The following is a 56,946-nucleotide window of genomic DNA, read 5'->3' on the forward strand; positions in this document are numbered from 1 at the left end:
TCCCTGCGCTACCAGATCGGCGCCGCGGTGGCGCTCGCGGTCGTCGCGGCCGGGGTCTGTGTGCACCTCGGCATGACGTTCCTGCACGTCGCCCCCGCGAACACGGTCAGCAAGAAGCACAGTGAGAGGATCGAGGACTGGATCTACCCGGAGTTCGAGCAGAACTGGAAGCTGTTCGCGCCGAACCCCCTGCAGCAGAACATCGCCGTCCAGGTCCGCGCCGAGATACTGACGGCGGACGGCAGGACCCGGACCACCGGCTGGTACGACCTCTCCGCGGAGGACGGGCGGGCCATCGACGGCAATCTGCTGCCCAGCCACACCCAGCAGAACGAACTGCGCCGCGCCTGGGACTTCTTCGTCGCCACGCACGACAACGACAACCGCCCGGTGGGCCTGCGCGGGGCGCTGTCCGAGACGTATCTGCGGCGGATCACGGCGCTGCGCCTCGACCGGGCGGACGCGGCAGGTCCGGACGGCACCGTCGCGCGCGTCCAGGTCCGCTCGCGGACCGCCAACGTGCCGCCGCCCGAGTGGAGCACGGAGGAGGTCTCCACCACGCCCGTGTACCGCACGCTGCCCTGGTGGTCGCTGCCCGGGGACGAGGGCCGGGGAGGCGTCGGATGAACCGCTTCACGCTGGCGCTGTCCCGGGTGATCGCCCGCGTCACCGACGCGGCGCTGGGCCCTTACCAGACCGCCGTCATCCGCATCGGCTTCAGCCTGACCTGGCTGCTGTTCCTGCTGCGCGAGTTCCCGCACCGCCAGGAGCTGTACGGCCCCGACGGCCCCTGGAGCTGGGACCTCGCCGGCCAGCTGGTCGCGACGAACGGCGCCTTCACACCGCTGCTGTGGTCGGACGGCCAGGTCTGGTTCGAGGCCGTCTACGCGCTCGCCGTGCTGTGGAGCCTCCTGCTGCTGCTGGGCTGGCGCACCCGCACCACGTCGGTGCTGTTCATGGTGGGCGTGCTGGCGCTGCAGAACCGCAGCGTCTTCATGGGGGACGGCGGCGACAACGTCCTGCACCTGATGTCCGTCTACCTGGTGTTCACGCGCTGCGGGCAGGTCTGGTCCCTCGACGCCCGGCGCGCCCGGCGCGTGGCCGCGGCACGCGCCCGCGGCGAACGGCCGCGCGACCGGGTCGGGCCGCTGCTGTGGGGGGTGCTCGGCTTCCTGCTGTTGCTCGCGACGCTGGCGGGCCGGATGGACGGCGGCGACCTGTTCGTCCCGGTGCTGCTGTGGACGGTCTGGGCCGCCCAGGCGCTGTGGTGGCTGGTCGGCCGCCGCGCGAGGACCGGGCAGCCGCGGATCCTGCTGGACGTCGTCGCGAACGTCGTGCACAACGGCGCGCTGCTCGTGATCATGGCCGAGGCGTGCCTGATCTACGCCACGGCGGGCTGGTACAAGGTCCAGGGCTCCCGCTGGCAGGACGGCACCGCCGTCTACTACCCGCTGCACCTGGAGTACTTCTCCCCCTGGCCCGCCCTCGCGGACCTGCTGTCGGCCAGCGGCACCATGGTGATGCTGGTGACCTACGCGACGGTCGTCATGCAGGTCGCCTTCCCGTTCACGCTGTTCAACCGGCGGGTCAAGAACGTCCTGCTGGCCTTCATGATCATGGAACACGCGGTGATCGCGGTGGTGCTCGGGCTGCCCTTCTTCTCCCTGGCGATGATCGCGGCCGACACCGTGTTCCTGCCGACGTCCTTCCTGCGCCGCGTCGGAGACCTGGCGCCGCGCGCGCGGGAGCGTCTGCGCCCGGGCGGCGGGCCGTCCGTCCCGAAGCCGCGGTCCCCGGCCGGACGTCCCGGCGGGGAGCGGCCGGTGGAGGCGGCTCCGGCGGCCGGCGGGGCGCCAGAACCGCGGACGTAGGCTGCACGGCATGACCGACCCCGCCCGCAGCACCGGCCCCGGGACGCCGGCCGGCCCCGGGACGCCGGCCGGCCCCGTGGCCGCCTGGCACCGCCTGGCCGGCGACTCCGTACTCCTCGACGGCTTCCACGCCCTGAAGCACGCCCTGCGCTTCGGGGCCGAGGTACGGCTGGCGCTCACCGCGGACCGGGCCGGCGCGCTCGCCCTCGCGGACGAGCTGGCCGCGGACGTGCGGGACACGCTGGCGGCGCTGCTCACCGAGGTGCCCCACGCGACGTACGCCGCGCTGGTGCCGCGTCCGCACCCCACCGCCGTGGCCGCCCTGGCCGTACGCCCCTCCCGCACGGGAAACCTGGCGAGGCTGGCGCACGCCCCGCGCACCGCCCCGGTGGTGGTCCTGGACAACCCGCGCAACCTCGGCAACGCCGGCGCGGTGATCCGGCTGGCCGCCGGTTTCGGCGCGACCGGCGTCGTCACCACCGGCACGCTCGATCCCTGGCACCCCACCGTCGTCCGCGGCGGGGCGGGGCTGCACTTCGCCACCGCCGTGGAGCGGCTGACCGTGCGGGAACTGCCGCCGGGGCCGGTCTTCGCGCTCGACCCCGAGGGCGAGGACATCCGCTCGCTGAAGCTGCCGGACGACGCGCTGCTCGCCTTCGGCTCCGAGCGCAGCGGACTGTCGGCGGAGCTCCGCGCGCGGGCCGACCACCTGGTGGCGCTGCCGATGCGCCCCCAGGTCTCCAGCTACAACCTCGCGACCAGTGTGGCCATGACGCTGTACCACTGGAGCGCCACCGGGGGCGCACCCGGCACTTCCTAGGCCTCTCGGCGCACCTCGACCACCCGGAAGCGGTTGGCCACGAACGCGCCGTCGCACAGCGCCGAGTTGGCGGCCGGGTTGCCGCCCGAGCCGTGGAAGTCGGAGAAGGCCGCCGTCTGGTTGACGTACACCCCTCCGGTGAGGTTCAGGGAGAGCTGGGCGGCCTCCTCCAGGCAGACCTCCCGCACCGTCTCCTCGACCTCCGGGGAGGTCGTGTACGCGCCGACGGTCATGGCGCCCTTCTCACGGATCGTGCGCCGCAGCAGCTCCGCCGCGTCACCGGCCGAGTCGACGGCGACGGCGAAGGAGACCGGGCCGAAGCACTCGCTCATGTAGGCCGCCTCGGCGTCCGGCTTGGCGCCGTCGAGCTTCACGATCACCGGAGTGCGCACCACCGCGCCCGGGAACTCCGGGTGGGTGATCTCGCGGGAGGCCAGGGCGACCTCGCCGAGACCCGCGGCGGCCTCCAGACGGGCCTTCACGTCCGGGTTGACGATCGCGCCCAGCAGCGCGTTGGCGCGGGCGTCGTCGCCGAGCAGGCCGTCGACCGCCTTCGCCAGGTCGGCGGCGACCTCGTCGAAGGACTTGGGGCCCTGGTCGGTGGTGATGCCGTCGCGCGGGATCAGCAGGTTCTGCGGGGTGGTGCACATCTGGCCGCTGTAGAGCGACAGGGAGAACGCCAGGTTGGCCAGCATCCCCTTGTAGTCGTCGGTCGACTCCACGATCACCGTGTTGACGCCGGCCTTCTCCGTGTACACCTGCGCCTGGCGCGCGTTGCTCTCCAGCCAGTCGCCGAACTCCGTGGAGCCGGTGTAGTCGATGACGCGGATCTCCGGGCGGGTCGCGAGGGTCTTGGCGATGCCCTCGCCGGGCCGCTCGGCGGCCAGCGCGACCAGGTTCGCGTCGAAGCCGGCCTCGGTGAGCACCTGGCGGGCGACCTGGACGGTGAGCGCGAGCGGCAGCACCGCGCGGGGGTGCGGCTTGACCAGCACCGCGTTTCCTGTGGCGAGGGAGGCGAACAGGCCCGGGTAGCCGTTCCACGTCGGGAAGGTGTTGCAGCCGATGACCAGGGCGACGCCCCGCGGGACCGGGACGAACTGCTTGGTGAGCGCGAGCGGGTCGCGCTTGCCCTGCGGCTTGGTCCACTCGGCCGTGTCGGGGGTGCGGATCTGCTCGACGTACGCGTAGGCCACGGCCTCCATGCCGCGGTCCTGGGCGTGCGGGCCGCCCGCCTGGAACGCCATCATGAACGCCTGGCCCGAGGTGTGCATGACCGCCTGGGCGAACTCCATCGTGCGGTCGCTGATCCGCTTGAGGATCTCCAGGCAGACCACCGCGCGGGTCTCCGCGCCCGCGTCCCGCCAGGCCCGCACCCCGGCCTTCATGGCGGGCAGCAGCTCGTCGAGGTCCGCGTGCGGGTAGCTCACGCCCGTCTCGATGCCGTAGGGGGAGGTCTCGCCCTCGACCCAGCCGTCCGTGCCGGGCTGGCCGAGGTCGATCCGGGTGCCGTGCAGGGCGTCGAAGGCGGCCTTGCCCGCCGCCATGTCGAGGCTGCCGTTCTCCCCGTACGCCTTGGGGTGCTCGGGGTGGGGCGACCAGTACGCGCGCGTGCGGATGGCTTCCAGCGCCTGGTCCAGGGTGGGACGGTGGCGGGCGATCAGCTCGTGCGCGGTGAGTTCGGCGGCCATGCGGGACCAACTCCTCGTCTCAGGAACTCTTCGTCGAGCTCTTGGACCTGTGCGGAAACGTAGTCAGGAACGGGCGGTCAGAGTTAGAGTAACCGAACGATCGGTCGGGACAAGGGGGTCCGCCGCATCTGTGGACAACCCCGTGCGGGAGGATCGCGCACATGACAGCACTCGACCTCAGCAGTCCCGTGGCCGTGGTCGGCACCGGCACCATGGGGCAGGGAATCGCCCAGGTCGCGCTGGTCGCGGGCCATCCCGTGCGGCTCTACGACGCCGCACCCGGCCGGGCCCGTGAGGCGGCCGCCGCGATCGGCGCCCGGCTCGACCGTCTGGTGGAGAAGGAGCGGCTCACCGCCGCCGGCCGGGACGCGGCGCGCGCCCGGCTGCTGCCCGTCGAGGAGCTCACCGGGCTCGCCGGCTGCGCCCTGGTCGTCGAGGCCGTCCTGGAGCGCCTCGACGTCAAGCAGGAGCTGTTCCGGGCCCTGGAGGACGTCGTACCCGACGACTGCCTGCTCGCCACCAACACCTCCTCCCTCTCCGTCACCGCGATCGGCGGCGCCCTGCGCCTGCCCGGCCGCTTCGTCGGCCTGCACTTCTTCAACCCGGCGCCGCTGCTGCCGCTGGTCGAGGTCGTCTCCGGGTCCGCCACCGACGTCACGAGCGCCACCCGCGCGTACGAGACGGCCCGCGCCTGGGGCAAGACGCCCGTCGCCTGCGCCGACACCCCCGGCTTCATCGTCAACCGCGTCGCCCGGCCCTTCTACGCCGAGGCGTTCGCGGTGTACGAGTCGCAGGGCGCCGACCCGGCGACGATCGACGCGGTGCTGCGCGAGTCCGGCGGCTTCCGGATGGGCCCCTTCGAACTGACCGACCTCATCGGGCAGGACGTCAACGAGTCCGTCACCCATTCGGTGTGGCGGTCCTTCTTCCAGGACGCCCGCTTCACGCCGTCGCTCGCCCAGCGCCGCCTTGTCGAGTCCGGCCGCCTGGGCCGCAAGACCGGCCGGGGCTGGTACGACCACGCCGACGGCGCCGAGCGCCCCGAACCGCACACCGCCGATCCCGCCGAGCCGCCCGCGTACGTGATCGCCGAGGGCGGCCTCGGGCCCGCCTCGGAGCTGCTCGCCCTGATCCGCGAGGCCGGCGTCGAGGTGCGCGAGCGGGACGAGGACGGCGGCACCCGGCTGGTGCTGCCCGGCGGCGGAAAGCTGGTGCTCGCCGACGGCCGGACCACCGCGGAGTTCCGCGACGTCGTCCACTTCGACCTCGCGCTCGACTACCGCGGGGCCACGCGGATCGCCCTGTCCCACGCCCGGCACACCTCCCCGGCGGCCGTCGCCGAGGCCACCGGGCTGTTCCAGGCGCTCGGCAAGAAGGTCAGCGTCATCGGGGACGTCCCCGGAATGATCGTCGCGCGGACGGTCGCCCGGATCGTCGACCTCGCGGTGGAAGCCGTCGCCAAGGGCGTGGCCACCGAGGACGACGTCGACACCGCGATGCGGCTCGGCGTGAACTACCCCCTGGGACCCTTCGAGTGGAGCCGCCGCCTGGGCCGGGGCTGGGCCGGCGAGCTGCTGGACGAGCTGCACGGGATCGACCCGTCCGGCCGCTGCGCGCCGTCCCTCGCCCTCCACCAGTACGCGTGCGCCGCCGACGAGCGGGAGGACACCCCATGACCACCGCCAGGCGCGACACCTACACCCCGGAGACGCTGCTCTCCGTCGCCGTCCAGGTGTTCAACGAGCGCGGGTACGACGGCACCTCCATGGAGCACCTCTCCAAGGCCGCCGGCATCTCCAAGTCGTCCATCTACCACCATGTGGCCGGCAAGGAGGAGCTGCTGCGCCGCGCGGTGAGCCGCGCGCTGGACGGGCTGTTCGGCATCCTCGACGAGGAGCGGGCGTGCGAGGGGCGCGCCGCCGGGCGCCTGGAGTACGTCGTACGGCGCATGGTCGAGGTGCTGACGGCCGAGCTGCCGTACGTGACGCTGCTGCTGCGGGTGCGCGGCAACACGGACACCGAGCGGTGGGCGCTGGAGCGGCGGCGGGAGTTCGACCACCGGGTGGCCGCGCTGCTGAAGGCGGCGGCGGCCGACGGGGACGTGCGCGGCGACATAGAGGTGCGCCTGGTGACCCGCCTGGTCTTCGGCATGATCAACTCGATCGTGGAGTGGTACCGGCCGGACGGGCGCGGCATGAGCCGCGGCGAGGTGGCCGACGCCGTGGTGCAGCTGGCCTTCGGAGGCCTGCGCAAGGCGTCCTGAGGGCGGCCCGGGAGGCCCTTTCACCCCTGCGGTTCCAGGTCCTCCTCCTCGAACACCAGCAGGGTGCGGGTGCTCTGCACCTCGGGGATCGCCTGGAGCCGGGTGAGCACCAGCTCGCGCAGCGCCCGGTTGTCGGGCGCGTGCACCAGCAGCAGCACGTCGAAGTCCCCGCCCACCAGCGCGATGTGCGAGGCGCCCGGAAGCCGGCGGAGCTGCTCGCGGACCGTCCGCCAGGTGTTCTGGACGATCTTCAGGGTGATGTACGCGGACGTCCCGTGACCGGCCCGCTCGTGGTCGACCCGGGCCCCGAAGCCCCGGATGACGCCGTCCTCGACCAGCCGGTTGATGCGCGCGTAGGCGTTCGCGCGGGAGACGTGCACCCGTTCGGCGACCGAGCGTATGGACGCGCGGCCGTCCGCCTGCAGCATGCGCAGGATGTCCTGGTCTATGGCGTCCAGCGGGCGCGCGGGAGGCAGCGACACGGTCCCCTCCTGCCCCTCGGCCATTTGTTCAGATGCCACCCGCCCCCACCTCTCCGCCGTGGACGTCCTGCATCCATCACAGGTTGTGGAGAACCGTTTGTCCACAGCCTGACGCCACCCATAGCCAAAATGTGCCGGCGACCGAACAATCGGTTGGTGAGGCGTGTCACAGACGCCGCGCCTCCGTCTTCCCACGAGGAGGTGCCGTCATGACGGTCATGGAGCAGCGGGGGGCCTACCGGCCGACCCCGCCGCCCGCCTGGCAGCCGCGTACCGATCCCGCGCCGCTGCTGCCCGACGCGGAGCCGTACCGGGTGCTCGGCACCGAGGCGGCCGCCGGGGCCGACCCGGAGCTGCTGCGCCGGCTCCACGCCGAGCTGGTGAAGGGCCGCCGCTACAACGCGCAGGCCACCGCCCTCACCAAGCAGGGCCGTCTCGCCGTCTACCCCTCCAGCACCGGCCAGGAGGCCTGCGAGGTCGCCGCCGCGCTCGTCCTGGAGCAGCAGGACTGGCTGTTCCCGAGCTACCGGGACACCCTCGCCGTCGTCGCGCGCGGAGTGGACCCCGTCGAGGCCCTCACGCTGCTGCGCGGCGACTGGCACACCGGCTACGACCCCCACGAGCACCGCGTGGCCCCGCTGAGCACCCCGCTGGCCACCCAGCTGCCCCACGCGGTCGGTCTCGCGCACGCGGCCCGCCTCAAGGGCGACGACGTGGTCGCGCTCGCCATGGTCGGCGACGGCGGCACCAGCGAGGGCGACTTCCACGAGGCGCTCAACTTCGCCGCCGTCTGGCAGGCCCCCGTGGTCTTCCTGGTCCAGAACAACGGCTTCGCGATCTCCGTGCCGCTCGCCAAGCAGACCGCGGCCCCGTCGCTGGCCCACAAGGCCGTCGGCTACGGCATGCCGGGCCGCCTGGTCGACGGAAACGACGCGGTCGCCGTGCACGAGGTGCTGGCCGACGCCGTACGGCACGCCCGCGCGGGCGGCGGACCGACCCTGGTCGAGGCGATCACGTACCGCGTGGAGGCCCACACCAACGCCGACGACGCCACCCGCTACCGCGGCGACTCCGAGGTCGAGACCTGGAAGCGGCACGACCCGATCGCCCTGCTGGAGCGGGAGCTGACCGGACGCGGCCTGCTCGACGACGACGCCGTCGAGACCGCCCGCCGGGACGCCGATGCGATGGCCGCCGACCTGCGGTCCCGCATGAACCAGGACCCCGCGCTCGACCCCATGGAGCTCTTCGCGCACGTCTACGCCGAGCCCACCCCCCAGCTGCTGGAGCAGCGGGAGCAGCTGCGGGCCGAGCTGGCGGCCGGGGACGAGCCGGAAGGGGCGCAGCGATGACCACCGTCGCCGTCAAGCCGGCCACCATGGCGCAGGCCCTCACGCGCGCGATGCGCGACGCCATGGCCGCCGACCCGTCCGTGCACGTCATGGGCGAGGACGTCGGCACCCTCGGCGGTGTCTTCCGGATCACCGACGGCCTCGCCAAGGAGTTCGGCGAGGACCGGTGCACCGACACCCCGCTGGCCGAGGCGGGCATCCTCGGCACCGCCGTCGGCATGGCCATGTACGGAATGCGGCCGGTCGTGGAGATGCAGTTCGACGCGTTCGCCTACCCGGCGTTCGAGCAGCTCCTCTCGCACGTCGCGAAGACCCGCAACCGCACGCGCGGGAAGATGCCGCTGCCGCTCACCATCCGCGTCCCCTACGGCGGCGGCATCGGCGGCGTCGAGCACCACAGCGACTCCTCCGAGGCGTACTACATGGCGACTCCGGGGCTCCATGTGGTCACGCCCGCGACCGTCGCCGACGCCTACGGCCTGCTGCGGGCCTCCATCGCCTCCGACGACCCGGTCGTCTTCCTGGAGCCCAAGCGGCTCTACTGGTCGAAGGACTCCTGGAACCCGGACGACCCGACATCCGTTGAACCGATAGGCCGTGCGGTGGTGCGGCGCTCCGGCCGGAGCGCCACGCTCATCACGTACGGGCCGTCCGTACCCGTCTGCATGGAGGCGGCCGAGGCGGCCCGGGCAGAGGGCTGGGACCTCGAAGTCGTCGATCTGCGCTCGCTGGTGCCGTTCGACGACGAGACGGTGTGCGCCTCGGTACGGCGGACGGGACGCGCGGTCGTCGTCCACGAGTCGGGCGGCTTCGGCGGCCCGGGCGGGGAGATCGCGGCCCGGGTCACGGAGCGCTGCTTCCACCACCTGGAGGCGCCGGTGCTGCGTGTGGCCGGGTTCGACCTGCCGTATCCGCCGCCGATGCTGGAGCGCCACCACCTGCCCGGTGTGGACCGGATCCTGGACGCCGTGGGGCGCCTGCAGTGGGAGGCCGAGAGCTGATGGCACAGGTGCTGGAGTTCAAGCTGCCCGACCTCGGTGAGGGGCTCACCGAGGCGGAGATCGTGCGCTGGCTGGTCGAGGTCGGCGACGTCGTCGCCGTGGACCAGCCGGTCGTCGAGGTCGAGACGGCCAAGGCGATGGTGGACGTGCCCTGCCCCTACGGCGGCGTGGTCACGGCCCGCTTCGGCGCGGAGGGCACGGAACTGCCCGTCGGCGCCCCGCTGCTCACAGTGGCGGTGGGCGAGCCGGCCGAGGACGGTCCGGCGGACGAGGCGGGTCCGGCGGACTCCGCGGACGGCCGGGGCCGGAGCGGGGCCACCGAAGGCTCCGGCAACGTCCTCGTCGGCTACGGCACCTCGGAGGCCCCGGCCCGGCGCCGTCGCGTCCGCCCGTCGGACGCCGCACCCGCCAAAGCCGCCACGCCCGCCGCACCGCCCGCCGCACCCGTGGCGAACGGGCACCCCCGGGCCGCGGAGCCCGCCGCCGCACCGGCCCGCACCCCGGGCGCGGCGGACGGGCCCGTCCCGGTGATCTCGCCCCTGGTGCGCAGGCTGGCCCGGCAGAACGGCCTGGACCTGCGGGAGATGACCGGTTCCGGGCCGGAGGGGCTGATCCTGCGCGCGGACGTGGAGTACGCGCTGCGGGCCGCCGCCGCACAGGGCCGTACGGGCACCACGGCCGGCGAACCGCGCACCCAGCGGACGACGGACGCCCCGGCGCCGGCCGCCGGCACCCCGGGCGTCACCCGCGTCCCCCTCAAGGGCATCCGCGGCACCGTCGCCGACAAGCTCTCCCGCAGCCGCACCGAGATCCCGGACGCGACCTGCTGGGTGGACGCGGACGCGACCGAGCTGATGCGCACCCGGGCCGCGATGAACGCGGCGGGCGGGCCGAAGATATCCGTCCTCGCCCTGCTGGCCCGGATCTGCACCGCCGCCCTGGCCCGCTTCCCCGAGCTCAACTCCTCGGTGGACACCGGGGCCAGGGAGATCGTCCAGTACGCCGACGTGCACCTCGGCTTCGCCGCGCAGACCGACCGGGGCCTGGTCGTCCCCGTCGTCCGGGACGCGCACACGCGGGACGCGGAGTCGCTCACGGCGGAGTTCGCGCGGCTGACCGAGGCGGCCCGGGCCGGGACGCTGACGCCCGCGGACCTCACGGGCGGCACCTTCACGCTGAACAACTACGGCGTCTTCGGCGTCGACGGCTCCACCCCGATCGTCAACCACCCCGAGGCGGCCATGCTCGGCGTCGGCCGGATCGTCCCCAAGCCCTGGGTGCACGAGGGCGAGCTCGCGGTGCGCCAGGTCGTGCAGCTGTCGCTCACCTTCGACCACCGGGTCTGCGACGGCGGCACCGCGGGAGGCTTCCTGCGGTATGTGGCCAACTGCGTGGAACAGCCGGCGGTGCTCCTGCGGACACTCTGACTCCGCGCCGGTTCACCGGTCTCCCGCCGGTTCACCGGACTCCCCGGCCGCGTCCCCGTGCCCCCGCGTTCCCTGTGATCGCGGGGGCCCGCATACTCGGGGGGTGACCGAGTATCAGCCACCCGGTGATCCGGACGGCGGGCCTTCCGGCGATTCCTCCGGGACACCCGGCCCCGCGTACGACGCCGTCGTGCTCGCCGGCGGCGCCGCCCGGCGGCTCGGCGGCGCCGACAAGCCCGGGGTGCGCGTGGGCGGGCGGGCGCTGCTCGACCGGGTGCTCGCGGCCTGCGCCGGAGCCCGCACCACGGTCGTCGTCGCCGGCTCCCGGCCCACCGCACGGCCCGTGGTCTGGGCCCGCGAGGAACCCCCGGGTGGCGGCCCGCTGGCCGCACTCGCCGCCGGGCTCCGGCACGTCACCGCCGGCCATGTCGTACTGCTCTCGGCCGACCTGCCGTTCCTCGACGGACGCACCGTGCGCGGGCTGACGGCGGCGCTGCGCCGGGGCACCGCCGACGGAGTGCTGCTGACCGACTCCGACGGCCGGGACCAGCCACTCGTCGCCGCGTACCGGACCGGCTCCCTGCGCCGCGAACTGGCCGCGCTCACCGCACGGCACGGTGAGCTCGCCGGGCTGCCGCTGCGCCGCCTGACCGGCTCGCTCGACCTCACCCGCATCTCCGACCCGGTGGCGTCCTTCGACTGCGACACCTGGGACGACATCGCCACCGCCAGGGCACGCATCAGGGAGCATGGACACGTGTTGGATGAATGGATCTCCGCAGTCAAGGACGAGCTGGGCATCGACCTGGACGTCGACACCGGCGCGCTGCTCGACCTCGCCCGGGACGCCGCACACGGCGTGGCCAGGCCGGCCGCGCCGCTGACCACCTTCCTCGTCGGCTACGCCGCGGCTATGGCGGGCGGCGGAGCGGAAGCCGTCGCCGAAGCCGCCCGCAAGGCCGCCGCCCTCGCGCTGCGCTGGGAGGAGGAGGCGAACCCCGGCACCACCGACACCGCGTCCTCCGACACCCCGTCCTCCGGCGCCGGGACCGGTGACGGGGCGCCCGACGCCGCCCCCGACCCCCGCCCGGACGCCTGATGTCCGCCCGAGCCGCCCGGCACGACGGGAACGCCGACGACCTCGACGTCGAGGAGGCGCTCGCCCTCGTGAAGGAACACCCCGGCCGCACCCGCGGCGACCACACCCCCGGCGACCCCGCGGGCGCCCCCCGCCGGCCGCACTCGCACGCCACCGACTGGGCCGAGGCCCGCGCCCTCGCCGCACGCGCCCCGCGCCGCGCCGGCCGCCCGGACCCGGTGGCCGTCCCGCTGGCCTCCGCACTGGGCCTCACCCTGGCCGCCCCCCTCACCGCCCTCACCGACCTGCCCTCCTTCGACACCTCCGCGATGGACGGCTGGGCGGTCTCCGGACCCGGCCCCTGGTCCGTGCGGGACGAGGGCGTCCTCGCCGGGCACGCCGCGCACCCGCCGCTCACCGACGGCGAGGCCGTCCGTATCGCCACCGGCGCCCGCACCCCGCCGGACACCACCGCAGTGCTCCGCAGCGAGCACGGCCGCACCGACGACAAGGGGCGGCTGCACGTCACCGCCGCCGCGCGGCCACCGCACACGGTCTCGCACGGCCAGGACATCCGGCCGCGTGGCCAGGAGTGCCGCAGCGGTGACCAACTGCTCCCCGTGGGCACCCTGGTGACCCCGCCCGTCCTGGGCATGGCCGCCGCCGCCGGATACGACACGCTCACCGCCGTCCCCCGCCCGCGCGCCGACGTGTTCGTCCTCGGCGACGAACTGCTCGGCGAGGGCATGCCGCACGACGGACTGATCCGGGACGCGCTCGGCCCCCTGCTGCCGCCCTGGCTGCGCGCGCTCGGCGCGGAGGTGACCGCCGTGCGCCGGGTCGGCGACGACGAGCAGGCGCTGTTCGAGGCGATCACCGCCTCCGACGCCGATGTCGTCGTCACCACCGGCGGCACCGCCGCCGGCCCGGTCGACCATGTGCACCCCGTGCTGCGCAGGATCGGCGCCGAACTCCTGGTGGACGGCGTCAACGTGCGCCCCGGCCACCCCATGCTGCTGGCCCGTACGGCGGAGAACCAGCACCTCGTCGGCCTGCCCGGCAACCCGCTCGCCGCCGTCTCCGGCCTGGTCACCCTCGCCGAGCCGCTGCTGCGCACCCTCGCGGCCCGCCCCGCCCCGGAGCCGTACACGCTGCCGCTGCGGGACGCGGTGCAGGGACACCCGTACGACACCCGGCTGGTCCCCGTCTCGCTGCGCGGCGACCGGGCGCTGCCGCTGCTCTACAACGGCCCGGCAATGCTGCGCGGCATCGCGGCGGCCGACGCGCTCGCCGTCGTGGCCCCCGGAGGGGCGCGTCCCGGTCAGGAGGCGGAACTGCTTGACCTGCCCTGGGCGTCCGGGGGGATCGGGGTGTGTTTCACGTGAAACTTCCGGGCCAGGACGCCATCGCTCGCCAGGCGGACGAACATCTGGTGACCCATCGGGTGAAACTCCCGAGGAAGATGGTGGAGCATCCGATCCGCCAGGTGGGCAAACGGCTGTCGATGGCCCTGGTGGTCCTCGTGGTGACGGCGTTCGTCGTGTACGCCGACGCCGACGGCTACAACGACAACTCCGACGGATCCGTCGATCTCCTCGACGCGTTCTACTATGCGACCGTCACCCTCTCCACCACCGGGTACGGCGACATCACGCCGGTCAGCGACGCCGCCCGGCTCACCAACATCTTCGTCATCACGCCGTTGCGCGTGCTGTTCCTGATCATCCTGGTCGGCACCACCCTCGAGGCCCTCACCGAACGCACCCGGGAGGAGTGGCGACTGAACCGCTGGAGGTCCACGTTGCGCGATCACACCGTCGTCGTCGGGTTCGGGACCAAGGGAAGGTCCGCGATCAAGACGGTCTGCGCGACCGGGCTCCGGAAGGAGCAGGTCGTGGTCGTCGACCCCAGCGCGAAGGCGATCGAAGCGGCCACCGCGGACGGCTTCGCGGGCGTCATAGGGGACGCCACGCGCAGTGAGGTGCTGAAGCGGGCCGAGGTGCAGCGGGCCCGGCAGATCATCATCGCGACGCAGCGCGACGACACGGCCGTCCTGGTGACGCTGACGGCCCGGCAGATCAACCGGGGCGCGAAGATCGTGGCGGCGGTGCGCGAGGAGGAGAACGCCCCGCTGCTGAAGCAGTCGGGCGCCGACGCGGTCATCACCAGCGCCAGCGCGGCCGGACGCCTGCTCGGCCTCTCCGTGCTCAGCCCCTCGGCCGGCATGGTGATGGAGGACCTCATCCAGCAGGGCTCCGGGCTCGACATGGTGGAGCGGCCGGTCATAAAGGCCGAGGTGGGCAAGACGCCCCGAGAGATCGACGACCTGGTGGTGAGCGTCGTCCGCGGGCACCGGGTGCTCGGCTACGACGACCGGGACGTCGGGACGCTGGAGCTGACGGACCGGCTGATCACGATCGTGCGGGCGACACCGGTCACCCAGATCGCCCCCGACATCCGCCCGCTCCGCGGCTGACACCGCCGCAGCCGGACCGCGGCACGACGCGGTGGTCCGGCGCGGTGGCCCGGCGCGGTGTTCCGGCGCGGTGGCCGGGCCCGGCTACTTCCGGTTGTACAGCCGCATGGTGACCGGTCCGAAGACCGCCACGAACAGACCGGCCCAGCCCAGCGTCCAGGCGATCTCGCCGGCCGGCCAGTCGCCCGCCATCACCCCGCGCACCGCGGACGCGAGATGGGTGACGGGGCTGTTGTTGACGAACGCCTGGAGCCAGCCCGGCATGGTCCTCGGGTCGACGAAGACGTTGGACAGGAAGGTGAGCGGGAAGATCACCATCATGCTGACGCCCATCACGGACTTCTCGGTGCGCAGCAGCAGCCCGAACATCGTCCAGATCCACGAGAACGCGAACGAGAACAGCACCAGCAGCGCGATCCCGGCGAGCACCCCGGCGACCCCGCCGTGGGCCCGGTAGCCGAGGATCATGCCGACGGTGAGCATCACGACGGACGCGACCGTGTAGCGCAGGGCGTCGCCGAGGAGATAGCCGACCATCGTCGCCGGACGCCAGATCGGCAGGCTGCGGAACCGGTCGAAGACGCCCTTCTCGATGTCCGTGTTGACCGAGACGCCGGTGTACATCGTGATCATCACCACCGACATCACCAGGATGCCGGGCAGCAGGAACTGGATGTACTCCTCGGGCGATCCGGCCAGCGCCCCGCCGAACAGGTAGGTGTACATCAGTACCAGCATGATCGGGAACGCCGTGACGTCGAAGAGCTGCTCCGGCACGTGCTTGATCTTCAGGATCGCCCGCCAGCCGAAGGTCAGCGAGGCCGACCACGCGCCGGGCCGCGGCGGGCGTTCCCGGGTGACCAGCAGCGCGGCGAGGGAGTCGGTGCGCACCGGGGCGAGTTCGGCGTTCTCCGTGGTCGTCGTGGTGCTCATGCCGCCACCTCGTCCTTCGGGTCGTGGGCGTCGTCGGAACCGGACGCACGGGTGTCGTGTCCGGTGAGGGCGAGGAAGACCTCGTCCAGGCTGGGCTGGCCGAGTGAGAAGTTGTCGACGGTGACGCCGGCCCGGGCCAGTTCGCCCAGGGCGCGGGAGGCCTGCTCGGCGGCCGTGTCCTGGCCGGCCGCCGAGAGCCGGGCGGTCAGCGTCACCGGGTCGGGCTCGGTCTGCACCCGAGCGTCCAGGGCGCGGCGCAGCAGGTCGGCGGCGAGCGGCCGCTGTCCGGGGTCCCGCAGCCGCAGATGCACGGATCCGGCGCCGACGGACGCCTTCAGTTCGCCCTTGGTGCCCTCGGCGATCACCCTGCCGTGGTCGATGACGGCGATCCTGGACGCCAGCTGGTCGGCCTCGTCCAGGTACTGCGTGGTCAGCAGCACCGTCGTGCCCTGGGCGACGACCGCGCGCACGATGTCCCACACCTGGTTGCGGCTGCGCGGGTCGAGGCCGGTGGTGGGCTCGTCGAGGAACAGCAGGTCGGGGGTGTTGAGGATGGACGCGGCGATGTCGATGCGGCGCCGCATGCCGCCGGAGTAGTGCTTGACCTGCTTCCCGGCGGCGTCCGTGAGGCCGAAGGCCTCCAGCAACTGACCTGCGCGGGTGCGCGCGGCGGGCTTGCGGTGGCCGAGCAGCCGGGCCAGCAGGACCAGGTTCTCGGCGCCGGTGAGGTCCTCGTCCACGGACGCGTACTGGCCGGTGAGGCTCACCCGGCCGCGTACCTCGTCGGCCTCGCGCACGATGTCGTGCCCGAAGACATGGGCTTCGCCGCCGTCGGGCCTCAGGAGGGTGGCGAGCATCTTCACGGTGGTGGTCTTGCCGGCGCCGTTGGGCCCCAGGACTCCGTACACCGTGCCGGCCGGCACGGCGAGATCCACTCCGTCGACGGCCCGCGTCCCGCCGAAGGTCTTGACCAGGCCGGCGGTCTCGATCGCCAGGCCGGATGTCTGCGTGCTCATGCTTCGGGTCCTTCCGCATGCTTGGGCTACGCATGGACAGACCTTCACCGTCGCGCGAACTCATCGGTCCCGCACCCGGATTTCCCGGGAAGCCGCTCCGGCCCGCCTTCCCGCCCCAGGAGTACCGTCCCCCTCATGTATGCGATCACGATTCCCGAACCCGGTGGTCCCGAGGCGCTGGTGTGGGACGAGGTCCCCGATCCCGTGGCCGGGCCCGGCGAGGTCCTGGTCGAGGTGGTGGCCGGCGCCGTCAACCGGGCCGACATCCTCCAGCGGCAGGGCTTCTACGACCCCCCGCCCGGCGCCTCCCCGTACCCCGGCCTCGAGTGCTCCGGGCGGATCGCCGCGCTCGGCGACGGGGTGAGCGGATGGGCCGTCGGCGACGAGGTCTGCGCGCTGCTCTCCGGCGGCGGCTACGCCGAGAAGGTGGCCGTCCCGGCCGGTCAGCTGCTGCCCGTCCCCCAGGGGCTCACCGTCGACCAGGCCGCGGCGCTCCCCGAGGTCGTCTGCACGGTCTGGTCGAACGTGTTCATGGTCGCCCACCTCCGTCCCGGTGAGACCCTCCTGGTGCACGGCGGCTCCAGCGGCATCGGCACGATGGCGATCCAGCTCGCCAAGGCCGTCGGCGCGCGGGTCGCCGTCACCGCGGGCACCCGGGAGAAGCTGGAGCGGTGCGCGGAACTCGGCGCCGACATCCTGGTCAACTACCGCGAGCAGGACTTCGTCGCCGAGCTGAAGCAGGCCACCGACGGCCACGGAGCGGACGTCGTCCTGGACAACATGGGCGCCAAGTACCTGGACCGCAACGTCCAGGCGCTCGCCGTCAACGGCCGGCTCGCGATCATCGGCATGCAGGGCGGCGTCAAGGGCGAGCTGAACATCGGCGCCCTGCTGGCCAAGCGCGCCGCGATCAGCGCGACCTCGCTGCGGGCCCGCCCGCCGGAGGAGAAGGCGGCGATCGTGGCGGCCGTACGGGAACACGTCTGGCCGCTCGTCGGCGGCGGTCACGTCCGCCCCGTGATCGACCGCGAGATCCCGATGTCCGACGCGGCCGCCGCCCACCGGGTCGTGGAGGAGAGCGGCCACATCGGCAAGGTCCTGCTGGTCACCCCGAACTGACCTCAGCCGGCGGCCTGGCGCATGCGCAGGGCGACGAAGGCGAGCCCGAAGCCCAGACCGATGAGCACCAGGCCGCTGCCGAGCGGCAGTATGCGCAGTACGGGCTCGGTGCTCGCCGCCGTGTTCGGGGCCGCGGACGGCGATGTCGCGGAGGGCTCCGGGACCGCCGCCTGTGACGCCGGGGTCCGCGACGGCGCGGTGTCTTCCTTGCCGGGCGCCCGGGGCCCGTCGTCGTCGCCCGGGCGGGGCCTGTCGTGCCGGGCGCCGGTGTCCGGCCGCCCGGTCGTCCCGCCGGGTTCGGCGCGCCCCGGCCGGTGCGGTTCGGCGCTTCCGTCGTCCCGCTCACGCTCCTCCGCCCCCGGCGGCCTCCCCTCGTGCCGCCCTGGCCGGTCCCGGTCCTCGTCGGGCCGGTTCCCGGTGTGCGACGGCTCCCCGGTGGGCGACGTCGACGCGGAGGGTGAAGAGGAGGGGGAGGGGGACCGGGACGAGGGCCCGGCACCGGGCGCCCCGTACGCCGCCTTCGCACCGAGGGGCGGCGCCACGGGGCCGTACGGCAGCACTGCCGTCCCCGCCGCCAGCACAACCGTCGCCGCCACTGCACGCAGCCTTGGAGTCACGACCGTGACCTCCCGCGCCGGCCGGTGCGCGGTCGCACCGTCGGCAAGATGGGCCGGATGGACGCCAACAGCCTCGCATTCCGCCGCACACCCGGCATGTCGGGTACACCCGTCGGGCCGACCCCGGGGGCCGGCCGCTTCCCGGGGGCACCACCGCGGCCGGACACCCGCGTGCGCGACAATGGCCGTATGGAGATGCCGAGGAACGAACGGTCGCCGGAGAACCCCCAGATCCTGGTCGTCGGCCAGGACGGCATGGCGCTCGGTGGCGGGACCGGGGACGAGGACTCCCGCGAGATCCCCGTGACGGAGCAGGTGGAGCAGCCGGCGAAGGTGATGCGGATCGGCAGCATGATCAAGCAGCTGCTGGAGGAGGTGCGCGCGGCTCCCCTGGACGAGGCCAGCCGGGCCCGGCTCAAGGACATCCACTCCAGTTCGGTGAAGGAACTGGAGGACGGCCTGGCGCCGGAGCTGGTCGAGGAGCTGGAGCGGCTCTCCCTGCCGTTCACGGACGAGGCCACCCCGAGCGACGCGGAGCTGCGGATCGCCCAGGCCCAGCTGGTCGGCTGGCTGGAGGGCCTCTTCCACGGCATCCAGACCACGCTCTTCGCCCAGCAGATGGCCGCCCGCGCCCAGCTGGAGCAGATGCGCCGCGCCCTTCCGCCGGGCGTCGGCGACGGTCCGGACGAGCCCCACCTGGGCGGCCGCTCGGGCGGTCCCTACCTGTAGGCCCGGCCCGACCCCGCCCGCACACACCGAAGGGGCCCGGCATCCGATGCCGGGCCCCTTCGCCGTGCGGTACCGCCGGGGATCAGGACGGGGGGTTGCCCGTCGAGACCTTGAAGGTGATCTCCGGCATGTCCTCGGGGTCGACGTCCGTGCCCGCCGGCGGGAACTGCTCCCGGATGGAGCCCTCGCCGTAGGTGTTCTCGTCCACCTTGACGATCTTGAAGTCGCCCCAGCCGGCGGCCTGCATGCACTCCTTGACCGAACCGATGTACTTGAACCGGAAGTTCGGCAGCCGGATCTTTTCGGGGTCGTTGTACGACTCCTGCGGCTCGGTGCACTCGTCCTCGTCGATCTTCTTCGACGTGTCCGGCCCGCGGTAGCCCTCCGCCTTGCCCGTCGAGGCCGACGCCGAGGCGCTGCTGCCCCCGCCGGCCTGCGGGTCGTCCTCGCCGCCGCCGTTCATCATCAGCGCCGCGACCAGACCGCCGACGGCGACGAGGGAGACGACGACCGAACCGATGATCACCGGCTTGTTCCGGCCGCCGCCCGAGCCGCCGGAGCCGGCGCCCTGGGGCGTGATGTTGTACGGCGGCGGAGTCGACGGCCCCGCCTGCTGCGAGTACGCCGAAGGGGTGGGCGTCTGATAGCCGCCCTGCTGCGGATAGCCGTACGCCGGGGACGGCGGCGCGGGCGTGCCGTACGGATGGGGCGCGGGGGCCGGCTGGTACGGCGTCTGGACGTTGCCCGTGGGCGCCGGGGCGGCCTGGCCGACCGGCGGGAACACCGCGGAACCGACGCCCGCGCCGCTCTGCGCCTGCGAGCCCGGGACGATGCTCGGCGGGGCCGCGTGGAAGGACTGCGCCACCCGCAGGCACTCACCGCGCATCGCCTCCGCGCTGGGGAAGCGCTCGTTCGGATTCTTCTTCAGCGCACGGGCGATCAGCGCGTCCACCGCGGGCGGCAGCGCGCGGTTGATCGAGGACGCCGTGGGCGGCTCCTCCTGCACATGCGCGTACGCGATGGCCAGCGGCGAGTCCGCCTCGAACGGCAGCCGCCCGGTGACCAGCTGGAACAGCATGATGCCGACCGAGTACAGGTCGGAGCGGGCGTCCACGCCCCGGCCGAGCGCCTGTTCCGGCGAGAGGTACTGCGGGGTGCCGACGACCATGCCGGTCTGCGTCATCGACGTCACCCCGGACTGCATGGCGCGGGCGATGCCGAAGTCCATCACCTTGACCACGCCGCGCTTGGTCATCATCACGTTGCCCGGCTTGATGTCGCGGTGGACCAGCCCCATCTCGTGGCTGATCTCCAGGGCCGCCAGCACGTCCGCGGTGATCTTCAGCGCCTTGTCGGCGGGCATCGCGCCCTGCTGCCGCACGTCCTCGTCGAGCACGGAGCCGAGCGGGCGGCCCTCCACGTACTCCATGACGATGTACGGCGTCGTCATCCCGTCGACATCGTCCTCGCCGGTGTCGAAGACCGAGACGATGTTGGTGTGCGTGAGCTTCGCCACGGACTGGGCCTCGCGGCGGAAGCGCTCACGGAAGGCCTGCTCCCGGCCGAGTTCCGTGTGCAACGTCTTGATGGCGACCTGACGGTCGAGCACGCTGTCGTAGGCGAGGTGCACCGAGGCCATACCGCCCTGGCCGAGCAGGTCCCGCAGTTGGTAACGTCCGCCGGCGAGCGCCCGCCCCGCGTTGTGGCCCTGTGCGCCGTCCTGGCTCATGTTCCGCGTCCCCCGTAGCCTCTCCGGCGCCGCCGTCGGTGGCCGATCCGTTGTAGATCCCATGTGCTATTCCCGGCCAAGTCTGCCCCAGGCCACCGACACGTCAAGCGCGGTGCCCGTTCCGTGACCGTACGCGAAGGAAGCGTCGCGGAAGCGTTACAGCGGTCGTCCTACCGCTACACGGAATTTGCACGACAGTACGGAGTACGGGTTTCATGGCCGGTCCGTCTCGTGCCGGTCCTGGGGGCCCGTCCCGGGCCGGCGGCACGCGCCAAGGCTGTAGCGTGGCCGACGGAGACCGTAACAACACCGCGCGCACCGCGGGCAGAAACGACGGCGAGGACTGATGGCACAGCAGCAGCGCGCTCAGGGCCCGTCCGACCCCGAGGCGACTGGCGGCGGCATCTCGGACGCGCCGGACAACTTCGGCAACGGCGGGCTTGTCGGCGACGGCCGGTACCGGTTGACCCACAGGCTCGGCCGGGGCGGCATGGCCGAGGTGTTCGCCGCCGAGGACGTACGCCTCGGCCGCACGGTGGCCGTCAAGCTGCTCCGCGCCGACCTCGCCGAGGACCCCGTCTCCAAGGCGCGCTTCACGCGCGAGGCGCAGTCGGTGGCCGGTCTCAACCACCATGCCATCGTCGCCGTGTACGACTCCGGCGAGGACGTCGTCGGCGGCCAGTCGGTGCCGTACATCGTGATGGAGATCGTCGAGGGCCGCACCATCCGCGACCTGCTGATGAACGCCGAGGCCCCGGGCCCCGAGCAGGCGCTCATCATCGTCTCCGGTGTCCTGGAGGCGCTCGCCTACTCGCACCAGCACGGCATCGTGCACCGCGACATCAAGCCGGCCAACGTGATCATCACGAACAACGGCGCCGTGAAGGTGATGGACTTCGGCATCGCCCGCGCGCTGCACGGCGCGCAGTCGACCATGACGCAGACCGGCATGGTCATGGGCACGCCCCAGTACCTCTCCCCGGAGCAGGCGCTCGGCAAGGCCGTCGACCACCGTTCCGACCTGTACGCCACCGGCTGCCTGATGTACGAGCTGCTGGCGCTGCGTCCCCCCTTCACCGGCGAGACGCCGCTGTCGGTGGTCTACCAGCACGTCCAGGACATCCCCACGCCCCCGTCGGAGGCCTCGGACGCCTGCCCGCCGGAGCTGGACGGCATGGTCATGCGCTCCCTCGCCAAGGAGCCCGACGACCGTTTCCAGACGGCCGAGGAGATGCGCGGGCTGGTCCAGTACGCGCTGCAGATGCTCTACGACCAGGGCGGTCACACCGGCACCTGGAACACCGGCCCGGTGGACATGCACGAGGGCCCGCGTACCCCCGCGGCCGGTTTCGCGGGCACGACCGCGATGCCGCACCCGGACGTCTCCGGCACCACCGCGATCCCGCAGCCGATCCTGCCCGTCGGGTACGGCGGCGGTGACGACGGCGGCTTCGAGGGCCACGGCAACAGGGGCAGCGGGCGCGGCAAGCTCTGGGTCCTCGCGGTGCTCGCGGTGATCGCCGTGGTCGCGGGTGTCGCGCTGGCGCTGAACAGCGCCGGCGGGGACGGCGGCGGGGGCAAGCCCGACACGTCGCCGACCACCTCGCAGACCACCGAGGACGAGAAGTCCAGCGAGAGCCCGAGCGACGAGGAGACGACCGACCCGGGGACGGACAACAACACCGACCCGGGCAACGGCTCCGGCGGCAACTGGGACCAGACGTACACGCCGTCCCAGACGCCGACGGAGACGGAGACCGAGGAGCCGAGCGCCCCGCCGACGACCACCCAGCCCACCGCGCCGACCGCGCCGACCCAGACGGGCGGCACGGACACCGGCAGCACCGACGCCGGCGGCACGGACGCGGGCGGCACGGACGCGGGCGGCACCGACGCCGGCGGCACGGACGCGGGCGGCACGGACGTGGGCGGCGTGCCCGGCGGCGCGGGCTAGTCCCCCGGCTCCCTCCCCCCCCGTCGCGGCTCACTTCCCGTCGCACCGGACGCGGTAGGCCATCCAGGTCACGAAACTCGGCTCTTCCCGTGTCCGGGGTGGCCGGGATAACGTGCCGTTGCTCCGGCCTCCTGCAAGGCTGTGACCAGCGCGCCTTCCGGGCCTTCCCCGATTTACTTGGATATCCAAGCAAAATCGCAGGTCAAGTGGGGTTTCACAGAAATGTGGAGCACTGGGTACCGTGCCTCTTGCAGGGCGCTCGCCGGGGCACCTGTCACGCCTGTTCCCGGCCGAGTGGCACCCACCCCGTGCCCGGTGGTCGAGAACAGGTGAGCCGCACTGGCCTACCGGCAACCCCGGGGGCCGGACCGACGGAGGAGCACACGTGACCGTGGAGAGCACTGCCGCGCGCACACCGCGACGCAGCGCCGGAAGCAAGGCCGGCACCACCGGCACCAAGCGCACCACCAGCACCACGAAGAAGGCATCCGGCGCCGGGAAGAGCGCCGAGCCCGCCCTCGTCCAGCTGCTGACGCCCGAGGGCAAGCGCGTCAAGAACGCCGAGTTCGACAAGTACGTCGACGGCATCACCGCCGAGGAGTTGCGCGGTCTGTACCGCGACATGGTGCTCACCCGCCGCTTCGACGCCGAGGCCACCGCCCTGCAGCGGCAGGGCGAGCTGGGCCTGTGGGCCTCGCTGCTCGGGCAGGAGGCGGCGCAGATCGGCTCCGGCCGGGCGCTGCGCGACGACGACTACGTCTTCCCCACCTACCGCGAGCACGGCGTCGCCTGGTGCCGTGGGGTGGACCCGACCAATCTGCTCGGCATGTTCCGCGGCGTGAACAACGGCGGCTGGGACCCCAACGGCAACAACTTCCACCTCTACACGATCGTCATCGGCTCGCAGACCCTGCACGCCACGGGCTACGCGATGGGCATCACCAAGGACGGCGCGGACAGCGCGGTCATCGCCTACTTCGGCGACGGCGCCTCCAGCCAGGGCGACGTGGCCGAGGCCTTCACCTTCTCCGCGGTCTACAACGCCCCCGTGGTGTTCTTCTGCCAGAACAACCAGTGGGCGATCTCCGAGCCGACCGAGAAGCAGTCCCGGGTGCCGCTGTACCAGCGCGCGCAGGGGTTCGGCTTCCCGGGCGTGCGCGTGGACGGCAACGACGTGCTGGCGAACCTGGCCGTCACCAAGTGGGCCCTGGAGCGGGCCCGCGCCGGTGAGGGCCCGACGCTGGTCGAGGCGTTCACGTACCGCATGGGCGCGCACACCACCTCCGACGACCCGACCCGCTACCGCGGCGACGAGGAGCGGCTGGCCTGGGAGGCCAAGGACCCGATCCTGCGCCTGCGCCGCTATCTCGAGGCCGCCAACCACGCGGACGAGGGATTCTTCGCGGAACTGGAGACCGAGAGCGAGACGTTGGGCAAACGAGTGCGCGAGGCGGTCCGTGCCATGCCGGACCCGGACCACTTCGCCATCTTCGAGAACGTGTACGCGGACGGGCACGCGCTCGTGGACGAGGAGCGTGCGCAGTTCGCCGCCTACCAGGCGTCGTTCGCGGACGAAGACGGGGGTAAGTGACATGGCGGAGAAGATGGCTCTGGCCAAGGCGATCACCGAGTCGCTGCGGCGTGCGATGGACACGGACCCCAAGGTCCTCGTCATGGGTGAGGACGTCGGCAAGCTCGGCGGCGTGTTCCGGGTGACGGACGGCCTGCAGAAGGACTTCGGCGAGAGCCGCGTCATCGACACCCCGCTCGCCGAGTCGGGCATCGTCGGCACGGCGATCGGCCTGGCCCTGCGCGGCTACCGCCCGGTGGTGGAGATCCAGTTCGACGGCTTCGTCTTCCCGGCGTACGACCAGATCGTCACGCAGCTCGCGAAGATGCACGCCCGCGCGCTGGGCAAGGTCAAGATGCCCGTCGTCGTGCGCATCCCCTACGGCGGCGGCATCGGCGCGGTGGAGCACCACTCGGAGTCCCCGGAGTCCCTGTTCGCGCACGTGGCGGGCCTGAAGGTGGTCTCCCCGTCGAACGCGGCGGACGCGTACTGGATGATGCAGCAGGCCATCCAGAGCGACGACCCGGTGATCTTCTTCGAGCCCAAGCGGCGCTACTGGGACAAGGGCGAGGTCGACACCGAGGCCATCCCGGGCCCGCTGCACACCGCGCGGGTGGTGCGCGAGGGCACGGACCTGACGCTCGCGGCGTACGGCCCGATGGTGAAGCTCTGCCGGGAGGTCGCGGACGCGGCCGCCGAGGAGGGCCGCTCCCTGGAGGTGCTGGACCTGCGGTCGGTCTCCCCGATCGACTTCGACTCCGTCCAGGCGTCGGTGGAGAAGACGCGCCGGCTGGTCGTGGTCCACGAGGCGCCGGTGTTCTTCGGTTCCGGCGCGGAGATCGCGGCGCGGATCACGGAGCGCTGCTTCTACCACCTGGAGGCCCCGGTGCTGCGGGTGGGCGGCTACCACGCCCCGTACCCGCCGGCCCGCCTGGAGGAGTCCTACCTCCCGGACCTGGACCGGGTGCTCGACGCCGTCGACCGCTCGCTGGCGTACTGAGGGAGAGGGTCGTGACGACGATGACGAACGCGTCCGTACGCGAGTTCAAGATGCCGGACGTGGGCGAGGGCCTCACCGAGGCCGAGATCCTCAAGTGGTACGTCCAGCCGGGTGACACGGTCACCGACGGCCAGGTGGTCTGCGAGGTCGAGACGGCGAAGGCTGCCGTCGAACTGCCCATCCCCTACGACGGCGTGGTGCGCGAGCTGCACTTCCCCGAGGGCACCACGGTGGACGTGGGCACGTCCATCATCGCGGTGGAGGTCGCGGGCGGCGCCGCACCGGAGGCCGCCCAGGAGGCGCCCGCCCCGGCGGCCGCCCCCGCCGCGGAACCCGACGAGAAGCCGGCTGCCCGTCAGCCGGTCCTGGTCGGCTACGGCGTGTCGACGTCCTCGACGCGCCGCCGCCCCCGCAAGCAGGCCCCGGACACCGCTGCCCGGCAGGCGGCGGTGGCCGTCCAGGCCGAGCTGAACGGCCACGGGGCCCCGGCCGCACCCAAGGAGCGCCCGCTGGCGAAGCCGCCGGTGCGCAAGCTGGCGAAGGACCTGGGCGTCGACCTGGCGTCGGTCACCCCGACCGGGCCGGACGGCGTCATCACCCGCGAGGACGTCCACGCGGCGGTGACCGCGGTGGAGGCCGCCCCGGAGCAGCGGACCGCGCCCGCCGCCGTCCCCGCCCCGGCCGCCCCGGTGTCGTACGACACCGCCCGCGAGACCCGCATCCCGGTCAAGGGCGTCCGCAAGGCGACGGCGGCGGCGATGGTCGGCTCGGCGTTCACGGCGCCGCACGTCACGGAGTTCGTGACGGTCGACGTGACCCGCACGCTCAGGCTGGTCGAGGAGCTCAAGCAGGACAAGGAGTTCGCCGGCCTGCGGGTGAACCCCCTCCTGCTGATCGCCAAGGCCCTGCTGGTCGCGATCAGGCGCCACCCCGACATCAACGCCTCGTGGGACGAGGCGGCCCAGGAGATCGTGGTCAAGCACTACGTCAACCTCGGCATCGCGGCGGCGACCCCGCGCGGTCTGATCGTCCCGAACATCAAGGACGCCCACGCCAAGACACTGCCCCAGCTCGCCGAGTCCCTCGGCGAACTGGTGTCCACGGCCAGGGAGGGCAAGACGTCCCCGTCCGCCATGCAGGCGGGCACGGTCACGATCACCAACGTCGGCGTCTTCGGCGTCGACACGGGCACGCCGATCATCAACCCCGGCGAGTCCGCGATCCTCGCGGTCGGAGCGATCAAGCCCCAGCCGTGGGTCCACAAGGGCAAGGTCAAGCCCCGTCAGGTCACCACCCTGGCGCTCTCCTTCGACCACCGCCTGGTCGACGGAGAGCTGGGCTCCAGGGTCCTGGCGGACGTGGCCGCGATCCTGGAACAGCCGAAGCGGTTGATCAGCTGGGCGTGAGGCCCGGGAACCGCTAGGTTCATGAGACAGGAGGGGCGCCGCAACTTAGGATTGCGACGCCCCTCCTGCTGTGTGCGGGTCCATCAGCCCCGGTGGAGCACGTACACCGGAGCCCCGTCCTCGGCGCCGCCCCGCGAGCGGATGCACGCGTGCTTGCGCAGCAGCCGGAGGCATTCGTTGACGCGGTGCGCGGAGAGCCCGGTACGGGAGGCGATCGACTCCAGCGGCAGGCGCAGTTCACCCGTCTCCACGAGCACCGGCGCGATCACCACGGCCACCGCCCACACGTCCTGGGTCACGGACAGCCGCTGCCGCCAGTCGGCCAGTACCGCCTCGGTGGTGGGCCGCTCGGCGAGGAGCACCTCGGGCGCCCGGCGTTCGAGGACGAGGGTGTCGAACCGGTCCGCGATGCGTTCCAGCGCCCGCACCATGGCCTGGTGCACCGCGAGCGTCGCCTGCTGCACCGCGAGGGTGGCCTGCTGCGTGGCCAGTGTCTCCCGCTGAGTGGCCAGCATTTCCCGCTGGGTGGCGAGCGTCTCCTTCTGCAAAGCGATCGACGTGCGTTGCCCGTCGGCCAGCTCCTCGTCCAGCCGCAGGTTGTGCGCCTCCAGCCGGACGATGGCCTCGGCGACCTGCTCGGGCATGGCGTAGGCGACCGGGGCGCCGGGCCCGGGGGGCTGCACCTCGGCCTCGTCGAGAGTGTACGAACCCTCTCGCTGCACGGTCTCGATGACTTCGGCGACCCACTGCTTGAAGGGCGCGCAGGCCGGCTTGGTGCAGGCGTTCACCAGCAGGACGAGTCCTTGGAGAGAGATCACCTGCAAGTCTCGGCGCCACTCTCTACCTGCGGGAACGCTGAGACCGTAACCTCCAGTTACGGTCTCGAGAATCTCTCGCTGCTCTTCCGGGACATGGTCTGCGAGCGCCTTGCGAGAGTTGGTGTGGCCGAGTTCCTTGCAGACGTCCACCGCCGGGAACCAGTGCGTCCCGTCCGGCATCGTCAGCCTCCGCACCCGGGCGCCGGTGGCCGCGTACACGAAATCGCTGACGTCGATCGCCTCGTACCGCTCGGCGGAGTTCCGCCGCTTGCTGGGTTCGTTCATATGAACCACCTCCGCCGTGGAACGTAGAGCGGGGCGGAACGCATATGCCAGCAGGTTCGGTGATGTTCACGACTGCGAGCGAAGCTGATCGGAACGGCCGTTGCGGTCACGGAAAGTGTGTATGGCGGAGGGCCGGAGCCGGGTATGCGAAAGGGGGCCCGCGCCGGCGTCGGCGGGCCCCCGTGCGTGCGTCCGTGCGGGTCAGATCTTGCCGAAGCCGTAGCCCAGGAGCTTCTTGGCGTCCGTCTCGCGCTGGGTGGCGGAGGAGGACGCGAGGACTGTGCCGATGACCGTCTTGCCGTTCCGCGTCGCGGCGAAGACCAGGCAGTACTTGGCCTCCGGGCCCGAGCCGGTCTTCACGCCGATCGTGCCGCTGTAGCTGCTGAGCAGCGTGTTCGTGTTGGTCCACGGCGCCATCGTGCGGGTGCTGCCCGTCTTGGTGACGGTCTTCGCCGTGTACTTCTTCGTCTTCACGATCGAGCGGAAGGTGGAGCTCTTCATCGCGCTGCTCGCGATCTTCGTCAGATCGCGTGGCGTCGAGTAGTTGCTGCCCTTGCCGATGCCGTCGAACGAGTCGAAGTGGGTGTTCTTCAGCCCCATCTTCGTCGCCTCGGCGTTCATCTTGCCGATGAACGACTTCACGCGGGCCGCCCGCGTCGAGCCCGTGCCGAACTTGTCCGCCAGCGCGTACGCCGCGTCGCATCCGGACGGCAGCATCAGCCCGTACAGCAGCTGGCGCACGGTGACCTTGTCGCCGACGATCAGACGTGCCGACGAGGCGTTGTTCTTCACGATGTAGTCGCTGTACGCCATCTGGATCGTGACCTTGGCGTCCAGGTTCAGGTTCTTCTGCGCGAGCACGACCTTGGCGGTCATGATCTTCGTCGTCGAGCCCGTCGAACGGCGGGTGTCCGCCGCCTTCGTGTAGAGCGACTTGCCGGTCGCGTTGTTCATCACGTAGCCGCCTTTGGCGACGACGGACGGTGCGGTGGCGGCCTGCGCGGGAGCCGCGTAGAGGGCTCCGGAGGCGATGACGGCGCCGGTGGTCACAGCGGCGCCGACGGCTCTGCGAAGCCGGCTGCCCTGAATGTCGATCTTCAAGTCGAATACCCCGATTACCTGGAATGGCCATACTGTGCGGTCGAGTTGAGGCGCGGCCATACAAGAGGGCCGCGTCTGTCTGACTCGCGACGCGCACGGATGGTTGTGCGCGAACCGGGGCCCGTTCGCGAAATCCTCCGAGTCCGCATCGTGGACGGATTCTTCCATGCGTACGTGTTGTATCTATCCTGTCCGCATGAGCCTGGCCGCCGTGAGGCAACCCCCTGCCGCCGACCGCGTCTACACCCACGTCAAGCAGGGCGTACTGGAGCGCCACTACGAGGGCGGGACCCTGCTGACCGAGGGCGAGCTCGCCGAGGCCGTAGGGGTCTCGCGGACCCCTGTGCGCGAGGCGCTGCTGCGCCTGGAGGCCGAGGGGCTGATCAAGCTCTACCCCAAGAAGGGCGCGCTGGTGCTGCCGGTCTCCGCGCAGGAGATCGCCGACGTGGTCGAGACCCGGCTGCTCGTCGAGGAGCACGCCGCCAGGAAGGCCGTGCCCGCCCCGCCGGGGCTCATCGAGCGACTCGAGGAACTGCTCGACCGGCAGAAGGAGCAGGCCGCCGCGGGTGACTTCGCCGGCGCCTCCGTCACCGACCGCTGTTTCCACGCCGAGATCGTCCGCAGCGGCGGGAACGAGATCCTCTCCCGCCTCTACGACCAGCTCCGCGACCGCCAGCTGCGGATGGGCGTCGCCGTGATGCACTCCCACCCCGACCGCATCGCCAAGACCCTCGCCGAGCACGGCGAGATCCTCGAGGCGCTGCGCTCCGGCGACCCGGAGGCGGCCGTCGCGGTCGTCCACCGGCACGTCGGCTGGTTCTCCCATCTGGCCCGGGGCGAGGTCCGATGAGCGGCGCGAACGGCGGCGGCACCCTGCCCGGTGATCCGCCCGGGGGACGGCGCGCCCTCGCCGTGTGGGGGATCGGCGTCGCGGTCTACTTCGTCGCCGTCATCTTCCGTACGTCCCTCGGCGTGGCCGGGCTCGACGCGGCCGACCGCTTCGACGTCAACGCCTCCGCCCTGTCCACCTTCTCCATCCTCCAGCTGCTGGTCTACGCCGGCATGCAGATACCGGTCGGGCTGCTGGTGGACCGGCTCGGCACCAAGAGGGTGCTCGGCATCGGCGTGGTGCTGTTCACGGCCGGGCAGCTCGGCTTCGCGTTCTCGCCGTCGTACGGCATGGCGCTGGCCTCGCGGGCGCTGCTCGGCTGCGGTGACGCCATGACGTTCATCAGCGTGCTGCGGCTGGGCACCCGCTGGTTCCCCGCCCGGCGCGGGCCGCTGGTCGCGCAGATGGCGGGCCTGGTCGGCATGGCGGGCAACCTCGTCTCCACGCTGGTGCTGGCCAGGCTGCTGCACGGCATCGGCTGGACGGCGGCGTTCGCGGGCAGCGCGCTCGCGGGTGTCGTGGTGTTCGTGCTGCTGGTGGTGTTCCTCAAGGACCACCCCGAGGGGCACGAGCCGGAGCCGGTCACGCACCAGGGCACCACCTACGTACGCCGTCAGATCGCCCTGTCCTGGCGGGAGCCGGGGACGCGGCTCGGGCTGTGGGTGCACTTCACCACCCAGTTCCCGGCGATGGTGTTCCTGCTGCTGTGGGGGATGCCGTTCCTGGTGGAGGCGCAGGGGCTGTCCCGGGCGGTCGCCGGCGAGCTGCTGACGCTGGTGGTGCTCTCCAACATGGCCGTCGGGCTGGTCTACGGCCAGATCGTGGCCCGGCACCACGGCGCGCGGCTGCCGCTGGCGCTGGGGACGGTGGGCGCGACGGCGCTGCTGTGGGCGGTGACGCTGGCCTATCCGGCCCCGTCGGCGCCGATGTGGCTGCTGGTCGTGCTGTGCGCGGTGCTGGGGGCGTGCGGGCCGGCGTCGATGATCGGGTTCGACTTCGCGCGGCCGGCGAATCCGCCGGAGCGGCAGGGGACGGCGTCCGGCATCACGAACATGGGGGGCTTCGTCGCCTCCATGACGACGCTGTTCGCGATCGGGGTGCTGCTGGACGCGACCGACGACGACTACGCCGTCGCCTTCTCGTCGGTGTTCGTGCTCCAGGCGGTGGGCGTCAGCCAGATCCTTCGGCTGCGGAGGCGGGCGGCGCGCAGGGAGCGGGAGCGGCTGGTGGCCAGCCGGGTGACCTCGGTGCACGTGCCGGTGTAGGCACCCCGTGCGGGGGCCGGGCGGGGGTGGGACGCGCTGCCAGGCGCTTGCGGGGCGCCCCCTCGGAGGGGGCGCCCCGGCGCCCGCCCTCCCCCCGTCGCCCCGCGGCACGACCGCCCGCGAACCGCGGGGGCGCGGTTACGGGGTGACGGCGAAGTGGCGGAGGATGGCCGTCGCCAGGTCCAGGTCGCCCTCCGTCTTCACCCGGTCCGCGACCGCCTCCGGCGTCACCCGGCCGCAGGCCAGGCGGACGTAGGTCTCCCAGTCGAGGGTGAGGGTGGCGGCCGGGCCGAGGGCGGGGGCCGTCTCCAGAGTGCCGCGGCCCTGGATGTCGACGCGGATCGTGCGCAGGAACTCCACGGGACCGTTGACGTCGATGACCACGGCCGAGCTGCGGGGCGCCTGCGCGAGTTCGGCGACCACCCGCGGCAGCTCCGCGAGCAGCACGTCACGGGCGATGTGCGCGCCGGGGGAGTCGAGGTTGCCGGGGCGGCCGAGGGCCGTGCGCAAGTCCTGCTCGTGCGCCCACACGGCGAAGGCGTGCCGGCGCATCGACTCCTCCAGCGTGAGCTCCGTGCCGAGCGGGCCGCGCACCGTGGCGGCCGGCTGGCGCGTCTCGTTCCGCAGCTGGCGGTTGCGCCGGATGATCATGAGTTCCAGCTCGGAGGTCATCTCCGGCGCCGTGTGGTGGCGGCGCACGTCGACCTGCATCTCCATGTACCGCTGGTGGTCGTTGGTGACGTGGAACAGGTCGCGCGGCAGGGTGTGGATGGGGCGAGGGTCGCCGTACATCTCCGAGTCCAGCCCGATGACGTGCGAGACCACGTCACGGACCGACCAGCCCGGGCAGGGCGTCCGCCGGTTCCAGTCGGCCTCCGGGAGCGGCTGCACCAGCTCGGATATCGCCTCGACGGAGTGGGACCAGGCGTCGGCGTAGGGCTGGAGGGTGGGAGGCAGACTCACGGAACGGGACCCCTCGGCGGTCGGTACACGGGCAGGTGGTGGCGGCGGTGCCAGTGGGCGATGGCTGCACCAGGTGGGTGTCTCGGGTCGCTAAGTTACGCTGCTGTGAGGCACCCCGGCAGTGCTTTCGTGTGACGATCGTAGGCCCGTGTGCGCGGGCCGAATGCCAGGACGGTGGTAGTGTGCGCGCTTCCTTGCTCCAAGTCGCCGTGAACGAGGACGAATCGGTCCACTCCCGTCGGCGCCGGGTCGCCGATCTGGTACGGGATCAGGCCGGAGCCGATCTGGTGGTGCTGCCCGAGCTGTGGACCACGGGCGCCTTCGCCTACGAGGAGTTCGCCGCCGAGGCCGAACCGCTCGAGGGCCCGACGTACGAGGCGATGGCCAAGGCCGCGAGCGACGCGGGCGTCTGGCTGCACGCGGGCTCCGTCCCGGAACGGGCCGTGCCGGCCGGCGGCTCCGCCGCGGAGGACGCGATCCTCTACAACACCTCGCTGGTCTTCTCCCCCTCCGGTGAACTGGCCGCCTCCTACCGCAAGATCCACCGCTTCGGCTTCGACAAGGGCGAGGCCGTGCTGATGGGCGCGGGCGACGAGCTGGTGACGGTCCGTCTGCCGGACACCGTGCTCGGTGTGGCGACCTGTTACGACCTCCGCTTCCCCGAACTCTTCCGCGGTCTCGTCGACGCCGGCGCCGAGACCCTCGTCGTCCCGGCGGGCTGGCCGGAGCGCCGCCGGTCCCACTGGACGCTGCTGGCGCGGGCACGGGCGGTGGAGAACCAGTCGTTCGTCCTCGCCTGTGGAACGGCCGGGACGCACGCCGGGGTTCCGCAGGCGGGTCACTCGATCGTGGTGGATCCCTGGGGCGAGGTGCTGGCGGAGGCGGGCCCCGGCGAAGAGGTCCTGACGGTGGACTTCGACCCGGCCACGGTGGCGGGCACCCGCGAGCGCTTCCCGGCCCTCAAGGACCGCGTCCTGGGACTGGACCGCCCCCGCCACTGAGCCGCGCAGGGCCTCAGTCGTCCCCCCGTTCCTTCTCCGCCAGGTGGATCACGCACACCGCCACCGCGATCAGCAGCGCCGGGTCCGCGTCCTCCCGTACGACGTCCACGCCGTAGGTCTCCCGGACGTGCAGCCACCGCCGGGAGACCACGGCGAGCAGTTCGCCGTCGTACTCGACGGCGAACTCGCGGTCCACGATCCGGCCGCTGACGTCCAGCTCGGTGCTGCCGTCCGCGAGCTCCACCCGGAAGTGGTTGCGCAGCAGCGACAGCCGTTTGCGCCGGACGGTCGCGAGGGTCTCCCCGCCCCGCTCGATCACCATCGTGTCCCGCAGGGCGAACATCTTCTGCCGGATGTCGATGAGGACGTGGCCCTGGGCGTCCTTCAGCTCGAAGGTGTCCCGCAGCCGCATCGCCTTGCCGTCGACGAGGTAGACCTTGTTCCCGTGGTCGTCCTCGATCCAGTAGTCGTCCCCGATCCCGAGGATCCGGTCCCGCACAAGAAATCTCATGCCGCCACCCCTTCCCCGTGCCGCTCGCCGGGACGCCGTCGCTAGCCCGGGGGGCTGACGTCCCCGCGGACACGGCGAGGGCGCGGGAGACCCGCACTCCCGCGCCCTGTCCTGCCGCTTCGGACCGGTCAGACGCCGTATCCGTCGCTGTACCCGTCACGCGTGTGGTGGTGCGGGCGGGCGGGGTCGTCCACGACCGGGGTGGCGGGGGGTACCACGACCCGCCGACGCCGGGCGATGCTGCTGAAGGTCGCGACGCCGATCAAACCGACGATCATGAAGATGATGCCGACCAGGTCAAGGTTGACACCCTGCATGTCCCAGTCGGTCGCGAACGTGAGGATTGCTCCCACGGCGATGAGGATGATGCATCCGCCGAGGCCCATGAGTGTCGCCTCCCTGTCCGGTGTCTCCGGTCGCATCCGGGTACCCGGTCGGGCGGCACCCATGCGCCCCGGCGTCCATGACAGTTGACTAGCCCTCAAGGAACGCGACGAGCGCGTTCGCCAGCAGGAACGGGTCCTTGGCGCCGCACAGTTCGCGTGCGCTGTGCATCGACAGGATGGCCACGCCGATGTCGACGGTGCGGATGCCGTGCCGTGCCGCGGTGATCGGACCGATCGTGGTGCCGCACGGCATCGCGTTGTTGGAGACGAAGGACTGGAACGGGACGCCGGCCTTCTCGCAGGCCGCCGCGACCACCGCCCGGCCGGAACCGTCCGTGGCGTAGCGGTTGTTGACGTTGACCTTGAGCAGGGGGCCGCCGTCGACACGGGGGTGGTGCGTCGGGTCGTGCCGCTCCGCGTAGTTGGGGTGCACGGCGTGACCGGTGTCGGAGGACAGGCAGACGGTCCCGGCGAAGGCGCGGGCCCGGTCCTCGTACGATCCCCCGCGCGCGAACACCGAACGCTCCAGGACACCGCCGAGCAGCGGCCCGTCCGCGCCGGTGTCGGACTGGGAGCCGTTCTCCTCGTGGTCGAAGGCGGCGAGGACGGGGATGCAGGAGAGCTCGGAGCCCCGGCCCGCCGCGGCGGCCAGCGCGGCCGTGCCGGCGTGCACGGAGAGCAGGTTGTCCATGCGCGGGCCGGCCACCAGCTCGCGGTCGCGGCCCAGGTAGGCGGGCGGCTCGACGGAGTGCACCATCAGGTCCCAGCCGGTGACCGCGCCGGACGGGAGGCCGGCGGTCTCCTCCAGGAAGGCGATGAGGTCGCCGTCGCGGACGTCGTCGCCCAGGCCCCAGACCGGCTGGGTGTGCCGCTGCTTGTCGAGCTTGAGGCCGTCGGCGTTGACCGAGCGGTCCAGGTGGATGGCGAGCTGGGGGACTCGCAGCAGGGGGCGGTCGACGTTGACCAGTGTCGTAGAGCCGTCGCGCAGCGACAGCCGGCCGGCCAGGCCGAGGTCGCGGTCGAGCCAGGAGTTGAGCAGCGGACCGCCGTAGATCTCCACGGCCACCTGGCGCCAGCCGTGCGCGCCGCTGTCGGGGCGGGGCTTGACGCGCAGGTTGGGGGAGTCGGTGTGGGCGCCGACGATCCGGAAGGGGGTGTGCGCGGCGGCGCCCTCGGGGACGTACCAGGCGACGATCGCACCGCCGCGCAGCACGTACTTGCCGCCGGTGGTCCCGTCCCAGGCGTCCGTCTCCGCGACCTGCCTGAAGCCCGCCTTCTCCAGCCGCTCGGCGGCGTTCGCCACGGCGTGGTACGGCGTGGGGCTCGCCGCCAGGAAGGACATCAGATCATCGGTGTGGCCGCGGTCGAAGCGGGGGGGTTCGCTCATGGGTTCACCTTAACGAGCGGGAGGGCCCGCCTCCCGGTGCGGGAGCGGGCCCTCGTGGGGGGTCCGGCTGGATCTCGTGGGGTCTGTCCGAGGAGGTCCGGGGGGTCCCGGAAGGGACCGGAAGGGTCCTAGAACGCCGCCTCGTCCAGCTCCATCAGGTCCAGCTCGACGCCCTCGGCGATCTTGCGGGCCAGGGTGACGCCGGGGAGGACGTTCGCCGCGAAGAACTTCGCCGCGGCGATCTTGCCGGTGTAGAAGGCCTTGTCCTTGGCGGAGGCCGTCGGGAGCTTCTCGGCGGCGATCGCCGCGCCCCGCAGGAGCAGGTAGCCGACGATCACGTCACCGGAGGCCATCAGCAGGCGGGTGGTGTTGAGCCCCACCTTGTAGATGTTCTTGACGTCCTTCTCGGTGGCCGCGAGGTCGGTGAGCATCAGGCCGACGATGGCCTCCAGCTCCACGGCGGCCTTGGCCAGGTGGTCGCGGGCCGTGCCGAGGTCCTCGCCGCCCTCGGCGAGCGCCAGGAACTTCTTGATGTCCTCGGCGAGCGAGTTCAGCGCCGCGCCCTGGTTGCGGACGATCTTCCGGAAGAAGAAGTCCTGGCCCTGGATCGCGGTGGTGCCCTCGTACAGGGTGTCGATCTTGGAGTCCCGGATGTACTGCTCGATCGGGTACTCCTGCAGGAAGCCGGAGCCGCCGAAGGTCTGCAGCGACTGGGCGAGCTGCTCGTAGCCCTTCTCGGAGCCGTAGCCCTTGACGATCGGGAGGAGCAGGTCGTTGAGGGCGTGCTCGGTCCTGGCGTCCTCGCCCGCGGCCTCCTTCAGCGCGATCGCGTCCTGCACCGACGCCGTGTGCAGCACCAGGGCGCGCATGCCCTCCGCGTACGCCTTCTGCGTCATCAGCGAGCGGCGCACGTCGGGGTGGTGGGTGATGGTGACCTTGGGCGCGGTCTTGTCCATGAAGTTCGCCAGGTCGGGGCCCTGGACGCGCTCCTTGGCGTACTCCAGCGCGTTCAGGTAGCCCGTCGACAGCGTGGAGATCGCCTTTGTGCCGACCATCATGCGGGCGAACTCGATGATGCGGAACATCTGGCGGATGCCGTCGTGCTTGTCGCCGATCAGCCAGCCCTTGGCCGGGTGCCGGTCGCCGAACGTCATCTCGCAGGTGTTGGAGGCCTTCAGGCCCATCTTGTGCTCGACGTTGGTGGCGTAGACGCCGTTGCGCTCGCCCAGCTCGCCGGTCTCGAAGTCGAAGAGGTGCTTCGGGACGAGGAAGAGGGACAGGCCCTTGGTGCCGGGGCCGGCGCCCTCGGGACGCGCGAGCACGTAGTGGAGGATGTTCTCCGACATGTCGTGCTCACCGGAGGTGATGAACCGCTTCACGCCCTCGATGTGCCAGGAGCCGTCCTCCTGCTGCACGGCCTTGGTGCGGCCGGCGCCCACGTCCGAGCCGGCGTCCGGCTCGGTGAGGACCATGGTGGAGCCCCACTGCTTCTCGACGGCGATCCGGGCGATCTGCTTCTGGGTCTCGTTGCCCTCGTCGTGCAGGATCCCGGCGAAGGCCGGACCGGAGGAGTACATCCACACGGCCGGGTTGGCGCCCAGGATCAGCTCGGCGTACGCCCAGATCAGCGACGGGGGAGCGGTCGTGCCGCCGATGCCCTCGGGCAGGCCCAGGCGCCAGTACTCGGAGTCCATGAAGGCCTGGTAGCTCTTCTTGAAGGACGCCGGGACCGGCGCGGTGCTGGTCTCCGGGTCGAAGACGGGCGGGTTGCGGTCGGCGTCCGTGAAGGACTCCGCGAGCTCGTTCTCCGCGAGCCGGGTCAGCTCGTCGAGGATGCTCTTCGCGGTGTCGACGTCCATCTCCTCGAACGGACCCGTGCCGTACAGCTTGTCGCGCCCGAGCACCTCGAAGAGGTTGAACTCGATGTCGCGGAGATTCGACTTGTAGTGCCCCATGGCGACGGCTCCGTAAGAGAGGTATCGGCGAGGTCTGACTCCTCGCAGCTGATTCACGTACCGGCAAGTAGCTCCGATGATGCTACCCGTCGGTAATAAGAAGCAACCCCGATCCGGACATCTGTGACCCAGCCCTCCCGCCGGGTCAGTAGTCTGTGCGGCATGTACGGCTACGACCAGAGCACCGGGGCACAGCAGGGTTACGTCCCGCCGCAGCAGCAGATGCCGGGCGGGTACGGGCAGCAGGCGCCGCTGTATCCGGAGCCGTCCGCGCCGTCGCTCGCCGACGCGGTGCGCGCGTTCACCACCGGGCAGATGGCGGCCGAGGACTTCCAGCAGGTCTTCGCCACCTCCAAGGTCTACTGCCCGCGCGGCGAGGGCCCCGGATTCCTCGCCCTGCACAACACCCAGCAGCCGGTGATCCCGATGTTCACCTCGCTCAAGGAGCTGCGGCGGTACGCGGGCAAGGAGTCCAAGTACTTCGTGATCACCGGCGCCGAGGTGATCGACCTGCTCCCCACGGGGTACGGCTTCGTCCTCGACATGGAGGGCGAGCACCGGATGGTGTTCGACGCCAAGGCGGTGGAGCAGATGGTCGAGTTCGCGATGCGCCGGATGTACGGCTGAGGCCGTCGCCGTGCGGGGGGCGGCCGGTGCCGCTCCCTAGATCGAAGCCCGGAGGGAATGCCCTCCGGGCTTTTCGCGTTCCGGGTGGCAGGAAGTTCAACGCTCAACTAAAGTGGTCGTACCCGAGGAGGTACCGACATGCCTGCAGTGACCGTCGAGAACCCGTTGACGCTGCCCCGTGTGACCGCGCCCGCCGATGCCCAGGCGCGCCCCGTGCTCACCGTCACCACCGCACCGAGCGGCTTCGAGGGCGAGGGCTTCCCGGTGCGCCGGGCGTTCGCCGGGATCAACTACCGCCATCTCGACCCGTTCATCATGATGGACCAGATGGGTGAGGTGGAGTACGCGCCCGGAGAGCCCAAGGGGACGCCCTGGCACCCGCACCGCGGCTTCGAGACCGTCACCTACATCATCGACGGGATCTTCGACCACCAGGACTCCAACGGCGGTGGCGGCACCATCACCAACGGCGACACCCAGTGGATGACGGCCGGCAGCGGCCTGCTCCACATCGAGGCCCCGCCGGAGCAGCTCGTCATGTCCGGCGGTCTCTTCCACGGCCTCCAGCTGTGGGTGAACCTCCCCGCCAAGGACAAGATGATGGCCCCGCGCTACCAGGACATCCGCAGCGGCAGCGTCCAGCTGCTCACCTCCCCCGACGGCGGCGCGCTGCTGCGCGTCATCGCCGGTGAGCTGGACGGCCACGAGGGCCCCGGCATCACCCACACGCCGATCACCATGGTCCACGCGACGCTCGCGCCGGGCGCCGAGGTCACCCTGCCCTGGCGGGAGGACTTCAACGGCCTCGCGTACGTCATGGCCGGGCGGGGCTCCGTGGGCGCCGAGCGGCGTCCGGTCCACCTCGGGCAGACGGCGGTCTTCGGCGCCGGCGGCTCGCTGACCGTCCGCGCGGACGAGAAGCAGGACTCGCACACCCCGGACCTGGAGGTCGTCCTGCTGGGCGGTCGGCCCATCCGTGAGCCGATGGCCCACTACGGCCCGTTCGTCATGAACACCAAGGACGAGCTGATGCAGGCCTTCGAGGACTTCCAGAAGGGCCGGCTCGGCACGGTCCCGGCCGTGCACGGGATGTCCGAGGCCGGACCGTCCACCGGCGACGACGCCTGATCACCGCCCGCACCGGGCAGTGACCCCGGCCGCGCACGGACCCGACGATGTCCGTACGCGGCCGGCGGGCGCCGCTCAGCCGGCGCCGGTCTCCTCGGTCTCGTACAGCTCGAACCAGATGCTCTTGCCGCGGCCGCGCGGGGCGACGCCCCAGGTGTGGGCGAGGAGTTCGATCAGGACCAGGCCGCGTCCCGAGGAGGCGAGCTCGCCGGGCCTGCGCACATGCGGCAGGTCGTCACCGGCGTCGGTGACCTCGATGCGTATCCGGCGGCCGTCGTCGCCGCCGGTGACCTCGGCGAGCAGCAGGGCGTCGGTGTCGGTGTGCACGAGGACGTTGGTGAGCACCTCCGACAGCAGCAGCACCGCCGAGTCCACCTGGTCGGGCGAGGACCAGTCGTGCAGCAGCTCGCGCAGTTGCTGCCGGGCCACCGAGACCCGTTCGGGCTCGGCCTGGGCCACCGTCAGCATGGTGCGGCGCGCCGGGGGCGGCGCCGACTCGGCGCCGCAGCCGCAGCCTTCGCCCTCCCGGGACAGCAGCATCATGGCGATGTCGTCCTCGCGGCGGTCGGCGAGCGGGCCGGTGGTGTGGTGCGAGGAGGGGCCGTGCACCGCCTGGACCAGGGCGTCGGCCAGCTCCTCCTGAGTGCCCTTGTGCCCCTCCAGCAGGGCGCGCAGCCGCTGCCAGCCGCTCTCCAGGTCGTGGCCGCCGGTCTCGATCAGCCCGTCGGTGCAGATCAGCACGGTCTCGCCGGACTCCAGGACGAACCGGGTGGTGGGGTAGTCGGCGTCCGGGTCGATGCCCAGCGGCAGCCCGCCCGCCGTCGGCCGGGCCAGCACCGTCCCGTCGGCCATCCGGATCACCGGGTCGGGGTGCCCGGCGCGGGCCACCTCCAGCACTCCGCTCACCGGGTCGACCTCGACGTACAGGCAGGTCGCGAAGCGCAGCTCCGCAGGGTCCGCCTCGTTGATCCCGTGCAGGAAGCGGGAGGCGCGGGAGAGCACGGCGTCGGGGCGGTGCCCCTCGGAGGAGTAGGCCCGCAGGGCTATCCGCAGCTGGCCCATCAGCCCGGCCGCCCGTACGTCATGGCCCTGGACGTCCCCGATGACCATCGCGAACCTGCCGTTCGGCAGCGGGATGACGTCGTACCAGTCGCCGCCCACCTGGAGCCCGCCGCCGGTGGGGACGTAGCGGGCGGCGATGCTCATGCCGGGGATGCCGGCGCCGAGCTTCGGCAGCATGGTGCGCTGCAGCCCCTCGCTCAGCGCCCGCTCGCTCTCCGCCGTGCCCGCGCGGGACAGCGCCTGCGCCAGCATCCGGGCGACCGTGGTCAGCACGGAACGCTCGTCGGGCGTGAACGCGACCGGATAGGCGAAGGCGGCCAGCCAGGCGCCCATCGTGCGGCCGGAGGCGGTCAGCGGGAGGAAGGCCCAGGACTGCCGGCCGAAGCGCTGGGCGAGCGGCCAGGTGAGCGGGTAGCGGGCCTTGTACTGCTCCGGGGAGGAGAGATAGACGGCCCGTCCCGTGCGCACCACCTCGGCGGCCGGGTAGTCCGTGTCCAGCGGCATGTAGAACGGGTTGTCCGCACCGGGCTCGTGTCCGTGGTGGCCGATGATCGTGAGGTGGGCGCCCTCCACACCGAACACGGCCAGTCCGTCCGGGGAGAAGCCCGGCATCGACAGGTTGGCCGCGACCCGCAGCACCTCCTGCGTCGACCGCGCCTCCGCCAGCGCCCGGCCCGCGTCCAGCAGGAACGCCTCCCGGGAGCGCCGCCAGTCGCCGGTGACCGCCCTGCGCCCGGCGGGCGTTCCCGGCATGGGGTCGGTGACCTCCTGGAGGGTCCCGGTCAGGACGTACGCCCTGCGGACGCTGTCGAAGGAGGGCTTGGAGCGGCTGCGCACCACCCGGACGACGTGCTTGTGGTCGTCCATGATCCGGATCCGCACCTCGGCGAGGGTGCCCTCGGCCACGGCGAGCCGGACCACTCCGGTGATCTCGTTCCAGTCGACGGGGTGCAGACGCGCGCGCACCTGGGCCTCCGTGAGGGTGACCTGTGCGGCGGGCAGTCCGAGCAGCCGTGCCGCCACTGCGTCGACCGTGACCAGCCCGGTTGCGGTGTCCCAGTGCCAGAGTCCGGTGCCGAGCGCGGCGAGGACGTCCTCCACGGCGGGCAGCGGCTCACCAGTGCGCATTGCACCACTTTATGAAGATGGTGTCGAAAAATGCCACCGAAGCCGTGCGGGCGCCCCCGGGTAATGGCGGAGAAGCGATCTTGGCCCGGCCGGTAGGCTTGGGGGAGTTTCACGTGAAACAACGACCCCGATCCGCGAAGGCTGGATGAACGACGATGCATCGGTACAGGTCCCACACCTGCGGCGAGCTCCGCGCCTCTGACGTCGGCACCGACGTCCGGCTGAGTGGCTGGCTGCACAATCGGCGCGACCTGGGCGGCATCCTCTTCATCGATCTGCGCGATCACTACGGCATCACGCAGCTGGTCGCCCGCCCGGGCACCGAGGCGTACGAGGCGCTGGACAAGCTCTCCAAGGAGACCGTGGTCCGCGTCGACGGCAAGGTCGTCTCGCGCGGCACGGAGAACGTCAACGCCGAGCTGCCGACCGGTGAGGTCGAGGTCGAGGTCGGCGCGGTCGAGGTGCTGGGCGCCGCCGCCCCGCTTCCCTTCACCATCAACGCCGAGGACGGCGTCAACGAGGAGCGGCGCCTGGAGTACCGCTTCCTCGACCTGCGCCGCGAGCGCATGCACCGCAACATCCTGCTGCGCACGTCGGTCATCTCGGCGATGCGCCACAAGATGACGGCCATGGGCTTCAACGAGATGGCGACGCCGATCCTGAGCGCCACCTCCCCCGAGGGCGCCCGTGACTTCGTGGTCCCGTCGCGTCTGAACCCGGGCCGGTTCTACGCGCTGCCGCAGGCCCCGCAGCAGTTCAAGCAGCTGCTGATGATCTCCGGCTTCGACCGCTACTTCCAGATCGCGCCCTGCTTCCGCGACGAGGACGCCCGCGCGGACCGCTCGCCGGGCGAGTTCTACCAGCTCGACGTGGAGATGAGCTTCGTCGAGCAGGAGGACGTCTTCCAGCCGATCGAGAAGCTGATGACCGAGCTGTTCGAGGAGTTCGGCAACGGCCGTCATGTGACGTCGCCGTTCCCGCGCGTCCCGTTCCGCGAGGCGATGCTGAAGTACGGCTCCGACAAGCCGGACCTCCGTGCCCAGCTGGAGCTCGTCGACATCACCGACATCTTCGAGGGCTCGGAGTTCAAGGCCTTCGCCGGCAAGCACGTGCGCGCGCTGCCGGTGCCGGACGTCTCCGGCCAGCCCCGCAAGTTCTTCGACCAGCTCGGCGACTACGCGGTCTCCCAGGGCGCGAAGGGCCTGGCGTGGGTGCGCGTCGCCGAGGACGGCTCGCTGAGCGGCCCGATCGCGAAGTTCCTGACGGAGGCGAACGTCGCGGAGCTCACCAAGCGTCTCTCGCTGGCCCCCGGCCACGCGGTGTTCTTCGGCGCGGGCGACTTCGACGAGGTCTCGAAGATCATGGGCGCGGTGCGGGTCGAGGCCGCCAAGCGCGCCGGGCACTTCGAGGAGAACGTCTTCCGCTTCTGCTGGATCGTCGACTTCCCGATGTACGAGAAGGACGAGGAGACCGGCGCGATCGACTTCTCGCACAACCCCTTCTCGATGCCGCAGGGCGGCCTGGAGGCCCTGGAGACCCAGGACCCGTTGGACATCCTGGGCTGGCAGTACGACATCGTCTGCAACGGCGTCGAGCTGTCCTCGGGCGCGATCCGGAACCACGAGCCGGAGATCATGCTCAAGGCGTTCGAGATCGCGGGCTACGAGCGCGAGATGGTCGAGGAGAAGTTCGCGGGCATGCTCCGCGCGTTCCGCTTCGGCGCCCCGCCGCACGGTGGCATCGCGCCGGGTGTCGACCGCATCGTCATGCTGCTCGCCGACGAGCCCAACATCCGCGAGACCATCGCCTTCCCGCTCAACGGCAACGCCCAGGACCTGATGATGGGCGCGCCGACGGAGCTGGAGGAGGCCCGCCTGAGGGAACTCCACCTGACGGTCCGCAAGCCGCAGCCGAAGTAACCGGCACACGCTCCGCACAGCGAGGGCCCGGGACGGACACCGTCCCGGGCCCTCGCTGTGACGTGTCCGTCAGTTCTTGGCGCCGCTCGACAGTTTGCGGGTGCGGCGGCGCAGGGCCGGGCCCAGGCGGACCAGGAGGCGCTTGTCGATGCCGGTCACCCTGCGCTCGACAGTGCTCAGGGCCTTGCGGGTGGCGGCCAGTTCGCGGGCGAGGGTGTCGAGCTTCCGCTCGGTCTCGTCGGCACGCTTCTCGGCCGTGGCGAGCTGGGCGCGCAGCGCCTTGTTCTCCTGAGCCTGCTTGCGCGCCTGCTCACGGGTCCGCTGTCCGGCCGTCGTGATCTGCTCGCGCAGCCGGCTGAGGCGGTAGCGCATCTGCCCGTCGTCCGAGCCGTCCCAGACCGGCATGGACGCGGGCAGCTCCAGCTCGGCCATGCGGGCGTCGAAGGCGGCGCCGCCGTCGCCGTGCGTGTAGGTGTTCTGCAGACCGTTGCGGTCCAGGAAGGCCACGATCCGGTCGAACCGCTCGCCGTGGCCCTTGAGCATCGCGGAGAAGTCGGCGTCCTCGTACAGCGCGCGCGGGTCCGTCTCGGCGGGCAGGCCGGCGAGCTGCCGGTGGGGGATGTCGAAGTACCGGCACAGCTCCAGGGTGCGGGAGTCGTGCGTGAGGACGACGCTCGGGGTGCCGGCCAGCAGGGCGGCGACGTTGCCGTGGATGCGGGTGCCGTAGGCGAAGTCGTATCCGCGCAGTTCCTCGATCCAGGTCGCCGGGTCGAGCGGCATGCGCACCTTGTTCTCACGCAGCAGCGGGTGGCTGAGGTGGCGCGGGAAGGGGTCCTCCACGCCCGACTCGGGCGTGGTGTCGCCCCAGAGCAGCAGCTCGGCGTCGTCGGTGTGCTGCGCGTAGTACGTCAGGTGCGGGTAGCGCTCCCAGGCGTGCCGGGCGATGCCGGAGATGTCGCCGACGGGTATCGCGTCCGGGGAGAGGTTGACGGCGATGCGGGAGTCGGCCGTCAGGTCCGCGGCGCGGATGTCGGGGAAGGTCGCGCCGTACAGGAACATCGACGGGCAGCCGATGATGTCGACGTCCTGGAAGCCGAGGTCGTTCAGGTAACGGGCGGTGAGTTCACCGCGGACGCCGATGGAGGCGGAGCGCTCCAGGACGGCGGCGGCGAAGCGTTTGACGGATGCCTCCATCGGTCCGAGCCATTCGGTGTCGTAGTCGTCGGGGGCCTGGGCGCCGACGCCGAAGACCACCACCGGGATGGTGAGCTGCTCGATCAGGGTGGAGAGCCGGTCCAGAGAAGTGTGGAAACCGGGCCGGAAGGCGTTGGCGAGAGGAACGACGAAGACGTCGTACTGCTCGTTGATCTCGGCCGCGCGGCGCGCCGACGGGTCGGTGCGGATGCCGTTGGAGGTCACCTCGGTGTCCGGCAGCGACAGCATCTTGTGGGCGGAGTCGCTGAACAGCAGGTTGCCCGTGTTGGTGCCGATCAGGTCCTGCTGGAGGAATTCTGTCGGGGAGGCGACGTGGAACGGGCTCTTACCGGAACGGACAAGGATGTGCTTCACGTCATTCCCTCGGTGCACGGGCGGGCTCGGCCGCGCGTCGGCCCCTCGGGACCGCGACGCACACCCGTGCGGCGGACGAAAGTTCGATACGCACGCACGGGTGAAGAAACCTTATACGCCGGTAAATGAAGGGTGAAGCAGTGGTATGTGGCGGAGAGGCTTACCGCACTACGAACTGCGCCAGGATCGCCTGCACTTCGTAGATGTCGGCCCGCTGCTGGGTACGGGGTTCGTCGATCCGGTCACTGCTCGGCGAACAGGTCCTCCGCGCGCTCCACGGTGCCCGAGCGGTCGAGCCAGTCGTTGAGGCGGTCGAGGTCGGTGCAGCCGGCGATGCGCTGACGGACGTCGTCGGTCAGGGGAAGGCCGCGCACCTCCAGCACACGCAGAACCCCCTTGGCCTCGCCCCTGGCCTCTCCCTCGGCCTCCCCCTCGGCCTTCCCTTCGGCCATTCCTTCGGCTTTTCCTTCGAGGTACTTCTCCTCGAAGAGCGTTCGGTGCCCCGGGAAGTGGGTGACGACGTTCTGCATCAGCTGCCTCCAGTTCTTCCTGGTCGGAGTGGACTCCAGACCGACCTCCACCACCTCGAACCAGTACTTCGTGGTGTCCGGCTCCAAGGACACAAGTCCGCGCGCGACCGTCTCCAGTATGGCGGCCGCCCTCGGGTTTTGGCTGTGCACGATGGCCGACAGTGCCGCGAGGGCCGGCTGCTGTGCCACCACCGCCGCGCTGGTGATCTCCGGGACCGTCTGCGGGCCCAGGACGAACGGACGGGTGACCTGGCTCGTCCAGGGGCCCACGGTGCTTTCGAAGGGGCCTGTCGCCCAGGTCGCCGTGGAACGGTCGCGGCAGACCACGACCAGCAACACGGGCAGGTCGTACTTGGCGCGCAGATACGCGACGTAGTACGCCCAGTTCTTCGCCTTGTCAGGGTCCTTCTTCGTCTGGGCTTCCACGGCCAGGACGAAGTGCTCACCCATGTCGGGCTCGAACATGAGGACCGTGTCCGCTCGCCGCTCCACCGGACGGATCTCTGTCACGTCGGGGGAGAGCTCGTGGAAGTCCGTCTTCACGGGCGGCGGAAGGCCCAGTGCCTCGAAGACGGGGGTGAGGGCCTCCGGGTGCTCCTGGAAAAGCCGGTGGGAGGCCTCGTGTGTTGCGGTGACCATGGGTGCAAGCCTGTTGCACCCATGGTTTATGCGCGGGGCATATGAGTGACGATCACCCGATCGGGTCAGCGGGCCACGAACTGGGTGAGGATGGCCTGGACCTCGTAGATGTCGACGCCCTTGGTGAAGGTCTTCTGGATGGGGGCCTGGCTGCCGGAGAGCCAGATCTTCAGTTCGGCGTCGAGGTCGAAGGTGCCGGCGGTCTCCACGGCGAAGTGGGTGATGCTGCGGTACGGGATGGAGTGGTACTCGGTCTTCTTGCCGGTGATGCCCTGCTTGTCGACCATGATCAGGCGGCGGTCGGTGAACAGTATGGTGTCGCGGATCAGCAGGAACGCGGCGTGCACCTGCTCGCCCTGGCCGAGCAGACGGGCGTACTCCTGCTGTGCCTGGGCCGGGTCGACGGTGTGCGCGTTGCCGAACAGTGCCATGGGTGGGTCCCCCCGCGTGAGTGGTGCCGGCCGGACGGCCGACTTCACGCGATCTTCGCAAAAGAAGGAGCCCGGGAGAAGGTCTGCTTCTCTCCCGGACCCCCGCTGTAGCGAGCGCGTTACGAGGCCGGCTTCTCCGCGGGACGCGGTGGCAACGGCCTACTCGGCCGTGGGAGCCGTGACGGCACGGCGGTGCCAGTGCCGCAGAAGCTCCGGGTCATTACAGCCGGTGATGTGTTCCCGGGCATCCTCGGCGGCACGCCGAGCCTCGCCTTCCACCCGGCCTCCGGGCGTACGCGTCGTGCGTCCTACGCGGTCGGCTTCTCCTCGAGGCGGGGGAAGAGGACCGCGCCCTTGGTGACCGTCGAGCCGGCGGGCAGGACGCCCCAGGTGCCGGCCTCCTGGACCTTCTGGCCGGCGAGGGCGCCGAGGCCGGCCTCCGCGCCGAGGGAGTCCCAGAGCTTCTGGGAGGTCTCCGGCATGACCGGGTTGAGGAGGACCGCCACCGCGCGGAGGGACTCCGCCGCCGTGTAGAGGATGGTGGCCAGGCGGGCCTTGCCCTCGGGTGAGTCGTCCTTGGCGACCTTCCAGGGCTCCTGCTCGGTGATGTAGCCGTTGACCTGCTTCACGAAGTCGAAGACGGCCAGGATGCCGCCCTGGAAGTCCAGCTCCTCGCCGATCTTCCGGTCGGCCTCCGCGACCGCCTTGGCCAGGCCGTCGTGGATCGCCTTCTCCGCGTCGCCGTCGGCCGTCGCGGCAGGCAGCTCACCGCCGAAGTACTTGCCGACCATCGCGGCCACGCGGGACGCCAGGTTGCCGTAGTCGTTCGCCAGCTCGCTGGTGTAGCGGGCGGAGAAGTCCTCCCAGGAGAAGCTGCCGTCCTGGCCGAACGCGATCGCCCGCAGGAAGTACCAGCGGTACGCGTCCACGCCGAAGTGCGAGGTCAGGTCCTGCGGCTTGATGCCGGTCAGGTTGGACTTGCTCATCTTCTCGCCGCCGACCATCAGCCAGCCGTTGGCGGCGATCTTCCCGGGGAGCGGGAGGCCCTGCGCCATCAGCATGGCCGGCCAGATGATCGCGTGGAAGCGGAGGATGTCCTTGCCGACGAGGTGCACGTCGGCCGGGAACGTCGACTCGAACTTCTCCGGGCTCTCGTTGTAGCCGACCGCCGTGGCGTAGTTCAGCAGCGCGTCGACCCACACGTAGATGACGTGCTTGTCGTCCCACGGGACCGGGACGCCCCAGTCGAACGTCGAGCGGGAGATGGAGAGGTCCTGCAGGCCCTGGCGGACGAAGTTCACGACCTCGTTGCGCGCGGACTCGGGCTGGATGAAGCCCGGGTTGGCCTCGTAGTGGGCGAGCAGCTTCTCGCTGTACTCGCTCAGCTTGAAGAAGTAGTTCTCCTCGCTGAGGATCTCCACCGGCTTCTTGTGGATCGGGCAGAGCTTCTGGCCCGCGTACTCGCCCTCGCCGTCGAGCAGTTCGCCGGGGAGCTTGTACTCCTCGCAGCCCACGCAGTACGGGCCCTCGTAGCCGCCCTTGTAGATCTCGCCCTTGTCGTACAGGTCCTGCACGAACTCCTGGACGCGGTCGGTGTGCCGCTTCTGCGTGGTGCGGATGAAGTCGTCGTTCGCGATGCCGAGGTGCTCCCAGAGGGGCTTCCAGGACTCCGTGACGAGCTTGTCGGCCCAGGCCTGCGGGGTGACCCCGTTCGCCTCGGCCGTGCGCATGATCTTCTGACCGTGCTCGTCCGTGCCGGTGAGGTACCACACCTTCTCACCGCGCTGGCGGTGCCAGCGGGTGAGCACGTCGCCTGCGACGGTCGTATAGGCGTGGCCCAGGTGAGGAGCGTCGTTGACGTAGTAGATGGGGGTCGAGACGTAGTACGCCTTCGCCCCCTGCTTCTCGGATCCAGTGGCCGCCATGACCGAAATCCTACTGGCCCGGGGCAGGTCGGCTCACACGCGTTTCGGGGGGCGGACGGGAATCCCGTCCGCCCCCCGAGGAGGACATGAGGTGGTGCCGCGGTGCCTACGGGCGCCAGGACGCCAGTACGGCTTCGTACAGCTCCTTGTCGGTCAGCTCCAGCGGGCTCTCGCCGGCCAGGAAGTGCGCCGTGTTCGGGGCCTTGAGCTTGCGGAGGTAGTCGAATGCCTTGTTCTCCGGGTCGCCGAAGGCGACGAAGGAGAAGAAGACCGAGGGGTGGGACTTGGCGGCCTCGGTGAGGGCCTGTGTGGCGGGCGTTTTGGCGTCGGGGGCGCCGTCCGTCTGGAAGACCACCAGGGCGGGCGTGTCGGAGCCCGGACCCGCCGCGTCGTGGAGGGCGAGGACCTCCGCGACGGCCGCGTGGTAGCTGGTGCGGCCCATGCGGCCGAGGGAGGCGTGCAGGGTGTCGATCTTGTTCTCGTGGTCGGTGAGGGTGAGCTCGCCGGTGCCGTCCAGCTCGGTGGAGAAGAAGACCACCTTGACCGTGGCCTCGGGGTCGAGCTGCGCGGCGAGGGCCAGGGTCTGCTCGGCGAGGGCCTGGGCGGAGCCGTCCTTGTAGTACGGCCGCATGGACGCGGAGCGGTCGAGCACGAGGTAGACCTTGGCGCGGGTGCCGGTGAGGCGGTGCGCCTCGAGGGCGGCGCCGGCCGCGTCGTACGCGGTGGCGAGGGCGGGGGCGGTGGTGCGGACGTGGGTGGCGGGGGTGGCGGGGGCCTCGGCTTCGCCTTCGGCCCGGGTTTCGTTCCCACCCGCACCACCCGTGCCGGTCTCGTCGTCGGGTGCGGGTGGCCCCTGTGGGGCGTCCTCGCCGTCGGCGGCCGCGGCATCCGTGCCTGACGGCTCTACGTCAGCTGCCTCGGGCTCCGCCTCGGTGTCCTGGGCGGGCTCGGTGGCGGGCTCGGGGGCCTCGGGCTGCTCGTCGGCTGCCGTCTCCGGCTTGGCGTCGGCGTTGGCGACAGGCTCGGGGGCCGTCGGCTCGGCGTCTTGCGCGGCTTCGGTCTCGGGCTCGGTGGCCGGCTCGGGCTTCGCCTCGGTCGCGGGCTCCGCCGGGGTCGCCGCCTCGGCGTCAGCGGCGGTGGCCTCGGGCTCCGGCTCGACGGCGGGCTCCGGCTGGGCTTTGGCCTTGGGCTCGGTGGCGGGCTCCGGTGCTTCCGGCTTGGCGTCGGCACCGGTGTCCTCTGCGGCCTCGGCCTCGGTCTCGGTGGCCGGCTCGGGCTTCGCCTCGGTCGCGGGCTCCGTCGGCGTCGCCGCCTCGGCGTCAACGGCGGTGGCCTCGGGCTCCGGCTCGACGGCGGGCTCCGGCTGGGCTTCGGCCTTGGGCTCGGTGGCGGGCTCCGGCTGCTTCTCCGCCTTGGTCTCGGCGCTGCTGTCCTGTGTGGACTCGGCGTCAGCGGTGGGGGCCGCGGGCTTGGCTTCCGGCTCCGGGGTGGTGGGCTTGGGGACTGCGATGTTGTCGAAGGCCGCCGAGACCAGGTCGTGCTCCTCGCGCTGCTCCGGGACGGAGACCGTGAGGGACTGCGGGTCGGGCTCGGGGGACGGGGACGGAACCCGCGGGGCCGCGGGTGTCTCCGTGGCCGCCTTCGCGGCGGGCTCCGCGGCGGGTGACGCCGGAGGCGCGGTCGCCGTCTCGACGGCGTCCGCCGCACCCTCCGCTTCGGCGGACTTCGCTTTGCGTGACCGGCCGAACGCGTTCCGCAGGAGAGTGAGAATGCCCATGTGCGCAACCCTTCGCGTGAGTTGATGCCCGTCAATCCCTGGCCAGGACGGACACGTAAGGTTAGCGGCCCGCAAGGGCGATCTTGGGCAGGGTCGGGTTTGCGGAATCGTATATGTCAAGGGTGCGATTCGGCCCCGCCGCGAGATCCGGCACAACTTCCCTAATGCTGCCGCAGGTTCACTCCCCGTTCATCCGGGCGCCCGACCGCCGCACATATGTGCTCCTACGGTCGCGCTGACACCACGGGTACCCAAGGAGAGAAAACGTGCGAAAGCTGCTGCCGTTGATCGGAACGCCGTCCGGTTCCCACCCCGGCGGCCGGTCCGCCATGACCTGCCGTTTCCGGTGTGGTGACGCCTGCCTCCACGAGGTGCCCAACACCAGCTCCAACGAGTACGTGGGCGATGTCATCGCCGGCGCCCTCAGCCGCCGCTCGATGATGCGCGCCGCCGCCGTGGTGACCGTCGCCGCGGCCGGCGCCGGCGCGGTCGGCGTCGCCGCCGCCCCCGAGGCGCAGGCGGCCCCCGCGGCCGGCAAGGGCGGTCACGGCAACCACAAGCCCAAGGGCGCCCGGGGTCTGCGCTTCACGCCCGTCGCGCCGAACACCGCCGACGCCGTGACCGTGCCCGAGGGCTACCGGCAGAACGTCGTCATCCGCTGGGGCGAGCCCATCCTGCGCGGCGCCCCCGTCTTCGACCCGGAGAAGCAGAGCGCCAGGGCGCAGGCCGGCCAGTTCGGCTACAACTGCGACTTCCTCTCGCTGCTGCCCCTCAAGGGCGAGCGCGGCCGGCAGCTCCTCGTCGCCAACCACGAGTACACCGACGAGATCCTGATGTTCCGCGACTACGACGCCGACAACCCCACCCGTGAGCAGGTGGAGATCGCCTGGGCCGCGCACGGCCTGGCCGTGGTCGCCGTCGAGGAGGACAAGCGCACCGGCAAGCTGACGCCCGTCACCCGGCACCAGCTCAACCGGCGCCTCACCGCCACCTCCGAGTTCCGGCTCACCGGGCCCGTCGCCGGGTCCGACCTGGTGAAGACCTCCGCCGATCCGCGCGGCACCAAGGTGCTCGGCACCCTCAACAACTGCTCCGGCGGCACCACCCCGTGGGGCACGACGCTGCACGGCGAGGAGAACTTCAACCAGTACTTCGCCAACGGCAGCAGCGCGACCGACAAGCGCTACGGGATCGGCACCGGCGCCACCGAGCGCAAGTGGGAGCGGTTCGACAAGCGGTTCGACCTCGCCCAGGAGCCCAACGAGGCGCACCGCTTCGGCTACGTCGTCGAGCTCGACCCGTACGACCCCGACTCCGCGCCCCGCAAGCACACCGCGCTCGGCCGGTTCAAGCACGAGGCCGCGACCGTGCGGCTGACGCACGACGGCCGTCCGGTCGTCTACACCGGTGACGACGAGCGCTTCGACTACTTCTACAAGTTCGTCGGCAGCAAGAAGATGCGGCACGGCAACAGCCGCTCCGCCCGCGAGCACAACCTCTCCCTGCTCGACGAGGGCACGCTGTACGTCGCCAGGCTCACCGGTGACTCCCCCGCCATCGAGATCGACGGCACCGGCAAGCTGCCGAAGGACGGCGAGTTCGACGGCAGCGGCCAGTGGATCCCGCTGGCCACCGCCACCGCCGACGGCGCCGTCTCGCACGTCGAGGGCATGACCGCCGAGGAGGTGTTCGTCTTCACGCGCCTCGCCGGCGACAAGGTGGGCGCGACGAAGATGGACCGGCCCGAGGACATCGAGCCGAACCCGGTCACCGGCAAGGTGTACGTCGCCCTCACCAACAACTCCAACCGCGGCAAGACCGGTTACGCCGCCGCCGACGAGGCCAACCCGCGCAACGCCAACAAGCACGGTCACATCCTGGAGCTGACCGAGCGCCACAACCGGCCGGAGAGCACGTCGTTCGCCTGGTCGCTGTTCCTGGTCGCGGGCGACCCGGAGGACCCCGCGACGTACTTCGCCGGGTTCCCGAAGGACTCCGTCAGCCCGATCTCCTGCCCGGACAACGTCGCCTTCGACGACCACGGCAACCTGTGGATCTCCACCGACGGCAGCGCCCTCGGCTCGCACGACGGCCTCTTCGGCGTCGCCACGCGCGGTGACCGGCGCGGTGAGCTGAAGCAATTCCTGACCGTGCCGACGGGCGCGGAGACCTGCGGTCCGGTCATCCAGGACCGGCGCGTGCTGGTCGCCGTGCAGCACCCGGGCGAGGTGGACGGGGCGACGGTGGACCGGCCCGCCAGCACCTGGCCCGACGGGCCCGGCACCTACGTGCGCCCGGCCGTCGTCGCGGTGTGGCGCGCGGACGGACAGGACATCGGCGTCTGACACCGCGGGCGTCCGGGGGCGGGGGCGGGGAGGGCGGGGTCAGGGCCCGGGCACCAGGTCCTGATCAAGCCACTCCCGGTACGCCGGCGCCTGCAGCGCCACCTCCCGGTACGCCTCGGCGAGATCCGGATAGACGCCCTCCAGCTCCGACTCCGTACGCGCCGCCAGCAGCAGCCGTACGCCCAGCGGGTCGCCGTGCAGCCGGCGGACCGCCGTCTCGGGGCGGGAGGGCGACGTCGGCTGGCACACGGTGACGACCTCGCCGATCGCCACCAGCGACGCGGCGGTGTGGTAGTCGCCGTGCAGCACGCGCGGGCTGATTCCGGCGGCGTGCAGGAGCCGGCGCACGGCGTCCCACTCGCCGTCGACCGCCGGGTCAATCATCCAGCGGTCCCCGGCCAGGTCCGACAGGTGGACGACGGGACGCGCGGCGGCCGGATGGTCGGCGGGCAGGGACACGCACTGCGGTTCCCGTTCGACGAGGACCCGGGTGCGCAGGCCTTCGGGGACGCGCAGCGGGAAGCCCTCGACCTCGTGCACGAAGGCCACGTCGAGCTGGCCGTCGGCGACCATGCGCAGCAGGGCGTTGGCGGAGACGTCCATGTGCAGGGTGGGTTCCTGCCAGTGCCGGCGCAGTCGCCGCAGCCAGCCGGCCAGGGCGCGGCTGGCGGTGGAGCCGATGCGCAGCTGCCGGCCGCCCACGGCGGCGGCGCGGGCCTCGGTGACCAGGGAGCGCAGCTCGGTGACGAGCGGGCGGGCGCGGCTGAGCACCAGCCGGCCCAGCGGGGTGGGCCGGCAGCCGGTCCGCGCGCGCACGAACAGGGCGCCGCCCAGCTCCTGTTCGACACGCCGCAGCTGCGTGCTCAACGAGGGCTGGGACACGCCGAGGTGACGCGCGGCGCGGTGCAGGCTGCCGGTGTCGGCGATCGCGCACAGCGCCCTGAGGTGCCTGACCTCGAGCTCCATGCCCTGGGAGGGTAGGGCGGAAGTTCAGGTTTCACCAGACACACAAATCCCGTCCGTTCAGGCGGAGTCGGGCGCGCGGAGCATGGGTGGCCGGAGTCGGGCGATAGGGCGGTGTTATCACCTGTTGCCATCATCACAGCCGCCGCACGGGCGCGGAGACTCCTCGGTGACATGTGACTCAACCCCCACTTCGAGGAGTCATCGATGCGCATGCGCATGCCCATGTCCGTGCTCACCGCCGCCGGCCTGAGCCTCACGGCCCTCGGCCTCGGCGCCGCCCCGGCGACGGCGGCCCCCGCTCCCCTCGACGCCGGCTCGTCCGCCGCGCCGTACGCCGCGTACGACGGTTCGGAGGAAGCGGCCGCCAACCGGGCCTTCTTCGAGGCCGTGCTGAAGTCGGCGGCGGAGAAGCGGGCCGCGAACCCGACGAGCGCGGCCGCCGTCACCGTCGTCTACAACGCCTCCCGGGCGCCGTCCTTCGCCACGCAGATAGCCCGCAGCACGCAGATCTGGAACAGCTCGGTGTCCAACGTGAGACTCCAGGCCGGCACGTCGGGCGCGGACTTCTCGTACTACGAGGGGAACGACTCGCGCGGCTCGTACGCCTCGACGGACGGGCACGGGCGGGGGTACATCTTCCTCGACTACCGGCAGAACCAGATGTACGACTCGACGCGGGTGACCGCGCACGAGACGGGGCACGTGCTGGGGCTGCCGGACCACTACTCGGGGCCGTGCAGTGAGCTGATGTCCGGGGGTGGTCCGGGGACGTCCTGCACCAACGCGTACCCCAACTCCGCGGAGCGGTCGCGGGTGAACCAGTTGTGGGCGAACGGGTTCGCTGCGGCGTTGGACAAGGCGGAGAAGGCGCTGCAGAAGTCCTCGCGGTAGCGGTAGCGGGAGCCGTTGCCCGTGGCGGTGCTGGTGGCCGCGCGGGGTGGGGGCGGGGCGGGGGGTGTTGCGCAGCCCGGCGTTTGCGGGGTGCCGCTGCGCCCACCCGTGCCGCCCCAGCGGCACGACTGCCCGCAGCTACGGTGCGGCGTGGAGGGTCAGGTTGGTGAGGACGGCGCTGTGGTCGGTGTCGGGGAGGGGGAGGACGCGGGTCCGGTGGGCGGCGAAGTGCTCGGAGACCAGGACGTGGTCGATCTGGGCGCCGAGGGTCGGCAAGGTGCGGGACGGCCAGGTCGGGGTCCGGTCGGCGCCGGCGAGGCGGGCCGCGTCGCGCAGACCGGTGTCGAGGATGCGGCGGAAGGCCGCGTGGTCCTGGGTGGCGTTGAAGTCCCCGGCCAGCACGGTCGGGGTGTCCCGGTCCGCGGCGGCGGCGTCGCGCAGCCGGCCCAGCTCCCGCTGCCAGAGGCGCACCTGCTCGGGGAGCGGCGGCATGGGGTGGGCGAGCTGGAGCCGCACGGTGTGGCCGTCGACGTCGGCGACGGCGCCGGGCATGCCCATGGTGCCGGGGACGCCGGCGGTGCCCCGCAGCGGGAACCGGCTCAGGATGACGGAGCCCTCGGAGCCGCCGCCCGCCACCGACTGCCGGTACGGGTAGGCGTCGGTCAGCTCCCGCTTCAGCGTCGCGTCGCAGGTGTACTCGCACTCCTGGACGAACACCAGGTCCGGTTCCTCGCGGCGCACCACGTCGACGAGGGCGTCGGCGGCCCGCCCGAACTGCACGTTGGAGGTCAGCACCCGCAGCTCGGCGACGGGCGGCCCCACGGGGTCGCCGGCCTTCCCGTACGGCTCGATGAACCAGGCGAGCAGGCCGAGCAGGACCACTCCCCACACGGCGCCGGTCCACCAGCGGGCGAGCAGGGTGAACAGCAGTCCGGCCGCGGTGGGCACGAGCAGCCAGGGCAGGAAGGCGAGGAGCTGGGGCACGGGGGTGATGGCGTCGGTGTCGGCGGCGCGGCAGCCGACGACCACGCTCACCCCGGCGAACAGCAGCGCCGCACAGCCGGCGCCGAACCGCCGACGTCCCCCCGGCCGCCCGGCCCCGGCCCCGGTGACCGTGGGGTCGGCAGTCGCAGTGTCCAACGTCGCGGCCTTCCGTTCGCGGGCAGGGATGCCCGAATCCTCCCTCAAGGACGGCCGGCGACGACGAGTGGTTGCCGGATCAGGTACGGGCCCTGGGCGACGGGCGGGGTGGCAGCGGGGCGGGGACCGGGTCCGCGCGGCGGTCGGCGGCCCGGCCGGCCAGCCAGGAGACCAGGGCGACCGTGAGGCCGAGGGCGAGCAGGAGCCAGGACGCCGTGCGCAGGGTGGCGGTGAGGGCGTCGTAGACGGCGCCCGCCGCCGGGCGGTGGACGCGGTCGGGCAGGTCGGCCAGGGTGAGCCGGCGGCCGACGGCGACCGCGAGGGCCAGCAGGGCGCCGCCCAGGGCCGTGCCCAGTCCGGTGGCGGTGAGCGCGCGCCGGCGGCGGGCGGCGACGGCGATCCCGGCGACGGCGAGGACGACGGTCGCGAGGGGGAGCCAGAAGGCGGCGGCGTCCAGCACGTGGTATCCCTTCCTGAGTCCGGCCACCTCGCCGGCCGGCACCACCGGGACCTCGGTGTGGGTGACGGGGATGCGGTGGGCGAAGGGCATGTTGTCGGCGGCGAGCCGCTGTTTCACCTGCTCGGTGACGGGCGCGAGGTCGACGGTGACCGGTCCCCGGGCGGCGCCGTCGTCGCGCAGCGCGTGCAGGACCGCGCCGTGGACGGCCCTGTTGCCGGCGTCCCACGCGGTGCGGAACGCGTCGGTGCGGGTGAACGAGCGGACGGCGTCCCGTACGAACGGTCCCACGGTGGCGCGCGCCGTCTCCGTGTCCAGTTGTCGTACGACCTCGTCCCCGACGGCGTCGGCGACCGCGTCGCGTACGGCCGGGTCGGTGGCCAGCGGGGCCATGGTGCGGACGTAGCCGGCGGTGTCGGCGAGGCCGAAGGACGCCCAGGCGGCGAGGGCGCCGCAGGGGGCGAGCAGGCAGGCTACGGCGAGCAGTGCCGCCGAGAGGGCGTTGCGGAGGCGGGTGTCGCGGGGGGCCACCCCTTCAGAGAACGTGCGGGCGGCCGGGGGCGCGAGCGCTGGGTGTGCGTGCGGGTGTACGGGGTGGGCCGAACGGGTGCGGCGCCACGGCCCGCGGACGGCGGCGCCCGCGGGGTCAGCCTGGGCGCTGGTCCGTCGCCGGGCGCTGGTCCGTCGCCCTCTCGTGGGTGTAGAAGCGGTAGAACATCACCAGGGTCACGCCCGCCGCGACCCCCAGGCCGAGGGCCGTGGAGCGGTAGATGCTCCCGCCGGCCTGGCTGAAGAGGAAACCGACCGCGATGCCGCAGAAGGCGCCCCAGACCACCGCGTGTGCTTCGCGGCGCAGTTTCGGGGCCACGGCGAGGAGCGCCATCAGGACCACGGCGAACACCAGCGCGGTGAGGAAGCCGAAGAGGAGGTTCCAGCCGGTGATGGGCCCGGCGTCGCGCCGGTTGCCCGCGGCCCAGTAGCCGTACACCAGCCCGATCAGGACGGGTATCACGACCTTCGCCGCCCGGTGGGTCCGTGCGTCGAAGATGTCCGGGGTCGTCGTCCGGCCCGGTTCGATCGCGCCCCGGGACCGGGGTGCCGCGTGCGCCATGGGAGCACTCCTCTCTCCTCACCCCCGCCCCACCAGGGCACACCTCCCGGGGCCCGGCGGCAACTCGGCCGCGCGGGCCGGGCCCGGGGACCGGATGCGGGCGGCACCGCCCCGTGTTTCGCTGGGGCCGTGAGTCCGGGCAACGAGGGTCACGGCCGGCACGACCGGCGTCCGCGGGCCGGCCGGGGGGACGTCGTGCAGCGGCAGGA

At 71.9% G+C, this 56,946-nt stretch carries 48 protein-coding genes (1 of these 48 running past the window's edge); 25 read left to right on the top strand and 23 right to left on the bottom strand.

What is annotated here, in order from left to right; genetic code table 11:
- The 3 genes in view from CNQ36_RS17830 to CNQ36_RS17840 are tightly spaced (at most 10 nt apart) and all read left to right on the top strand, a layout consistent with a single transcriptional unit that may run on beyond the window.
- A protein-coding gene (locus CNQ36_RS17830) for a DUF5819 family protein (protein ID WP_121546732.1) crosses the window boundary here: on the top strand, positions 1–627 show its 3' portion. The gene continues 228 nt to the left of window position 1, outside the view; 627 of the gene's 855 nt are visible here — the last part of the coding sequence; its start codon lies beyond the left edge, outside the window; it ends in the stop codon at positions 625–627.
- Entirely contained in the window at positions 624–1,871 is a 1,248-nt protein-coding gene (locus CNQ36_RS17835) for an HTTM domain-containing protein (RefSeq protein ID WP_121546733.1), read from the top strand. Before CNQ36_RS17830 ends, CNQ36_RS17835 begins: the two co-directional genes overlap by 4 nt.
- 10 nt (positions 1,872–1,881) lie before the next feature.
- The gene (locus tag CNQ36_RS17840) at positions 1,882–2,691 is read left to right on the top strand and encodes a TrmH family RNA methyltransferase (protein ID WP_121546734.1); all 810 of its coding nucleotides are present in this window, start codon (positions 1,882–1,884) and stop codon (positions 2,689–2,691) included.
- On the opposite strand, the gene paaN is transcribed toward CNQ36_RS17840, so the two are convergent.
- Positions 2,688–4,379: a phenylacetic acid degradation protein PaaN gene (gene paaN / locus CNQ36_RS17845; protein WP_121546735.1), complete on the bottom strand. Its 1,692-nt coding sequence runs from the start codon at positions 4,377–4,379 to the stop codon at positions 2,688–2,690. The two genes, CNQ36_RS17840 and paaN, sit on opposite strands and share 4 nt — an antisense overlap.
- Before the next feature lie 161 nt (positions 4,380–4,540).
- On the opposite strand from paaN, the gene CNQ36_RS17850 reads away from it, so the two are divergent.
- Together CNQ36_RS17850 and CNQ36_RS17855 are read left to right on the top strand one after the other, a co-directional pair.
- Complete coding sequence (locus CNQ36_RS17850) at positions 4,541–6,055, top strand: 3-hydroxyacyl-CoA dehydrogenase (RefSeq protein ID WP_121546736.1); 1,515 nt, start codon at positions 4,541–4,543, stop codon at positions 6,053–6,055.
- Positions 6,052–6,642: a TetR/AcrR family transcriptional regulator gene (locus CNQ36_RS17855; RefSeq protein WP_004929017.1), complete on the top strand. Its 591-nt coding sequence runs from the start codon at positions 6,052–6,054 to the stop codon at positions 6,640–6,642. The genes CNQ36_RS17850 and CNQ36_RS17855 overlap by 4 nt, the downstream gene beginning before the upstream one ends.
- Before the next feature lie 20 nt (positions 6,643–6,662).
- On the opposite strand, the gene CNQ36_RS17860 is transcribed toward CNQ36_RS17855, so the two are convergent.
- Entirely contained in the window at positions 6,663–7,148 is a 486-nt protein-coding gene (locus CNQ36_RS17860) for an Lrp/AsnC family transcriptional regulator (RefSeq protein WP_040906677.1), read from the bottom strand.
- Between the two features lie 185 nt (positions 7,149–7,333).
- On the opposite strand from CNQ36_RS17860, the gene pdhA (CNQ36_RS17865) reads away from it, so the two are divergent.
- The 6 genes from pdhA (CNQ36_RS17865) to CNQ36_RS17890 all read left to right on the top strand — a co-directional run bounded on the left by pdhA (CNQ36_RS17865) (position 7,334) and on the right by CNQ36_RS17890 (position 14,458).
- On the top strand, positions 7,334–8,476 hold the full coding sequence (gene pdhA, locus CNQ36_RS17865; RefSeq protein ID WP_121546737.1) for a pyruvate dehydrogenase (acetyl-transferring) E1 component subunit alpha: 1,143 nt from the start codon (positions 7,334–7,336) through the stop codon (positions 8,474–8,476).
- A complete protein-coding gene (locus tag CNQ36_RS17870) occupies positions 8,473–9,477 on the top strand; it encodes an alpha-ketoacid dehydrogenase subunit beta (RefSeq protein WP_121546738.1) in 1,005 nt (334 codons plus the stop codon). Before pdhA (CNQ36_RS17865) ends, CNQ36_RS17870 begins: the two co-directional genes overlap by 4 nt.
- Positions 9,477–10,904 (top strand): dihydrolipoamide acetyltransferase family protein, encoded by a 1,428-nt coding sequence (locus CNQ36_RS17875; protein ID WP_121546739.1) that lies wholly within the window; start codon positions 9,477–9,479, stop codon positions 10,902–10,904. The genes CNQ36_RS17870 and CNQ36_RS17875 overlap by 1 nt, the downstream gene beginning before the upstream one ends.
- A 103-nt stretch (positions 10,905–11,007) precedes the next feature.
- Positions 11,008–12,003 (top strand): NTP transferase domain-containing protein, encoded by a 996-nt coding sequence (locus CNQ36_RS17880; protein WP_121546740.1) that lies wholly within the window; start codon positions 11,008–11,010, stop codon positions 12,001–12,003.
- Entirely contained in the window at positions 12,003–13,367 is a 1,365-nt protein-coding gene (locus tag CNQ36_RS17885) for a molybdopterin molybdotransferase MoeA (protein ID WP_121546741.1), read from the top strand. Before CNQ36_RS17880 ends, CNQ36_RS17885 begins: the two co-directional genes overlap by 1 nt.
- Positions 13,364–14,458: a potassium channel family protein gene (locus CNQ36_RS17890; protein WP_004928998.1), complete on the top strand. Its 1,095-nt coding sequence runs from the start codon at positions 13,364–13,366 to the stop codon at positions 14,456–14,458. Before CNQ36_RS17885 ends, CNQ36_RS17890 begins: the two co-directional genes overlap by 4 nt.
- Positions 14,459–14,542: 84 nt before the next feature.
- Here the strand turns inward: CNQ36_RS17890 and CNQ36_RS17895 are convergent, their stop codons facing one another.
- The gene (locus CNQ36_RS17895; RefSeq protein WP_004928995.1) at positions 14,543–15,391 is read right to left on the bottom strand and encodes an ABC transporter permease; all 849 of its coding nucleotides are present in this window, start codon (positions 15,389–15,391) and stop codon (positions 14,543–14,545) included.
- Positions 15,388–16,407 carry a daunorubicin resistance protein DrrA family ABC transporter ATP-binding protein gene (locus CNQ36_RS17900; protein WP_004928992.1) on the bottom strand — a complete coding sequence of 340 codons (1,020 nt, stop codon included), beginning with the start codon at positions 16,405–16,407 and terminating at the stop codon, positions 15,388–15,390. The genes CNQ36_RS17895 and CNQ36_RS17900 overlap by 4 nt, the downstream gene beginning before the upstream one ends.
- A 135-nt stretch (positions 16,408–16,542) precedes the next feature.
- On the opposite strand from CNQ36_RS17900, the gene CNQ36_RS17905 reads away from it, so the two are divergent.
- Positions 16,543–17,526, top strand: a complete 984-nt coding sequence (locus CNQ36_RS17905; protein WP_004928989.1) for an NAD(P)H-quinone oxidoreductase — start codon at positions 16,543–16,545, stop codon at positions 17,524–17,526.
- 2 nt (positions 17,527–17,528) lie between these two features.
- Here the strand turns inward: CNQ36_RS17905 and CNQ36_RS17910 are convergent, their stop codons facing one another.
- Positions 17,529–18,122 (bottom strand): hypothetical protein, encoded by a 594-nt coding sequence (locus CNQ36_RS17910; protein ID WP_163013150.1) that lies wholly within the window; start codon positions 18,120–18,122, stop codon positions 17,529–17,531.
- 210 nt (positions 18,123–18,332) lie between these two features.
- On the opposite strand from CNQ36_RS17910, the gene CNQ36_RS17915 reads away from it, so the two are divergent.
- Positions 18,333–18,872 carry a bacterial proteasome activator family protein gene (locus CNQ36_RS17915; protein ID WP_004928984.1) on the top strand — a complete coding sequence of 180 codons (540 nt, stop codon included), beginning with the start codon at positions 18,333–18,335 and terminating at the stop codon, positions 18,870–18,872.
- A gap of 82 nt (positions 18,873–18,954) precedes the next feature.
- Here CNQ36_RS17915 and CNQ36_RS17920 read toward each other — a convergent pair whose 3' ends face one another.
- Positions 18,955–20,601, bottom strand: coding sequence for a protein kinase domain-containing protein (locus CNQ36_RS17920; RefSeq protein WP_121546743.1), 1,647 nt, complete (start codon positions 20,599–20,601; stop codon positions 18,955–18,957).
- Between the two features lie 346 nt (positions 20,602–20,947).
- On the opposite strand from CNQ36_RS17920, the gene CNQ36_RS17925 reads away from it, so the two are divergent.
- The 4 genes from CNQ36_RS17925 to CNQ36_RS17940 all read left to right on the top strand — a co-directional run bounded on the left by CNQ36_RS17925 (position 20,948) and on the right by CNQ36_RS17940 (position 26,531).
- Positions 20,948–22,555, top strand: coding sequence for a protein kinase domain-containing protein (locus tag CNQ36_RS17925; RefSeq protein WP_121546744.1), 1,608 nt, complete (start codon positions 20,948–20,950; stop codon positions 22,553–22,555).
- Positions 22,556–22,940: 385 nt separating this feature from the next.
- A complete protein-coding gene (pdhA, locus tag CNQ36_RS17930; protein WP_004928969.1) occupies positions 22,941–24,146 on the top strand; it encodes a pyruvate dehydrogenase (acetyl-transferring) E1 component subunit alpha in 1,206 nt (401 codons plus the stop codon).
- Position 24,147: 1 nt separating this feature from the next.
- Positions 24,148–25,125: an alpha-ketoacid dehydrogenase subunit beta gene (locus tag CNQ36_RS17935; protein WP_004928966.1), complete on the top strand. Its 978-nt coding sequence runs from the start codon at positions 24,148–24,150 to the stop codon at positions 25,123–25,125.
- Between the two features lie 11 nt (positions 25,126–25,136).
- The gene (locus CNQ36_RS17940; protein ID WP_121546745.1) at positions 25,137–26,531 is read left to right on the top strand and encodes a dihydrolipoamide acetyltransferase family protein; all 1,395 of its coding nucleotides are present in this window, start codon (positions 25,137–25,139) and stop codon (positions 26,529–26,531) included.
- An 83-nt stretch (positions 26,532–26,614) separates the two neighbouring features.
- Here the strand turns inward: CNQ36_RS17940 and CNQ36_RS17945 are convergent, their stop codons facing one another.
- Complete coding sequence (locus tag CNQ36_RS17945) at positions 26,615–27,634, bottom strand: BRO-N domain-containing protein (RefSeq protein ID WP_121546746.1); 1,020 nt, start codon at positions 27,632–27,634, stop codon at positions 26,615–26,617.
- Between the two features lie 201 nt (positions 27,635–27,835).
- The gene (locus CNQ36_RS17950; protein WP_121546747.1) at positions 27,836–28,735 is read right to left on the bottom strand and encodes a D-alanyl-D-alanine carboxypeptidase family protein; all 900 of its coding nucleotides are present in this window, start codon (positions 28,733–28,735) and stop codon (positions 27,836–27,838) included.
- A gap of 196 nt (positions 28,736–28,931) precedes the next feature.
- On the opposite strand from CNQ36_RS17950, the gene CNQ36_RS17955 reads away from it, so the two are divergent.
- Together CNQ36_RS17955 and CNQ36_RS17960 are read left to right on the top strand one after the other, a co-directional pair.
- Positions 28,932–29,585 (top strand): GntR family transcriptional regulator, encoded by a 654-nt coding sequence (locus CNQ36_RS17955; RefSeq protein ID WP_121546748.1) that lies wholly within the window; start codon positions 28,932–28,934, stop codon positions 29,583–29,585.
- Complete coding sequence (locus CNQ36_RS17960) at positions 29,582–30,889, top strand: MFS transporter (RefSeq protein ID WP_121546749.1); 1,308 nt, start codon at positions 29,582–29,584, stop codon at positions 30,887–30,889. Before CNQ36_RS17955 ends, CNQ36_RS17960 begins: the two co-directional genes overlap by 4 nt.
- 138 nt (positions 30,890–31,027) lie before the next feature.
- Here CNQ36_RS17960 and CNQ36_RS17965 read toward each other — a convergent pair whose 3' ends face one another.
- A complete protein-coding gene (locus CNQ36_RS17965; protein WP_004928949.1) occupies positions 31,028–31,852 on the bottom strand; it encodes a maleylpyruvate isomerase family mycothiol-dependent enzyme in 825 nt (274 codons plus the stop codon).
- A 182-nt stretch (positions 31,853–32,034) separates the two neighbouring features.
- On the opposite strand from CNQ36_RS17965, the gene CNQ36_RS17970 reads away from it, so the two are divergent.
- Positions 32,035–32,853, top strand: coding sequence for a carbon-nitrogen family hydrolase (locus CNQ36_RS17970; protein ID WP_121546750.1), 819 nt, complete (start codon positions 32,035–32,037; stop codon positions 32,851–32,853).
- 13 nt (positions 32,854–32,866) lie between these two features.
- Here CNQ36_RS17970 and CNQ36_RS17975 read toward each other — a convergent pair whose 3' ends face one another.
- The 4 genes from CNQ36_RS17975 to CNQ36_RS17990 form a co-directional block, all read right to left on the bottom strand.
- Positions 32,867–33,364 (bottom strand): LURP-one-related/scramblase family protein, encoded by a 498-nt coding sequence (locus CNQ36_RS17975; RefSeq protein WP_121546751.1) that lies wholly within the window; start codon positions 33,362–33,364, stop codon positions 32,867–32,869.
- Between the two features lie 128 nt (positions 33,365–33,492).
- The gene (locus CNQ36_RS17980) at positions 33,493–33,750 is read right to left on the bottom strand and encodes a DUF6458 family protein (RefSeq protein ID WP_004928941.1); all 258 of its coding nucleotides are present in this window, start codon (positions 33,748–33,750) and stop codon (positions 33,493–33,495) included.
- 88 nt (positions 33,751–33,838) lie between these two features.
- Positions 33,839–35,137 (bottom strand): M18 family aminopeptidase, encoded by a 1,299-nt coding sequence (locus tag CNQ36_RS17985; RefSeq protein WP_121546752.1) that lies wholly within the window; start codon positions 35,135–35,137, stop codon positions 33,839–33,841.
- A gap of 128 nt (positions 35,138–35,265) precedes the next feature.
- Positions 35,266–37,092 carry an acyl-CoA dehydrogenase gene (locus CNQ36_RS17990; protein ID WP_004928937.1) on the bottom strand — a complete coding sequence of 609 codons (1,827 nt, stop codon included), beginning with the start codon at positions 37,090–37,092 and terminating at the stop codon, positions 35,266–35,268.
- A 162-nt stretch (positions 37,093–37,254) separates the two neighbouring features.
- On the opposite strand from CNQ36_RS17990, the gene CNQ36_RS17995 reads away from it, so the two are divergent.
- A complete protein-coding gene (locus CNQ36_RS17995) occupies positions 37,255–37,719 on the top strand; it encodes an SseB family protein (protein WP_004928936.1) in 465 nt (154 codons plus the stop codon).
- 138 nt (positions 37,720–37,857) lie between these two features.
- Positions 37,858–38,847: a pirin family protein gene (locus CNQ36_RS18000; RefSeq protein WP_004928933.1), complete on the top strand. Its 990-nt coding sequence runs from the start codon at positions 37,858–37,860 to the stop codon at positions 38,845–38,847.
- 75 nt (positions 38,848–38,922) lie between these two features.
- Here the strand turns inward: CNQ36_RS18000 and CNQ36_RS18005 are convergent, their stop codons facing one another.
- Positions 38,923–41,037, bottom strand: coding sequence for a SpoIIE family protein phosphatase (locus CNQ36_RS18005; RefSeq protein ID WP_121546753.1), 2,115 nt, complete (start codon positions 41,035–41,037; stop codon positions 38,923–38,925).
- A 155-nt stretch (positions 41,038–41,192) separates the two neighbouring features.
- Between CNQ36_RS18005 and aspS the strand changes: the two genes are divergently transcribed.
- Positions 41,193–42,956: an aspartate--tRNA ligase gene (aspS, locus tag CNQ36_RS18010; RefSeq protein ID WP_121546754.1), complete on the top strand. Its 1,764-nt coding sequence runs from the start codon at positions 41,193–41,195 to the stop codon at positions 42,954–42,956.
- 69 nt (positions 42,957–43,025) lie between these two features.
- Here the strand turns inward: aspS and CNQ36_RS18015 are convergent, their stop codons facing one another.
- The 5 genes from CNQ36_RS18015 to CNQ36_RS18035 all read right to left on the bottom strand — a co-directional run bounded on the left by CNQ36_RS18015 (position 43,026) and on the right by CNQ36_RS18035 (position 49,827).
- Positions 43,026–44,525 carry a polysaccharide pyruvyl transferase family protein gene (locus CNQ36_RS18015; protein ID WP_121546755.1) on the bottom strand — a complete coding sequence of 500 codons (1,500 nt, stop codon included), beginning with the start codon at positions 44,523–44,525 and terminating at the stop codon, positions 43,026–43,028.
- 242 nt (positions 44,526–44,767) lie between these two features.
- Entirely contained in the window at positions 44,768–45,694 is a 927-nt protein-coding gene (locus CNQ36_RS18020) for a hypothetical protein (protein ID WP_121546756.1), read from the bottom strand.
- 65 nt (positions 45,695–45,759) lie between these two features.
- Positions 45,760–46,125, bottom strand: a complete 366-nt coding sequence (locus tag CNQ36_RS18025; RefSeq protein WP_004928921.1) for a PH domain-containing protein — start codon at positions 46,123–46,125, stop codon at positions 45,760–45,762.
- 308 nt (positions 46,126–46,433) lie between these two features.
- Complete coding sequence (gene metG / locus CNQ36_RS18030) at positions 46,434–48,050, bottom strand: methionine--tRNA ligase (protein ID WP_121546757.1); 1,617 nt, start codon at positions 48,048–48,050, stop codon at positions 46,434–46,436.
- A 106-nt stretch (positions 48,051–48,156) separates the two neighbouring features.
- On the bottom strand, positions 48,157–49,827 hold the full coding sequence (locus CNQ36_RS18035; protein WP_121546758.1) for a VWA domain-containing protein: 1,671 nt from the start codon (positions 49,825–49,827) through the stop codon (positions 48,157–48,159).
- Positions 49,828–50,093: 266 nt separating this feature from the next.
- On the opposite strand from CNQ36_RS18035, the gene CNQ36_RS18040 reads away from it, so the two are divergent.
- Complete coding sequence (locus tag CNQ36_RS18040) at positions 50,094–52,172, top strand: PhoX family protein (protein WP_121546759.1); 2,079 nt, start codon at positions 50,094–50,096, stop codon at positions 52,170–52,172.
- A gap of 39 nt (positions 52,173–52,211) precedes the next feature.
- Here the strand turns inward: CNQ36_RS18040 and CNQ36_RS18045 are convergent, their stop codons facing one another.
- Positions 52,212–53,138 (bottom strand): LysR family transcriptional regulator, encoded by a 927-nt coding sequence (locus CNQ36_RS18045; protein WP_121546760.1) that lies wholly within the window; start codon positions 53,136–53,138, stop codon positions 52,212–52,214.
- A 204-nt stretch (positions 53,139–53,342) separates the two neighbouring features.
- On the opposite strand from CNQ36_RS18045, the gene snpA reads away from it, so the two are divergent.
- Positions 53,343–54,029 (top strand): snapalysin, encoded by a 687-nt coding sequence (gene snpA / locus CNQ36_RS18050; RefSeq protein ID WP_121546761.1) that lies wholly within the window; start codon positions 53,343–53,345, stop codon positions 54,027–54,029.
- Between the two features lie 138 nt (positions 54,030–54,167).
- Here snpA and CNQ36_RS18055 read toward each other — a convergent pair whose 3' ends face one another.
- The 3 genes from CNQ36_RS18055 to CNQ36_RS18065 form a co-directional block, all read right to left on the bottom strand.
- Positions 54,168–55,169, bottom strand: a complete 1,002-nt coding sequence (locus CNQ36_RS18055; protein ID WP_121546762.1) for an endonuclease/exonuclease/phosphatase family protein — start codon at positions 55,167–55,169, stop codon at positions 54,168–54,170.
- Positions 55,170–55,248: 79 nt separating this feature from the next.
- On the bottom strand, positions 55,249–56,157 hold the full coding sequence (locus tag CNQ36_RS18060; RefSeq protein ID WP_121546763.1) for a hypothetical protein: 909 nt from the start codon (positions 56,155–56,157) through the stop codon (positions 55,249–55,251).
- 115 nt (positions 56,158–56,272) lie between these two features.
- On the bottom strand, positions 56,273–56,737 hold the full coding sequence (locus CNQ36_RS18065; RefSeq protein ID WP_121546764.1) for a hypothetical protein: 465 nt from the start codon (positions 56,735–56,737) through the stop codon (positions 56,273–56,275).
- Between the last annotated feature and the right edge of the window lie 209 nt (positions 56,738–56,946).

Source organism: Streptomyces fungicidicus, from assembly GCF_003665435.1.
GTDB lineage: Bacteria > Actinomycetota > Actinomycetes > Streptomycetales > Streptomycetaceae > Streptomyces > Streptomyces fungicidicus.

Coding starts and splice junctions, on each gene's coding strand:
- CNQ36_RS17835 (WP_121546733.1), top strand. CDS start 624: ATGAACCGCTTCACGCTGGCGCTGTCCCGGGTGATCGCCCGCGTCACC.
- CNQ36_RS17840 (WP_121546734.1), top strand. CDS start 1,882: ATGACCGACCCCGCCCGCAGCACCGGCCCCGGGACGCCGGCCGGCCCC.
- paaN (WP_121546735.1), bottom strand. CDS start 4,379: ATGGCCGCCGAACTCACCGCGCACGAGCTGATCGCCCGCCACCGTCCC.
- CNQ36_RS17850 (WP_121546736.1), top strand. CDS start 4,541: ATGACAGCACTCGACCTCAGCAGTCCCGTGGCCGTGGTCGGCACCGGC.
- CNQ36_RS17855 (WP_004929017.1), top strand. CDS start 6,052: ATGACCACCGCCAGGCGCGACACCTACACCCCGGAGACGCTGCTCTCC.
- CNQ36_RS17860 (WP_040906677.1), bottom strand. CDS start 7,148: ATGGCCGAGGGGCAGGAGGGGACCGTGTCGCTGCCTCCCGCGCGCCCG.
- pdhA (WP_121546737.1), top strand. CDS start 7,334: ATGACGGTCATGGAGCAGCGGGGGGCCTACCGGCCGACCCCGCCGCCC.
- CNQ36_RS17870 (WP_121546738.1), top strand. CDS start 8,473: ATGACCACCGTCGCCGTCAAGCCGGCCACCATGGCGCAGGCCCTCACG.
- CNQ36_RS17875 (WP_121546739.1), top strand. CDS start 9,477: ATGGCACAGGTGCTGGAGTTCAAGCTGCCCGACCTCGGTGAGGGGCTC.
- CNQ36_RS17885 (WP_121546741.1), top strand. CDS start 12,003: ATGTCCGCCCGAGCCGCCCGGCACGACGGGAACGCCGACGACCTCGAC.
- CNQ36_RS17895 (WP_004928995.1), bottom strand. CDS start 15,391: ATGAGCACCACGACGACCACGGAGAACGCCGAACTCGCCCCGGTGCGC.
- CNQ36_RS17900 (WP_004928992.1), bottom strand. CDS start 16,407: ATGAGCACGCAGACATCCGGCCTGGCGATCGAGACCGCCGGCCTGGTC.
- CNQ36_RS17905 (WP_004928989.1), top strand. CDS start 16,543: ATGTATGCGATCACGATTCCCGAACCCGGTGGTCCCGAGGCGCTGGTG.
- CNQ36_RS17915 (WP_004928984.1), top strand. CDS start 18,333: ATGGAGATGCCGAGGAACGAACGGTCGCCGGAGAACCCCCAGATCCTG.
- CNQ36_RS17920 (WP_121546743.1), bottom strand. CDS start 20,601: ATGAGCCAGGACGGCGCACAGGGCCACAACGCGGGGCGGGCGCTCGCC.
- CNQ36_RS17925 (WP_121546744.1), top strand. CDS start 20,948: ATGGCACAGCAGCAGCGCGCTCAGGGCCCGTCCGACCCCGAGGCGACT.
- CNQ36_RS17935 (WP_004928966.1), top strand. CDS start 24,148: ATGGCGGAGAAGATGGCTCTGGCCAAGGCGATCACCGAGTCGCTGCGG.
- CNQ36_RS17945 (WP_121546746.1), bottom strand. CDS start 27,634: ATGAACGAACCCAGCAAGCGGCGGAACTCCGCCGAGCGGTACGAGGCG.
- CNQ36_RS17955 (WP_121546748.1), top strand. CDS start 28,932: ATGAGCCTGGCCGCCGTGAGGCAACCCCCTGCCGCCGACCGCGTCTAC.
- CNQ36_RS17960 (WP_121546749.1), top strand. CDS start 29,582: ATGAGCGGCGCGAACGGCGGCGGCACCCTGCCCGGTGATCCGCCCGGG.
- CNQ36_RS17975 (WP_121546751.1), bottom strand. CDS start 33,364: ATGAGATTTCTTGTGCGGGACCGGATCCTCGGGATCGGGGACGACTAC.
- CNQ36_RS17980 (WP_004928941.1), bottom strand. CDS start 33,750: ATGGGCCTCGGCGGATGCATCATCCTCATCGCCGTGGGAGCAATCCTC.
- CNQ36_RS17985 (WP_121546752.1), bottom strand. CDS start 35,137: ATGAGCGAACCCCCCCGCTTCGACCGCGGCCACACCGATGATCTGATG.
- CNQ36_RS17990 (WP_004928937.1), bottom strand. CDS start 37,092: ATGGGGCACTACAAGTCGAATCTCCGCGACATCGAGTTCAACCTCTTC.
- CNQ36_RS17995 (WP_004928936.1), top strand. CDS start 37,255: ATGTACGGCTACGACCAGAGCACCGGGGCACAGCAGGGTTACGTCCCG.
- CNQ36_RS18000 (WP_004928933.1), top strand. CDS start 37,858: ATGCCTGCAGTGACCGTCGAGAACCCGTTGACGCTGCCCCGTGTGACC.
- CNQ36_RS18005 (WP_121546753.1), bottom strand. CDS start 41,037: ATGCGCACTGGTGAGCCGCTGCCCGCCGTGGAGGACGTCCTCGCCGCG.
- aspS (WP_121546754.1), top strand. CDS start 41,193: ATGCATCGGTACAGGTCCCACACCTGCGGCGAGCTCCGCGCCTCTGAC.
- CNQ36_RS18020 (WP_121546756.1), bottom strand. CDS start 45,694: ATGGTCACCGCAACACACGAGGCCTCCCACCGGCTTTTCCAGGAGCAC.
- CNQ36_RS18025 (WP_004928921.1), bottom strand. CDS start 46,125: ATGGCACTGTTCGGCAACGCGCACACCGTCGACCCGGCCCAGGCACAG.
- metG (WP_121546757.1), bottom strand. CDS start 48,050: ATGGCGGCCACTGGATCCGAGAAGCAGGGGGCGAAGGCGTACTACGTC.
- CNQ36_RS18035 (WP_121546758.1), bottom strand. CDS start 49,827: ATGGGCATTCTCACTCTCCTGCGGAACGCGTTCGGCCGGTCACGCAAA.
- CNQ36_RS18045 (WP_121546760.1), bottom strand. CDS start 53,138: ATGGAGCTCGAGGTCAGGCACCTCAGGGCGCTGTGCGCGATCGCCGAC.
- snpA (WP_121546761.1), top strand. CDS start 53,343: ATGCGCATGCGCATGCCCATGTCCGTGCTCACCGCCGCCGGCCTGAGC.
- CNQ36_RS18065 (WP_121546764.1), bottom strand. CDS start 56,737: ATGGCGCACGCGGCACCCCGGTCCCGGGGCGCGATCGAACCGGGCCGG.